Below are 55940 nucleotides of genomic sequence, written 5' to 3'. Positions count from 1 at the left end.
GCTCGTTGGTGGTGCTGTCACCGGCGCCGATGGCTCTGTACCTGGGGGAGGAGCAGGGGGACGTCACCTTCCTGAAGTGGTAGCTGTCGCGGGCTCGCCGGGCTCCAGGGGCACGACGGCTCCAGCAGCACCTCTCGGAGCCACGGATCGATGGCGCGTACCCCTCCGGAAGTCCCGGGGTGTCGGTCGGCGCACCTAGAGTGCGGAGCAGTCGGCCCCAACGCTGGAGGAGGCGCCATGTGCGGTCGCTACGCGGCCAGCCGCAAGCCGGAGGACCTCGCGCTCGAGTTCGAGGCGGTCCCGGCCGAGGGGCAGCCCCCGCTCGCCGCCGACTACAACGTGGCGCCGACCAAGGACGTCTACGTCGTCCGGCACGCCAAGGAGCGCGACGCCGAGGGCCTGCCCACCGGCGGCGGCCACCGCGAGCTGCGCGCCGTCCGCTGGGGCCTCGTGCCCTCGTGGGCCAAGGACGTCTCGGTGGGCAACCGGATGCTCAACGCCCGGGTCGAGTCCCTGACCGAGAAGCCGGCCTTCCGTAAGGCCGCCGCCTCCCGCCGGTGCCTGGTGCCGGCTGACGGCTGGTACGAGTGGGCCAAGCGCCTGGACTCACCGACCAAGCAGCCCTACTTCATCACCCCGGAGGACGGCTCGGTGCTGGCGATGGCCGGTCTCTGGGAGGTTTGGGGCCGGGGCGAGGACCGGCTCTACACCTGCACCGTGGTCACCGCGCCCGCCACCGGTGCGCTCACCGAGATCCACGACCGGATGCCGCTGGTGCTGCCGCCCGACCGCTGGGCGGACTGGCTCGACCCGGCCCGCGAGGACGTCGCCGAGCTGACCGCGCCCACGCCGCCGGAGCTCGTGGCGGCACTGGAGCTACGGCCGGTGAGCACCGCGGTGAACAACGTGCGCACCAACGGCGAGCAGCTCACCGCCCGCGCCGAGTCGGTCGCCGAACCGGCCGACCAGCCCGCCCTGTTCTGAGATGACGGCCGTCCCGGACCAGGCGCCGCCCGCCGGTGGGGCGCCCGGTGGCACGGCGCTGCCCGGCTGGGTGGCGGCGTCGATCACCTTCCTCTGCTCGGGTGCGGTGCTGGTCCTGGAGATCGTCGGCCTGCGGCTCATCGCCCCCTACGTGGGCGTGACCGTGCAGACGAGCACCGCCGTCATCGGTTTCGCCCTGGCCGCTATCGCGCTCGGGGCCTGGGTCGGCGGTGCCACGGCCGACCGCGCCGACCCCCGCCGGCTGCTGGCGCCGCTGATGGTCGCCGGGGGTGCCCTGGTGGTCGCCGTGCTCCCGCTGGTGCGGTTCACCGGCCAGCTGCTGCAGGGTGCCGACGCCGGGGGAGTGCTGCTGCTGGCCGCCGTCGCGATCGTGGTGCCGGCCGCGCTGCTCTCGGCCGTGCCGCCGATGGTGGTCAAGCTGCAGCTGGCCAGCCTGGCCGAGACCGGGGCGGTCGTGGGTCGGCTCTCGGGCATCGGCACGCTCGGCGGTATCGCGGCGACCTTCGCCACCGGCTTCGTGCTCGTGGCGATCCTGCCGAGCAGCGTGATCCTGGTCGGCACCGGCGCGGTCACGGTGCTCGCCGGGATCGCCGTCGCCGTCCTGCTGCGCCGGGTGCCGGGGGCAGGGCGCCTGCCCGTCGGGCTGCTCGCCCTCGCGATCGGCGGGGGCGCGCTGGCCGCGGTCGCGCCGACGCCCTGCGAGGAGGAGACGGCCTACCACTGCGCGCGGGTGGTCGCCGATCCCGCGCGCGACTCCGGCCGGGTGCTGCTGCTCGACACGCTGCGGCACTCCTACGTCGACCTGGCCGACCCCACCCACCTGGAGTTCCAGTACGTGCGGGCGGTCGCGGCGGTCACCGACGCCGCGTTCCCCGCCGGGGAGCCCGTCTCGGCGCTGCACGTCGGTGGAGGCGGGTTGACGCTCCCGCGCTACTTGGCCGAGGTGCGCCCCGGCACCCGCAGCCTGGTGGTCGAGGTCGATCCCGGTGTCGTCGCGATGGACCGCGAGCAGCTGGGCCTGGAGACGTCGGAGGAGCTGAGGGTCCGGGTGGCCGACGGGCGGGTGGGCCTGGCCGAGGAGCCGGCGGGGGAGCGTGACCTCGTGGTGGGCGACGCGTTCGGCGGGTTGTCGGTGCCCTGGCAGCTGACCACCCGGGAGGCGCTCGGGCTCGTCGACCGGGCGCTCACCGACGACGGCGTCTACGCGGTCAACCTCATCGACCACCCACCGCTGGCCTTCGTCCGCTCCGAGCTGGCCACCATGCGCGCGGTGTTCGACCACGTGGTCCTGCTGGCGCGGGCGCCGGTGCTGGCCGGGGAGGACGGCGGGAACCTCGTCGCGGTCGCCTCCCGGTCGCCGCTGCCCACGGAGGCCATCGCGGCGGCCCTGGGCGAGCGGGAGCTGGCGTGGCAGGTGGCCGAGGGTGACGAGCTCGACCGGTTCGTGGGCGACGCCGGCGTCCTCACCGACGACTTCGCCCCGGTCGACCAGCTGCTGACGCCGTACGGCCGGCCCTAGCGCCCGATGGAGGCGGTGCGGGCGCGGGTCAGGCGCACGAGGTCGGCCGGGGCCAGCTCCAGCTGCAGCCCCCGCTTGCCGGCGCTGACCATGACGGTGGTGAACTCCAGCGCGGAGGCGTCGACCACCGTCGGATGGGCCTTCTTCTGGCCGATCGGGCTGATCCCGCCGAGCACGTAGCCGGTGGCCCGCTCGGCGTCGGCCGGGTCGGCCATCGCGGCCTTGCGCCCGCCCACCGCCGCGGCGAGCGCCTTGAGGTCGAGGGTCCCGCTGACCGGCACCACCGCCACGGTGAGCGTGCCGTCGACGCGCGCCAGCAGGGTCTTGAACACCTGCCGGGCATCGGCGCCCAGTGCGGCGACCGCCGCCTCGCCGTGGCCCTGGTCGGAGGGGTGCTCCGGGTCGTAGGGGTGCAGCACGTGCGCCACCCTCGCCTGCTCCAGGATCCGCACCGCCGGGGTCGCCGCCACGGCGCGGGACTGTAGCGAGATCTCCCGCCGGGGAATGCGTCGCGCCGACCGAGCCGTTGCACCGCCCGTGAGCAGCACCGTCTCCAGCACCCGTCAGAGGGTCCCGCACCGGCGTCCCCCGGGCCGTCCGGATGCCGCGCGGCTAGGATCGACCGATGTGGCGCCCCGCGTCCGGGGGCCCCAGAGAGGACGGTCGGTGCCTGAGGAGTCCGCGGTGCAGAACCCTGGCCAGCTGCCGGAGGCCGCACCCGTAGAGGTGCCCGAGGCCCGCGAGGGCGGCAGCCGCACCGAGGTCGCCGAGACCCGTGCCGAGCGCGACGCCCGGTTCGAGCGCGACGCGCTGCCCTTCCTCGACCAGCTGTACCCGGCGGCCCTGCGGATGACCCGCAACCCGGCCGACGCCGAGGACCTGGTCCAGGAGACGTTCGTCAAGGCGTACTCCGCGTTCCACCAGTTCGCCGAGGGCACCAACCTCAAGGCGTGGCTGTACCGGATCCTGACGAACACCTACATCAACAGCTACCGCAAGAAGCAGCGGCAGCCGCAGCAGTACCCCACCGAGCAGGTGCAGGACTGGCAGCTGTACGCCGCCGAGGAGCACAGCTCCACCGGTCTGCGCTCCGCCGAGATCGAGGCGCTGGACCACCTGCCGGATTCCGACATCAAGGAGGCCCTGCAGCAGCTGCCCGAGGACTTCCGGCTCGCGGTGTACCTGGCCGACGTCGAGGGCTTCGCCTACAAGGAGATCGCCGAGATCATGGGCACGCCCATCGGCACGGTGATGTCCCGGCTGCACCGCGGTCGGCGGGGCCTGCAGAAGCTGCTGGCCGACTATGCCCGCGAGCGTGGCTTCGTCCGTGCCGGTGCCGGTGAGGAAGCGAGCAAGTGATGAGCGACGACGCTGCGCGTGCCGGTGAGCCGATCGAGATCAACTCCTGCGACGACGTCCTGACGCACGTCTTCGAGTTCCTCGACCACGAGACGGACGACGCCCGGCGGGCGGTGATCGCCGAGCACCTCGAGGACTGCTCGTCGTGCCTGCGGGAGTTCGGGATCGAGCAGGAGTTCAAGGCGCTGGTGCGCCGCCGCTGCGGTGGCGACAAGCCGCCGACGGGCCTGCGCGACCGGATCAAGATGCAGCTGACCAGCGTCTCGTTCGAGGAGGACGGCACCCAGATCAGCGTCGAGCGCGTGACCATCGAGCGCACCGCCGACTGAGACCCGGAACGGCCGAGCGCCCCGCACCCGCGAGCAGCGGGGGCGGGGCGCTCGTGCGTCCGGAGCCGTCTCTCAGGCGTTGGGACGCTTGCCGTGGTTCGCCTTGCTCCCCTTGCGGGAGCGACGCTTGCGTCCGCGCTTGGACATCGCTGCCCTCCTCTCACGTTGCAGGTGGGCCGGGCGGCCCTGGTTCTCGCGGGCCCGGGATGCGGCACACGTATCGTGCGCGGCGTCGCCGAACCCGCCAAGCTGACGCGACAAGCCTCTCACGGGGGACCCGGCGACTTCGCCGGGCAGGGGAACGCAGGAGGAAATCGCGGTGCCTCAGCTGGAGATCGAGAGCGTCCTCGTCGCGGGACGGGGCCCGGCCGGCTGTGCGGCGGTCACCGCCTGCGAACGGCTCGGGGTGAAGGCCGTGGCGGTGCACAGCGAGTCCGAGCGGTCCGCCCGGCACGTGCGGCTGGCCGACGACTCCGTGCTGCTGGGCCCCGCGCCCGCCTCGGAGAGCTACCTGGCGGTGAACCGGATCGTCGAGGCCGCCCGGCGGACCGGTGTCGAAGCGGTGCTGCCCGTGCCGCCGGCGCTGGCGGGGAACGCGCGCCTGGCGTCCGCGGTGATCGCCGCCGGGCTGCGCTGGGTCGGTCCCGACCCCGAGGTGCTCGAGCGGCTCGGCGGTGACGGCGTCGAGCCGGCGAGCGAGCGGGGCTTCCTCGCCTGGGTGACCGCCGAGGGGCTGCGCTTCACCACGCCGGTCGCCCGCGACCGCGCCGCCGGCATCGCCCGCGTCTCCTGGACCCCCGGCGTCCCCGAGCAGCTGCCGGCCGCCGCGCGCCGGCTGCCCGAGCTGGGCTGGCGCGGCCTGGTCACGGTCGGCATCTCACCGGACGGCGAGCTCGCCGAGGTCGCGGCCGGGCTCTCGCTCGACATGGCGGTGCTGGAGCGGTCGCACGGCGTCGACGCCGTGGAGCTCGCGCTGCGCAGCGCCGCGGGCCCGCGCGACACCGCCGCGGCACCCGCCGGTTCCGCGCCGCGCTCGGCCGTCGCCGTCCAGCTGCGGTCGACCCTGGCGCCGGGCACCGCGGGCCGGATCACCGGGCGGCTGCCCGGCTCGGGACGCCCTCCGGTGCCGGCGGACGGCGTGGACCTCGTCGCCGTCACCGGGTACGACCCCGGTGACCGGCTGGACGGCTGGTACGACGCCCTGCTGGCCACGGTGAGCGCCGGAGCTGCCGACACCCCGACCGCCGCCCGCGCGGCGAGCGACGCGCTGTCCGGGCTCCCGGAGACCGGTGTACCGCACGACGGCGCCGAGGTGTGCGCCGTGCTCGGGCGACTCGCCGCCGACGAGGCGCTGCCGCGCGGCTGACACCTCTCCGCCTCGTGCTTGGATGAGGGCTCGCGGACGGTCGAGCAGGAGGTCGCGGTGGCGGTCGAGGAGATCCACGCGGAGATGGTCTCCAGCGTCTGGAAGGTGCTCGTGGGGCCCGGATCCCCGGTGTCCGCCGGCGACACGCTGGTGATCTTGGAGTCCATGAAGATGGAGATCCCGGTGCTCACCGAGCACGCGGGAACCGTGCAGGAGATGCACGTGGTGGAGGGCGAGGTCCTCCAGGAGGGCGATCTCATCGCCACCGTCGCGGCTGCCTGACCTCACAGCTCCCGGGCGTAGACCAGCAGGTCGACGCCGGGGACCGGCGTCCAGTCGCGTTCGGGCAGCCGGACGAACCCCAGCCGCTCGTAGAGCCGCTGCGCGGCGGTCATCCGCGTGCCGGTGGAGATGACCACGCGCCGCTTCCCGGCGGCCCGGGCGCGGGCCAGGCACTCCTGCACCAGCGCGGCGCCGATCCCGCGTCCCTGGACGGCGGGATCCACCACGAGCATCCGGAAGCCGGCCTCGTCGTCGGACTCGGTCACCTCGCCGAAGTCGCCCTCCAGCACCAGGGCGACGCTGCCGACGACGCGTCCGTCGTGGTCCCGGACGACGAGGAGCTCGGCACGGGCGGCGCGGCCGGCGACGTCGGCGAGCTCGGTCGCGTAGCCGGGGGAGGCGAGCCCACCCCCCACGTAGGTCGCCACCGTGAGGTCGGCGATCCGGGGGTGGTCCCCGGGAGCGGCGGGCTCGATGCGCAGGGCGGGGACGGACACCACGCCCCGAGGGTACGGAGGCGCCCGCCTACGCTCGGGGCCACCATGAGCAGCCTCTCCGAGCGCCTCACGCGCGGCACGGCCTCCAGCCCGGCACAGGTCGACCACGCCCGGCGGCTCGTCGCCGACTGGCAGCTGCTGGCCGACCTGGCCTTCGCCGACCTGACGCTGTGGGTGCCGCTGGACACGGGGGCCTGGTGGTGCGTGGCGCAGGTGCGACCGCTGACCACCTCGACGAGCCGGCCCGAGGACATGGTGGGCGAGGAGGTCGACGGCGCCGAGGCGGCTCCCTTCGCCGTCGCCTACCGGGAGGGCCGCCCGGTCACCGAGGGGGAGCCCGACTGGTCGGGCCCCGTGCCGCGGCGGCGCGAGGTCATCCCGGTGCGGCACGAGGGCGGCGTGATCGCCGTCCTGGCCAAGGACACCAACCTGGCGGTCACCCGCTCGCCCTCGACCCTCGAGCTCACCTACCTCGACATCGCCGCCGACCTGTGCCTCATGGTGTCGGCGGGGTCGTTCCCGCCGGCGAAGCTGCAGGACGCCGAGATGGGACCGCGGGTGGGCGACGGCCTGCTGCGGCTGGACGCCGCCGGCGCGGTCTCCTACGCCAGCCCCAACGCGGTCTCGGCCTACCGGCGGATCGGCGTGACCCGCGACCTGGCCGGAGTCGAGCTCGCCGACATCACCTGCCGGTCGGTGACCGACCGGGTCTCGGGGGAGGCGGCCGCGGCCGCCGTCTCCGCCGCGGTGGCCGGCCGGTACCCGGACCCGATGGACGTCGAGGCGGCCAGCGCCACCCTGCTGCTGCGGGCGCTGCCGCTCCTGGGGCCGGACGGCGAACCCGGGGCCCTGGTGCTCGTCCGCGACGTCACCGACGTCCGACGCCGGGACCGGGCGCTGCTGACCAAGGACGCCACCATCCGCGAGATCCACCACCGCGTGAAGAACAACCTGCAGACGGTGGCGGCGCTGCTGCGGCTGCAGGCGCGGCGGATGACCGAGCCGGCGGCGCGGGCGGCGCTGGAGGAGTCGGTGCGCCGGGTCGCCTCCATCGCCGTCGTGCACGAGACGCTGGCCGGCAGCCGGGAGGACGTCGTCGACGTCGACGACGTGCTGGACCAGGTGCTGCCCATGCTCGGCGACCTCACGTCCGTGGGGCCGGCCGCCCGCACCCGGCGGACGGGCTCGTTCGGCGAGCTGCCCGCCGCCGCGGCCACCCCGCTGGTCCTGGCGGTGACCGAGCTGCTGCACAACGCGGCGGAGCACGCCTTCCCCGAGGGGGCGCCGGGGGTCATCGAGCTCGTCGCCGAGCGCACCGGGGACGACCTGGTGGTGCGGGTGCGGGACAACGGGCGGGGCCTGCCGGACGGCTTCGACCCGGCCGCCAGCGACGGGCTCGGCCTGCAGATCGTGCGGACGCTGGTGACCAGCGAGCTCGGCGGCACGCTCACCATGGGTGCACCGGACGACGCCCAGGGGACCGAGGTGGTCCTGGCCCTGCCGGGCAGCGCCTGGCCCCGCCGCTGAGCGCCGGGAAACGCCGAGGCCGGCCCGGGAGATCCCGGACCGGCCTCGTGGCGGTCTCTGCGAACGCTGTGGTGCGGTGGCCGCCGCGGTGCGACGGCCGGTCGTGCGCGGCTGTCAGGCGGTGCGGACCCGGGTGCGAGCCTGACGGCGCTTCAGCGCGCGTCGCTCGTCCTCGGAGAGACCGCCCCAGACGCCGGAGTCCTGGCCCGAGCGGAGAGCCCAGTCCAGGCACGACTGCGTCACGGGGCAGCGCTGGCACACGGCCTTCGCCTGCTCGATCTGGCCGATCGCCGGACCGGTCGTCCCGATGGGGAAGAACAGCTCCGGATCCTCGTCCCGGCAGAGCGCGCGGTGGCGCCAGTCCATGGCTTCGAACTCCTCGATGTCGTTATGGTTCGGTGCGTCAGTCGCGTACGTGGTCCGCCTTCGCCGGGCCGACACCGGTTACCCAGCGCCATGGCGGCAGCGACTGCCTGCTCTTGTTACCGGCAGGTTGCGTTCCTGCAGCGATGTTTTCACGGGAAAGTCGCAAGTCAAGGGAATCAACCCCACCCCGGACCCCCGCGTGAGCAACCTCACCACGCGCGTGATAGGCCCGCCACTCGGCGGGAGGAACGGGGTCGCGGAACGTCCGGCGATGTGCTCAGGCCACCACGCGCAGCGCGTCGGGCACGTCCTGGATGCGCACGCCGGTCGCGGTGCCCAGGTGCTCGCCGTCGACCTGCCAGCCCTGGGGCCGTGCGGCGGTCAGGGACAGCGACGGCAGGTCGTGCCAGCGGTGCAGCCCCTTGCCCCGCAGATCGGGCTCCGCGCGCATCGTCTGGCGCAGCGCCCGCAGCATCCGGCTGGTGCTGGTCCGGCCCAGGGCGAAGACGTCCAGACCGGTGTCGAAGGACGCCTGGGGCGTCGGGTTCACCGCCCGCGCGCCGAGATACGTCCAGGGGCTCACGTTCGAGACGAGGCAGAGGAAGAGGTCCTCCACGGCCGGCTCCCCGGGCACCTGCAACGTCATGGCCGGACGCCGGCGGTCGCGGCCGAACAGGAAGGTCTTCGTGCCCTCCCGCACGTAGAGGGCTCCGGTCGACTTCCGGCCCTGCGCCCGCCGGGCCTCGACCCGGGCGATGACCTCGGCGTCGAAGCCGAAGCCGGCGGCGAACACGAACCAGCGCGGCGTCGTCCACCCGCCGTCGTGCCGGTCCGCGTCGGCCTCGGCGACCGCCTCGGCCGCACGCGGGGCCACCCCGGTCACGGCGGCCGTGCTGGTGCCCGTGGCGGAGATCGTGCCGAGCGAGACCGGCCGCGTCCGCCCGGCGCGCAGCGAGGCGATGATCTCGGCGGTCGCCTCGACCGGGTCGCGGGACCGCCCCAGCGCCCGGGAGAAGACGTTGGTGGAGCCCCCCGGGACGACGGCGAGGGCCGGCAGGCCGGGACGGGGGCCGTCGCTCAGCAGGCCGTTGACCACCTCGTTCACCGTGCCGTCACCGCCGACGGACACCACGACGTCGACCCCGTCGGCGGCGGCGCGCGCGCCGAGCTCGCGGGCGTGACCGCGGTGCCCGGTCTCGGCGACCTCGAGCTTGAGCTCGCTGGCCAGGGCGCCGACCAGCACGTCCCGCATCTTCGCGGAGGTGGTCGTCGCCGCCGGATTGACCACCACGAGCGCGCGCATACCGCCAGGCTAACCAGCGGGAACGCCCGGACGCGGGAGGACGGCGCAGCCTGGAGGGGAGGGCGGTCGGCCTCCGCCGCGTAATCTCGCAGCCGTGACCGAGGACCGGAGCGCGTCGTCCCCGCCGCCCCGCCGGCTGTCCGACCGGCTGTTCGGCGCGGTCGCGGCCGAGCCGGCACCCCGTCCCGCGCGCTCCGGACCGGAGGCGCCGCCCTCGCTGCGCCGGGCCGCCCTCGCGGTCGCCGTCGAGGCCGTCGCGTTCGGGATCGGCGCCCTCGTCCTGCTCTACCTGACCCTGACCGGCGGCGCCGAGAGCACCGCCCGGGCGCTCGCCGAGGTCGTGCTCGCCTCGCTCGCCGCCGGTGTCCTCGGGGCCGGGGCCGCCGGCCTGCGGCGGGTGGCCGGCTGGGCCCGTGGCCCGGTCATCGCCCTCCAGCTGTTCCTCGCGCTGGTCGGCTTCACCTTCGCGTTCTCCGCGCAGATGCCGCTGATCGGGCTGCCGATCCTGGCCGTCGTCGTCGCGGTGCTCTACCTGCTCGCGACGCCGGAGTCCCGGCTGGCCTACGTCGGTCGCTGACCGGCTTCAGATCAGGTCGATCACGTCGGCGATCGAGTCCAGCACCCGGCTCGGCCGGAACGGGAAGCGGCTGACCTCGTCGGCGGCGGTGGACCCGGAGAGCACCAGCACGGTCTCCAGACCCGCCTCGATGCCGGCGACGACGTCGGTGTCCATCCGGTCGCCGACCATGATCGTGGACTCCGAGTGCGCCTCGATCCGGTTCATCGCGCTGCGGAACATCATCGGGTTGGGCTTGCCGACGAAGTAGGGCTTCGCGCCGGTGGCGGCGGTGATCATCGCCGCCACGGAGCCGGTGGCCGGCAGCGGGCCCTCGTTCGACGGGCCGGTGACGTCGGGGTTGGTCGCGATGAACCTCGCGCCGTCACCGACGAGGCGGATGGCCCGCGTGATGGCCTCGAAGGAGTAGGTGCGGGTCTCGCCGAGGACGACGTAGTCCGGGTCGGTGTCGGTCAGCGTGTAGCCGGCCTCGTACAGCGCCGTCGTCAGGCCCGCCTCACCGATGACGTAGGCCGAACCGCCGGGCAGCTGGGAGCTGAGGAAGTCCGCCGTCGCGAGGGCCGAGGTGAAGATGGCCTCCTCGGGCACCAGCAGACCGCCGCGGGCGAGCCGGGCGGCCAGGTCGCGCGGCGTGAAGATCGAGTTGTTGGTCAGGACCAGGAAGCGGCGGCGCTTCTCGACCAGCCGGTCGAGGAACTCCTTGGCACCGGGGAGGGCGTTGCCCTCGTGCACCAGGACGCCGTCCATGTCGGTGAGCCAGCACTCGATCGGTCCGCGCTCGATGGTCACGGCGCCCACGCTAGTGCCGAACACGTGCGGTGCGTGACGGCTCAGCGGGCGACCGAGAAGTTCGCCAGCGCGTCATCGGTGAGACGGAAGACGCTCCACCCGTCCATCGGCACGGCGCCGGCCGCCCGGTAGAAGTCGATGGACGGGGTGTTCCAGTCGAGGACCGACCACTCCAGCCGGGAGTAGCCGCGCTCGACGCAGACCGCGGCGAGCGTGCGCAGCAGCTCCCTGCCCAGACCCTGGCCGCGGTGCTGCGGCTGCACGTAGAGGTCCTCCAGGTAGACGCCGTGGGTGCCGCGCCAGGTGGAGAAGTTGAGGAACCACAGCGCGATGCCGACGACCTCGCCGTCGAGCTCGGCGACGTGCCCGAAGAGGGCGGGGGAGTCCCCGAAGAGGCAGTCGGCGAGCTGCCGCTCGGTGAGCCGGACCTCGTGCAGGGCCTTCTCGTAGTCGGCGAGCTCGCGCACCAGCCCGACGACGGCGGGGACGTCGTCCGGGCAGATCGGGCGCACCGTCATGACAGCGCCTCCCGGAGGCGTGCGGGCACGAGCTTCGCGAGCGGGGAGAACACCGGCACCAGGACCGGCGCCAGCAGGTACCCGTAGGCCAGCACGATGCCGGTGACGACCGGGGCGACCGCGAACCCGACGACCAGCAGCACCGCCGCCGCGACCAGCCCGTAGGGCCGGCCGCTCTTCGGGCTCACCAGCGACCGGAACGAGCGGAACCGGATGTTGGTGACCATCAGCAGCGCCGGGACGGCGACGATGAGCAGCACCCACAGCCGGTCGCGGCCCTGCATGTCGTCGCCGAAGGCGAAGACGGAGGCCAGGACGACGCCGGCGGCGCCGGGGCTCGGCATGCCGATGAAGTACCGCTTGTCCGCCGTCGGGTCGATGGTGGTGTTGAACCGCGCCAGCCGGATCGCCGCGCAGGCCACCCAGAGGAAGCAGACGACCCAGCCGAGCGGGTCCCAGCCGTCCTGGCCCTCGGAGAACAGCGTGAAGGCCAGCAGCGCGGGGGCCAGGCCGAACGAGACGAGGTCGGCCAGGGAGTCGAACTGCAGACCGAAGGGCGTCACCGCGCCGACGAGCCGGGCGACCGCGCCGTCGGTGATGTCGAAGACGACGGACAGGCCGATCAGGATGGCGGCGAGGTCGTGGTCGCCCCGGATCGACACCAGGATCGCGAAGAACCCGCAGAACATGTTGCCGAGGGTGAAGAGGCTGGGGAGGGTGGCCAGCGCCCGGCGCCGGCTGCCCCGGACCGAGCCGCGGACGAACTCGACGGTGGCCGTGCGACGGGTCTGCGGGGGGCGCTGGCCGGACGCGGAACTGGGCACGCCGATGCTCCTCAGCCGGCGGGCCAGCGGGCGATGACGGTCTCGCCGCCCCGCACGCGCTGCCCCTTCGTCACGGTGATCTCGCACTCCGGTGGCACGAACACGTCCATCCGGGAGCCGAACTTCATCAGGCCCATCCGCTCACCGGTCGCCAGCGTCTGCCCGACGCCGGTACGGGTGACGATCCGGCGGGCGAGCACGCCGACGATCTGCCGGAAGACGACGGTGCGGTCACCGTCGCGCAGCCACAGCTCGCTGCGCTCGTTCCGGTGCGCGGACTCCTTCCGGTAGGCGGCCAGGAAGCTGCCCTTGCGGTACGAGCTCTCGACCACCTCGCCCCGGTAGGGGGAGCGGTTCACGTGCACGTCGACCACCGACAGGAAGATGCTGATCTGCTGCCAGTCGCCCTCAGGGGCGACGCCCTCCTGCGGCTCCCCGGAGACCATGACGACGCCGTCGGCGGGGGAGAGCACGACGTCGGCCTCGGCCGGCGTGGTGTCGCAACGGCGGTCGGGGTCGCGGAAGAACAGCGCCATGTAGGCCGACAGGCCCAGGAACGGCCAGGCGGCCGCGCGGGCCCAGCGTCGGCCGGTGGCCCGACCACCGACGGCGAGCAGGGCGGCGGGGGCCAGTGGACCGGTGATGAAGGGCCAGCCGGCGGGATCGATGCGCATCGTCCTCGAACCGTACCGGGAGTCCGGCGGTCGTTCCCGGCTGCGGCGCCGAGGACGTCCGCGCGCCGGAACGCGAACGGCGCCGGCCGGTGGGGTGGACCACCGGCCGGCGCCGTTCGCGTGGGGGGATCAGGCAGCTGCCTTGGTCTCCCAGAAGATCTTGTCGATCTCGGCGATGTAGTCGAGCAGCTTCTGGCCCTCGGCGGGGTCCATGCTGCCCTTGCCGCCGGCCGCACCGGCCTGCTTGGTGGCCTTGTTGAACAGCTCGTGCAGGTGCGGGTACTTCTCGAAGTGCGGGGGCTTGAAGTAGTCGGTCCACAGCACCCACAGGTGGTGCTTGACCAGGTCCGCCCGAGCCTCCTTGATCAGGACGGCGCGCATCTTGAAGACCTCGTCGTCGCTGGCCTGGTACTTCTCCTGGATGGCCTTGACGGACTCGGCCTCGATGCGGGCCTGGGCGGGGTCGTACACGCCGCAGGGGAGGTCGCAGTGCGCGGTGGCCTCCACGGCGGAGAACATGCGGGTGAAACGCATGGAGGTGCCTCCGGGGTTCGTGGGGTTGTGTCGTCTGCGACCCTACTCGCGGTGATCGACGGCGACAGTGTGGGAGAGCGCGCGGCTCCGCTGCCCGGGGCCTGGGTGCTGGTCCGGGTGAGCGGGCCGTCGATGTCCCCCACCGTGCGCGACGGCGACCGGCTGCTGGCCCGGCGGGTGGGTCCCGGCGCCCGCGTCGGTCCCGGCGACGTCGTCGTCGCCCGCTTCCCGGCCCGGCCGGAGCTGCTGGTGGTCAAGCGGGTCGTCCGCGTCGTCGACGGCGGGCACTGGATCGAGGGCGACAGCCCGTTCCTGACCGATGACAGCCGCTCCTTCGGAGCCGCGGTGGTCGTGGGCCGGGTGGTCGCCCGGGTGTGGCCGCGCCCGGGCCGGCTGCCGGCCCGGCCCGATCTCGGCTCAGACCTGGCGTAGCTGCGCGTACCGGGCGGCGCACTCCTCCATCGTCGGCAGCAGGCCCTGCTCGCGGGCCTGCGCGAGGGTGGGGGCCGCCCGGTCCTTCGCCGACAGCTCCAGCTGCACGTCGGAGGGCCACGGCAGGGCGAGGTCGGGGTCCATCGGGTGGACGCCGAACTCGCGGGAGGGGTCGTAGCCCGAGGACACGAGGTAGGTCACCGAGGTGTCGTCGGCGAGCGCGACGAAGGCGTGGCCGAGCCCCTCGGCGAGGTAGACCGCCCGCGGCTGCTCGCTGTCGAGGACCACTGCGTCGTGCACGCCGAAGGTCGGGGAGCCGACCCGCACGTCCACGACGACGTCGAGGACCCGGCCCGCGGGGCAGTAGACGTACTTGGCCTGACCGGGCGGCACGAGGGCGAAGTGCACCCCGCGGAGCACCCCACGGGCGGAGACGCTGTGGTTGGCCTGGGCGAGGGGAAGAGCGTGTCCCACTGTCTGGGACAGCAGGTCGGCTCGGTACCACTCGGTGAAACGGCCCCGCGTGTCCCCGTGCGGGACGAGGTCGATGACGTAGCTGTCCGGCACGGCGAGCTCGGTGATCTCCACCCCGGCACCGTAGCGACAGCCGCCCTCGTCGCCCCGTCTACTCTGCTGTGCCCATGAGCGGAAATCCGGCGCCCGAGCAGTCCACCGACCGCTTCGCCGACGACCCGGCGTTCGCGGTGCACGAGGGCGGCAAGCTCTCCGTGGCCTCCACGCGCCCGATCAGCTCGATCGAGGACCTGGCGCTCACCTACACGCCCGGCGTCGCGCGCGTCTCCAGCGCCATCGCCGCGGAGCCCGAGCTGGCCCGCCGCTTCACCTGGGCGCCGCGCGTCGTCGCCGTCGTCTCCGACGGCACCGCGGTGCTCGGCCTGGGCGACATCGGCCCGGCCGCGGCCCTCCCGGTCATGGAGGGCAAGGCCTGCCTGTTCAGCGAGTTCGCCGGGCTCTCCTCCGTGCCGATCGTGCTGAGCACCACCGACGTGGACGAGATCGTGGACACGGTCATGGCGATCGCGCCGTCCTTCGGTGGGATCAACCTCGAGGACATCAGCGCCCCGCGCTGCTTCGAGATCGAGGACCGGCTCCGCGAGCGGCTCGACATCCCGGTCATGCACGACGACCAGCACGGGACGGCGATCGTCGTGCTGGCCGCGCTGCGCAACGCCGCCAAGGTCGTGGGCCGCGAGCTCGGCGACCTCCGGGTGGTCGTCTCCGGCGCCGGCGCGGCCGGCGTCGCCTGCACCAAGATCCTGCTCGAGGCCGGCGTCGGCGACATCTCGGTCGCGGACTCGCAGGGCATCCTGCACCCGGGCCGGGAGGTCACCGGCACGAAGCAGTGGCTGGTGGAGAACACGAACTCCGCCGGGTTCGCCGGCACGATGATGTCCGCGCTCGAGGGCGCCGACGTCTACCTGGGCGTCTCGGGTGGATCCGTGCCCGAGTCGGCGATCGCCGCGATGGCGCCGAACGCGATCGTGTTCTCGCTGGCCAACCCGACGCCCGAGGTGGACCCGGAGATGGCGGCGAGGTACGCCGCCGTCGTCGCCACCGGGCGCAGCGACCTGCCGAACCAGATCAACAACGTGCTGGCGTTCCCCGGCGTCTTCCGGGGCGCCATCGACGCGGGCGCCACGACGATCACCGAGGAGATGAAGCTCGCGGCCGCCACTGCGATCGCCGACGTCGTCGGTGACGACCTGCGGCCGGACTACATCGTGCCCAGCCCGCTGGACCGCCGGGTGGCCACCGCGGTCGCCGAGGCCGTCGCGGCGTGCGCCCGCGAGCAGGGCGTCACCCGCTGAGGACGGCAGGGTCGCCTGACTGGCCCGCGTCGGCCGCCCGTCGTAGCCGCCACCGACGAAGGCTCACGGACTGCTCGCTCCGGCCCAGCCTGCGTGCAGCCTCTCGGACGGATCCCGTGAAGACGTCTGCATCCTCCTGGGCTGTCCATCGCCGGCGGCCGGCTACAGGGCGTGCTCGCATCCCGGGCGGCCTCGTCCACGTCCCCACCAGCGCGGCAGCCTCACGCTTGCGTTCCAGCGCGAGGCAACCGTCGGGATAGAGCCAGTCGGCCAGGGGTGCGGCGGGTTCGCCGGCCACCAGGAGGTTGTAGACGCTGTCGCGGGTGTTGCGATTGGCCGTTCGATGCGCCCCGACGACGCTCAGCACCTGATCGCAGAAGAACTCGGCGAGCGGCTGGCTGGCGGTGACGAAGCCGATGAAGGGCAGCCCGGTGCGGGTGAAGCCGACGCTTCCGTCACCGTCGATCAAGCCGCGCAGGTAATCCCGTCGGCTGAACGGTCCTGCCGGCGGGGCGACAGTCGCTGACTTCCGCCCGGTGGGCAGACCGAGCTCCACGAGCTCTCGGCGGAACCCGAGATCGCACGCTGTCCAGGTGGCGGAGTGGTGCGGCCCGAAATTCGTGGTGCGCTCGCGGTACGAGACCCGGGAGCGGACGTCGAACAGGTCGGTGAAGGCGTGCAGTACGCCTTCGTCCCGTCGTGACAGCTCGATCGACAGGCGGCCCTTCTGACCGACCCCGGCGTAGTGGTTCCCGTCCGTCTGCGCGAACCCGAAGAAGTAGGCGTGATCGGGACGCATCAGGTCGAGGTGCGGCACGAGGTCACGCTAGGGCGCCCTGCTGACAGTCCCGGCCGCGCCGGGGGATCGCTGGAGAGCCGGCTCAGCCGGAGGTGAGCAGCCCGGCGACGATGGGGTCGACGGCGAGGTGCAGGCCGGTGTTGGCGTAGACGAAGAAGAACGTGGCGGTGCCGAACGCCGGCACCAGCACCGCCTTCTCCAGCGTGGCGCCCGTGCGCATCGGCAGGATGGTGAGCCGCCCGCGGTTGAACAGCCAGATCACCGGGACCGGCACGCCGGCGGTGGTCAGCGCGTCCCCGAGGATGTGCGTGAGGACGCCGGCGGCGACGGCGAACGGCAGCCAGGCCGGCGTCGGCATGTGGGCGAGCAGCAGCCAGGCGCCGCCCCAGGAGAGCACCAGGTTGCCCAGGATCGTCGTCTCCGCGCGCCCGGGGATGACGAAGTGCAGGGCGTGCAGCGCGAGCCCGATGGCGAGGGCCAGCACCAGCAGGCTGGACCAGAAGGCGCCGGCGGCCAGCACCGCGAGCGCGCCGAACGCCACGGGGGCGAGGACGGCGTCGTGGGTGCCCCAGCGGTGCCCGCCGGAGATCGCGCCGATCCCGCCCGACGGCACGTCGGTGACCGGGCCCCACATGTCGGAGACCGTGGAGCCCCGGTGGTCGAGGTCGGGCAGCATCGCGAACCCGCCCACCGCGGCCACCCACGCGCCCTGGGCGACGGCGCCGTGCACCGGTGCCCACGGCAGCGTGGCGGCGCCGACGGCGAGTCCGGAGAGGGCGTGCGTGTGGCCGAGCATGCACCCAGGGTCGCGCCGGGCCGTGGTCGGTACGTGGAGGCGCGCGGCTCAGTCGCCGAGCAGGTGGCCCAGGAGGCGGGTGGGATCTCCCAGGAACGCCTGCCAGTCCCGGACGAGGTCGAGGTCGGCCCACTCCCGCGGCGTGAAGCCGTCGTCGTCGAGCTCGTACACGAGCGCACCGGGCACTGCGGCCAGCAGCGGGGAGTGGGTGGCCAGGAGGACCTGGGAGCCGGCGGCCACGACCCCGTCGAGGAGCACGAGCAACCGCAGGCAGGAGCGGAACGACAGCGCCGACTCGGGCTCGTCGAGGATCCAGAGCCCGCGCTCGGTCGTGCGCTCCTCGAGGAAGGCGAGGAAGCCCTCGCCGTGCGACCGGGTGTGCAACGGCCCGCCGAAGGCCCGGACGCCGGCGGGTCCCTCGTCGAGGGAGCTGAAGTGGGCGTGCATCGCCTCGGCCCGCAGGAACGCCCCGCCCTGCGGCCGGGGGTGCTCCCCCCGCAGCTCCAGCTCGGCCCAGAGCTCGGACTCGTCAGGGGAGGGGAGCGGACCCCAGTGCTTCACCGCAGCCGTGAGCGACCGCTGCCAGGCGCGCGCCACGGCCTCGACCAGCGTGGACTTGCCGCTGCCGTTCTCGCCGACCAGCACCGTGACCGGTGCCAGGTCCAGGCCCTCGGTGCGCAGCCGGGCGACCGCGGGCAGGTCCCAGAACCAGGCGTCCGGGGCGCGGAGGTGCGGACGCACGACGACCCGCGCCAGCGGCAGTGCCGCCGGCGCGGGTCGTGACGTGCTCACTCGTCGAGGTCGTCGTCGTCCGTGCCGCCGCGGGCCAGCCAGGTGGCCAGCCGCTCGACGGGCACCTCGAAGTCGGGGTGCTGGTCGACGAACGCCTGCATCTGGTCGGCCAGCCAGGCGAGGGTCACCTGCTCCCCGCCTCGCCGTTCCGCGAGCTCCTCGAGCCCTCGATCCGTGAAGTACATCGGCGACTCAGCGGGCGAAGGCCTCGGCGACCAGCTTGCGCTGCTCGACCTCGTGCACCTTCGCCGAACCGACGGCCGGGCTGGCCGACGCCCGACGGCTGACCCGCCGCAGCGTCCGGCCCTCCGGGAGGTCCTCCGGCAGGTTGACCGCCATGAACTGCCAGGCGCCCATGTTGGCCGGCTCCTCCTGCACCCAGACGACGTCCGTGGCCTCCGGGTAGCGCTCGAGCTCGGCGCGGATCTGCTCGGCCGGCAGCGGGTAGAGCTGCTCGACCCGCACGACCGCCGTGTCGGCGATGCCCTCGGACTCGCGCTGCGCCATGAGGTCGTAGGCGACCTTGCCGCTGCACAGCAGCACGCGCTTCACCGCCGAGCTGTCGAGGGGCTCGCCGCCCACACCGGTGTCGGGGAGCACCGGGCGGAAGCTCTGCTCGGTGAAGTCCTCGACCGCGCTGACCGCCGCCTTGGCGCGCAGCAGCGACTTCGGGGTGAACACGACCAGCGGCCGGTGCACGTCCGAGAGCGCCTGGCGACGCAGCAGGTGGAAGTAGTTGCCCGGGGTGGTGCAGTTGGCGACCGTCATGTTGTTCTCGGCCGACAGCTGCAGGAACCGCTCGATCCGGCCGCTGGAGTGGTCGGGACCCTGGCCCTCGAGGCCGTGCGGCAGCAGCATGACGACGCCGGAGCGCTGGCCCCACTTGGCCTCGCCGGAGCTGATGAACTCGTCGATGACCATCTGCGCGCCGTCGACGAAGTCACCGAACTGCGCCTCCCAGAGCACCAGGGCCTTGGGGTTGGCCACCGAGTAGCCGTACTCGAAGCCGAGCGCGGCGTACTCGCTGAGCAGCGAGTCGTAGACGAAGAACTTCGCCTGCTCCTCGGTCAGGTTGGCCAGCGGCGTGTACTCCGCGCCGTTCTCCCGGTCGATGAGCACCGAGTGGCGCTGCACGAACGTGCCGCGCCGGGAGTCCTGGCCGGCGAGCCGGACGGGGACGCCCTCCATCAGCAGCGACCCGAAGGCCAGCAGCTCGCCCATGGCCCAGTCGATGCCGCCCTCGAGCGCCATCGCCGCGCGGCGCTCCAGCATCTTCTGCAGCTTCGGGTGCGGGGTGAAGTCCGGCGGGAACGAGACGTGCGCGTCGCCGATGGCCTTGAGCACCTCGGGGGTGATCGCCGTCTTCACCATGGACTGCTGCGGCGTGCGCGGGTCCATGACCGGCTCGGGCTTGGACGAGTCCTGCGCGTCGTGCGTCTCGGCGAAGGCCCGCTCCAGCTGGTCGCGGTAGTCCTTCAGCGCCTCCTCGGCCTCCTCCAGCGTGATGTCGCCGCGGCCGACCAGCGCCTCGGTGTACAGCTTCCGGACCGAGCGCTTGCGGTCGATGATGTCGTACATCAGCGGCTGGGTCATCGACGGGTCGTCGCCCTCGTTGTGCCCCCGCCGGCGGTAGCAGACGAGGTCGATGACGACGTCCTTCTTGAACGCCTGGCGGTACTCCACGGCCAGGCGGGCGACCCGGACGCAGGCCTCGGGGTCGTCACCGTTCACGTGGAAGATCGGCGCGTTGACCATCCGCGCGACGTCGGTCGAGTAGAGGCTCGACCGCGCCGACCCGGGGCTGGTGGTGAAGCCGACCTGGTTGTTGACGACGACGTGCACCGTGCCGCCGGTGCGGTAGCCGCGCAGCTGCGAGAGGTTCAGCGTCTCCTGCACCACGCCCTGGCCGGCGAACGCCGAGTCGCCGTGCAGCAGGACCGGCAGGACGGTGAAGCCGCCCTCGCCCTTGTCGATCATGTCCTGCTTGGCGCGCACGACGCCCTCGAGGACGGGGTTGACCGTCTCCAGGTGCGAGGGGTTGCTGGCCAGCGAGACGGCGATCTCGGCGTCGAGCTTGAACGGGTTGGTGAAGGTGCCGGTGGCGCCCAGGTGGTACTTCACGTCGCCGGAGCCCTGGACGGTGCCCGGGTCGATGTTGCCCTCGAACTCGCCGAAGATCTTGGCGTAGCTCTTGCCCAGCACGTTGGCCAGGACGTTGAGCCGGCCGCGGTGCGGCATGCCGATGGCGACCTCGTCCAGGCCGTGGTCGGTGCCGGCGAGCAGGACCTCGTCGAGCACGGGGATCAGCGACTCACCGCCCTCGAGCGAGAACCGCTTCTGGCCGACGTACTTGGTCTGCAGGAACGTCTCGAACGCCTCGGCGGCGTTGAGCCGGCCCAGGACGTGCTTCTGCTTCTCGCGGTCGGGCTGCTCGTGCTTGACCTCGATGCGCTCCTGGAGCCACTCGCGCTCCTCGGGGTTGGTGATGTGCATGTACTCCACGCCGACGGTGCGGCAGTAGGAGTTGCGCAGCACGCCGAGGATGTCGCGCAGCGCCATGAGGCGCTCGCCCGCGAAGCCGCCGACCGGGAACTTGCGGTCGAGGTCCCAGAGGGTCAGGCCGTGCTCGAGGATGTCGAGGTCGGGGTGGGTGCGGACCTTGAACTCGAGCGGGTCGGTGTCGGCCATGAGGTGGCCGTTGCGCCGGTAGGACTCGATGACCTCGATGACCCGGGCTTCCTTGTCGATCTGCCCCTCGCGCGTGATCCGCACGTCCGGCATCCAGCGCACCGGCTCGTAGGGGATGCGCAGCGACTGGAAGACCTTGTCGTAGAAGCCGTCCTCGCCCAGCAGCAGGGCGTGCAGCCGGCGGAGGAAGTCGCCCGACTCGGCGCCCTGGATGATCCGGTGGTCGTAGGTCGAGGTGAGCGTGATGATCTTCGAGACGGCCATCTCGGTGAGCGCGTCGGGGTTCATCCCCTGGAACTCGGCCGGGTACTCCATGGCACCCACGCCGATGATCGCGCCCTGGCCGGCGGTCAGCCGCGGCACCGAGTGGTTGGTGCCGATCGTGCCGGGGTTCGTGAGGCTGATCGTGGTGCCGGAGAAGTCCTCCATCGTCAGCTTGTTCTGCCGGGCGCGACGGATGATGTCCTCGTAGGCGGCCCAGAACTGCGCGAAGTCCATCTCCTCGGCGCCCTTGATGGAGGCGACGACGAGCGAGCGGGACCCGTCAGGCTTGGGCAGGTCGATCGCCAGGCCGAAGTTGACGTGCTCCGGCGTGACCAGCACCGGCTTGCCGTCGACCTCGGCGTAGCTGTTGTTCATGTTCGGGAACGAGTCCAGCGCCCGGACCAGCGCGTAGCCGATCAGGTGGGTGAAGGAGATCTTCCCGCCCCGGCCGCGGGCCAGGTGGTTGTTGATGACGATGCGGTTGTCGGCGATGAGCTTCGCCGGGACCGCGCGCACGCTGGTCGCCGTCGGCACCGTCAGCGACATGTTCATGTTCTTGACGACGGCCGCGGACGCGCCGCGCAGCGGCGACTGCTTGCCCGCACCGACCGGCGGCTTCGGGGCGGCGGGGGTCGGGTTGCTGTTCTGCACGGGCGCGCTCCCCGCAGGCTCGGACCCGGCGGGCGGGCTCTGGACGTCGGGCTTGGCGGGGGCGGGTGCCTGCTGGGCGGGCTTCGCCGGGGCGGCGGGCTTCGGCTGCTCCTGCGCGGGCTTCGCCTGCTGGGCGGGCTGCGCCGGCGCCGAGCCGTTCCCCGCGGGCGTGTCCTCGCGGGCGCCGCCGTCGACGGGGCTGCCGGGCCGGTAGTCGGCGAAGAACTCGTGCCACGCCTGGTCCACGGTCGCGGGGTCGGCGAGGTACTGCTGGTACATCTCCTCGACCAGCCACTCGTTGGTGCCGAAGCCGGCGACCTGGGACGAGGCGGACGAGGGCCGGGATGAACTCACGCTTGACACGGGGTCGAGTGCCTTCTTCGTCTTGGGGCTGCGTCTGAGGGGCATCGCTGAACCGGGTGTCGACTCTACGCCCGTGGGCGGCGGTCGTCCGGCTGCGGAGGAGGACCAGCGTGGCTTTCGCCGCCGGCCGGTCAGTGCGCGGCGCCGCGCTCGACGAGCAGGGCGACCAGCGCGTCGCTGCCGGTGGCCGTGCCCTCGTCGGCCGGACGGTGGCGGGCGGCGGCCACCCGGGTGATGTCCAGGGCGCTGGCGCCGTCGTGGGTCGTGGCGTCCACGTCGGCGCCCGAGTCCAGCAGCAGCCGCACGATGTCGGGCGCGGCGCCGGCCGGCGCCTGCGCGACCGCCGAGTGCAGCGGGGTCCGCCCGGTGTCGGCGTCCCGGCCGTCGACGCCGGCACCGGCGTCGAGCAGCAGGCGGACCAGCTCCAGGTGCCCGGCCCTCGCGGCCGCGTGCAGCGCTCCGGCGTCGGCGTCGGCGCCGCGGTCCAGCAGCAGTCGTGCGGTGCCGGCCGCGCCACCGAACGCCGCCCAGGCGAGCAGGTCGACGCCGGTGGTCGGGTCGGTGAGGGGTGCGCCGCCGTCGAGCTCGGCGCGGAGCGTCTCGACGTCGTCCAGGTAGGCCGCGCTGGGGGCGTCGACGGCGGCACCGTGGGAGACCAGCACCGGCACCAGCCCGGGGGCGTGCTCCAGGGCCACGTGCAGCGGGGTGCGGTGGTGCTCGGTGCGGGCGGTCAGGTCCGCGCCGGCCTCGACGAGCACGGTGGTGACGTCCTCCCGGCCGGCGGCGACCGCGAGGTGCAGCGGCGTCCAGCCGTCCACCCCCTCGCGCTCGACGGTGCCCGCGAGCAGCCGGGGGGTCTCGGTGACGGCAGCTCGGACTTCTTCGGTCCTCCCGTCGGCGATCAGCCGGCCCAGTCTCTGGACGGTCATGCGAGTGGTCACGCGGTCTCCGTTCTCCGTGGGCGGCTCCGGCCCGCTGCTCGACCTCGCCGCTGGTGCTGGGCTGCCCGCCGGCTCAGGCGACGTCCCGGCGCACGGCCAGGAACGTGCCCAGCAGGGCCGCGACCAGACCGTAACCGAGGAGGAGGACACCGCCCTGCCACGGTTCGAGCAGGTCCGGGCCCTGGAACGTGGCGGTGAGCGCTTCGAGCCCTCCACCCGGCATCCACTTGTAGGCGCCCGAGGTGGCCGGGATCTGCCGGATGAGCGGCTCGACGACGAACAGGTAGACGAGGCCGCCGACGATGGCACCGACCTGGTTGCGCAGCAGCGCGCCCAGACCGACGCCGATCACCGCGTAGATGACCAGGGCCAGCGCGGAGCTCCCCAGCGTCCCGAGGTTGTCGGCGTCCAGCTCGGGGGCGGCCCCGCGTGCCCCGGCGTGGACGGCGAGGGTCGCCACGTTGACCGCCGCCACCACCAGCGCGAACAGCGTGGCGGCGAGGGCGTAGGCCACGAGCTTGGCGATCACGACCCGGCCGCGGTGCGGCGTGGTCAGGAAGGTGGGCGTGGCGGTCCGGTGCCGGTACTCCTGCGTCATCCCGATGATGCCCAGGATGAGGAACAGGACGTTGACGTTCACCACGTTCGCCATCGCCAGCTCCTCGTAGAGCGGGGTGCCGACGGCCGGGATGTCCGCCTCGGGGTTGCCGGCGAACGCGGTCAGCAGGACGGCGAACCCGATGACCATGACGCAGGCGCCGACGAGCAGGCCCAGCCACACCCGGGTGGTGAAGAGCTTGGTCCACTCGGCGCGCACGAGCGCGGTCATCGTGCGTTCTCCTCGGTCGGGCTGGTCGCGGCGTACTGCTCGCGGCCGGCGGTGAGCTGGAAGTAGATCTCCTCGAGCCCGCTGGAGCGGGACCGCAGCTCGTGCAGCTCGACCCCCGCCGCGAAGGCCCGGCCCCCGATCTCGGCGGTCGTCCGCCCGGTGACGGTCAGCGCCTCCCCGTCGAGGTCGACGACCGCCCCGTCGGTGCGCAGCAGCTCGGCCAGCCGGGCGGCCTCCGGGCTGCGGACCAGGACGGAGCCGGCTCCGTCGGCACCGGACCGCAGCTCGTCCATCGAGGCCTCGCGGACCAGCCGGCCGCCGCCGACGATCACCACGCGGTCGACGGTCTGCTCGACCTCCGACAGCAGGTGGCTCGACACGAGCACCGTGCGCCCCTGGTCGTGGGCCAGGTGCCGGAGGAAGCCGCGGAGCCACTGGATGCCCTCGGGGTCCAGGCCGTTCGCCGGCTCGTCGAGCACGAGGACGGCGGGATCGCCGAGGAGCGCCGTCGCCAGCGCCAGGCGCTGCCGCATGCCGAGCGAGTAGCCGCCGGCCCGGCGCCGTCCGGCGTCGGCCAGGCCGACCTGCGCCAGCACCTCGTCGGCGCGGGACACCGGGAGCCCGGCGGCGCGGCAGTAGACGCGGAGGTGGTCGCGGCCGGACCGGGCGGGGTGGAAGGCCGTCTCCAGGACGGCGCCGACCGTGCGCACCGGCCGGGGCAGCGCCGCGTACGGGACGCCGTCGAAGGTCGCGGTGCCGGAGTCGGGGCGGACCAGGCCCAGCAGCATGCGCAGCGTGGTGGTCTTGCCCGCGCCGTTGGGGCCGAGGAAGCCGGTGACCGAGCCCGGCTCGACGGTGAACGCGAGGTCGGACACCGCGCGCACGGTGCCGAAGACCTTGGTGAGCCCGGCGACCTCGACCCGCACGGGGTCGGGTGCGGGGGACTTGGCGGTGAGGATGACGCCCTCCTCGTCGTGGACCGGACCGGCCCCATCCAAGCGCAGACCTCCGCGATGCGGGGAAATCTGGTGACCGGGGGCACGACACGCCGATGTCCCCTAGAGTCCCCGGCGTGAGCGATGCCGAGAGCACCTACTCGACGGTCGTGGTCGGAACCGACGGATCTGAGTCCTCCCTGCGCGCGGTGGGTCGTGCCGGCGCCCTCGCGGGCGCCAGCGGCGCGACGCTCGTGATCGCCTGCGCCTACCTTCCGGTGGACGGCGACGACCGGGAGGTGAGCCGCGCCCAGGACGCCCTCGGTGACGAGGCCTACCAGGTCGTGGGGTCGCACCCGGCCGAGGAGACCGTGCGCACGGCCGCGGACCGCGCCCGCGCCGCGGGCGCCAAGGACGTGCGCACCGTCGCCGTCGTCGGCTCCCCGGTGGAGACGCTGCTCGACGTCGTCCGGCGGGAGAACGCCGACCTGCTCGTCGTCGGCAACCGTGGCCTGGCCGGCATCAAGGGGCGGCTGCTCGGCTCCGTCCCGGCCGACGCGACCCGCCGGTCGCAGGTCGACGTGCTCGTCGTGCACACCACCGGCTGAGCGGTCCGCGACGGCCATGGACGACCCCGAGTCGCTCCCGGGCCCCGGCACGGCGGAGGCCCTCGAGCAGCTGCTGCTCGGCGGTCCCCGGCGCTACACCCGCCTGGAGGTCGCTGCGCGGGCCGGGATGCCGCCCGAGCGCACGCTGCGGCTGTGGCGGGCGCTGGGCTTCCCGGACGCCGCGGACGACGACCGGGCCTTCACCGACGCCGACATCGCCGCGCTGGACGTCCTGTCCACCCTGATCGACTCCGGCTTCGTGGGCCCCGGCAGCGAGGCCTCGATCGCCCGCGCGATGGGTCAGTCGCTGTCCCGGCTGGCCGACTGGCAGACCGACATGCTGGCCGACTCCTTCGCCCGCAGCGTGGAGCGGACCGGGCGAGCGGTGGGCGCCGACGAGGCGGTGGCGGCCGCCCAGGAGCTGCTGCCCCGGCTCCGCGAGGTGCAGGACTACGTCTGGCGGCGGCACCTGGCGGCCAACGTCGACCGGCTGCTCGCCGCGACCGGACCGGGTGACCGGCGGGAGCTGGCGGTGGGCTTCGCCGACCTGGTCGGCTACACCTCCCGCAGCCGCGGCATGGGTGGGCGCGAGCTCGGGGCCATGGTCGAGGACTTCGAGAGCACCGCGGCGGAGGTCATCGCCCGCCACCACGGCCGGGTGGTCAAGACCGTGGGCGACGGCGTGCTGTTCACCGCCGCATCGGCCACCGACGCCGCCGAGATCGGGCTGGAGCTCCCCGCCGCCTGGGACACCGCGGAGCGACCGCCGCTGCGGGTCGGTGCCGCGTACGGCGCGGTGCTGACCAGGCTCGGTGACGTCTACTCGCCGGTGGTGAACCTGGCCAGCCGGCTCACCTCGCTCGCGCGCCCCGGCGCCCTGCTGGTCGACCGCGACCTCGCCGACCGGCTGCGCGCGACGGAGGACTACCGGGTGCGTCCGCTGCGGCGGGTGTCGGTGCGCGGCTACGACCACCTGCAGCCGTGGCTGGTGCGCCGTCCCAAGCACGCGACCGACGACGAGCACGGCTATGACGACGACGCGTTCGATCCCGAGGACGAGCCCACCTCCTGAGCCCGCCGCCCGGGCTTGGCAGTCTGTAGGGGTGAGCGCCACCCTCGTCGCGCGCGGACTGGCGGCCGGACACGGCGCCCGCGTGCTGTTCTCCGGCCTCGACCTCGTCGTCGCCCCCGGTGACGTCGTCGGGCTGGTCGGCGTCAACGGAGCGGGCAAGTCGACCCTGCTGCGGACGCTGGCCGGCGAGATCCCGGCCGAGGCGGGCAGCATCGCGCTCAGCCCGCCGACCGCGACGCTCGGCTACCTGCCCCAGGAGCACGAGCGCCGCGAGGGGGAGACGGTGCTCGCCGCGCTGGCCCGGCGCACCGGGGTGGCCGCCGCCCAGGCGGCCATGGACGCCGCGACCGAGGCGCTCGCGGCGGGGGAGCCCGGTGCCGACGACGCCTACGGCGACACCCTGGAGCGCTGGCTGGCCCTCGGCGGCGCGGACCTCGACGAGCGGGCGGCGGAGGTGGTCGCCGAGGTGGCGCCCGGCGTGCCCCTCGACGCCATGACCGCGGGGCTCTCCGGAGGGCAGGCGGCCCGGGTCGGCCTCGCCTCGCTGCTGCTGTCGCGCTACGACGTCCTGATGCTCGACGAGCCCACCAACGACCTGGACCTCACCGGGCTGGACCAGCTCGAGCGCTTCGTCGTCGGCGCGCGCTCCGGCGTGGTCGTGGTCAGCCACGACCGGGAGTTCCTCGCCCGCACGGTGAACCGCGTCGTCGAGCTCGACCTCGCCCAGCAGCTGGTCCGGGTGCACGACGGCGGCTACGAGGCGTACCTGACCGAGCGCGAGGTGGCCCGCCGGCACGCGCGCGAGGAGTACGAGGAGTTCGCCGAGACCAAGGCGGGGCTCGAGGCCCGGGCGCAGATGCAGCGGAACTGGATGGCCAAGGGCGTCCGCGACTCGATCAAGAAGTCCAAGGACGGCGACAAGCACATCAAGGCGGCCAACCGGGCCTCGTCGGAGAAGCAGGCGGCCAAGGCCAAGCAGACCCAGCGGATGATCGAGCGCCTCGACGTGGTGGAGGAGCCCCGCAAGGAGTGGGAGCTGCGGATGGAGATCGCCGCCGCCCCGCGGGCGAGTGCGGTCGTGGCCACCCTGCGCGGCGCCGTCGTCCGCCGGGGGAGCTTCACCCTCGGGCCGGTGGACCTCCGGGTCGACGGCGGCGACCGGGTGGCCATCACCGGGGCCAACGGGGCGGGGAAGTCGACCCTGCTGGCCGCCCTCCTCGGCCGCGTGCCGCTGGACGAGGGGACGGCGTCGATGGGCCCGTCGGTGCAGATCGGCGAGATCGACCAGGCCCGCGGCCGGTTCCTCGGCCCCGAGCAGCTGCTCGACGCGTTCGGTGCCGAGGTGCCCGACTGGCCGACGGCGGAGGTGCGCACCCTGCTGGCCAAGTTCGGGCTCACCGCCGACCACGTGCTGCGGCCGGCGGTCACCCTCTCGCCGGGGGAGCGGACCCGCGCCGCGCTGGCGCTGCTGCAGGCGCGTGGGGTGAACGTGCTGGTCCTGGACGAGCCCACCAACCACCTCGACCTGCCCGCGATCGAGCAGCTCGAGCAGGCGCTGGCCGGCTACACGGGCACCCTGCTGCTGGTGACCCACGACCGCCGCATGCTGGAGGCGGTGCACATCGACCGCCGGCTCGAGGTCGACGGCGGGCGGGTCACCGAGCGCTGAGCGGCTCCTCCCGCGGCACGCTGACCGCGAGGGTCAGCGCCGCGAGCGCCGCTGCCCCCAGCAGCAGCACCCAGTAGGGGATCAGCACGGCCAGCAGCGCGAGCAGCACCGGTGCGGCGAAGCCCACGTAGGTCAGCGCGTAGTAGACCGCGGTCAGCCCGGCCAGCTCCCCCGGGGCCGCGATGCGCTGGGTCTGGATCAGCCCCGAGACCAGGGTGAAGCCGTACCCCGTGCCCAGCACGACGGCGGCGGGGGCGACCAGCCACGGCGAGGCCGTGGCCGCCGCACCGGCCGCGATGCCCAGGCCGAGGACGACCGCGGCCAGCCCGAGGGCCACCCCGCGGCGGGGGGAGGCCGCGGCGATCCGGCGGGCGGTCGGCTGGACGAGGAAGCCGGTGCCCAGCGTGCTCCCGGCGACCAGCGCGCTGAACGCCACGGTCCAGCCGGCCGTGGTGCTGGTGACCAGGCCCGGGAGGACCGCGATCGAGACGGTGGCGGAGCCGAACACCCAGGGCGCGACCGGGGCGACCGACCGGCGGAAGCGCGGGTCGGCGGCCGACCGCACCCGCAGCCGGGCCAGCGGCGAGCCGGCGGCGGGGGAGACCCGCGCCGGGTCCACGGTCTCCGGTGCCCGCCAGAGCGGCACGAGCACGGCGAGCACGACGACGAGGTGCGGGAGGTAGGCGGTGACCAGCGGGGCGGGTGCCCACTGCGCGAGCAGACCGGCGACGACCGGGCCGAGGCAGAAGCCGGCGGTCAGCGACATCGCCGCCCGGCGGGCACCGGCGCCCTCGCGGGCGGTGGGGTCCCACCGGCTCGTGGAGAGCTCCTCGACCCAGGCGCTGCCGGCGGCGAAGGCCGCGCCGCTGGCCAGCCCGGCGAGCAGCCGCCCGGCGTAGAGCGCCCACAGGTCGCCGATCATCAGCACCGCCGTCGCCGCGAGCGACACCAGCGCCGCGACCCGCAGCACCGGGGTGCGGCCGCGCCGGTCCGAGATCGGGCCCAGGACCAGCAGCGCCGGGATGAGCCCGAGCGCGTAGGCACCGACGAGCGCGTCCACGGTGGCGACCGAGAGGCCGGAGGCCTCGCGGTAGGCGACCAGCAGGCTGACGAACTGGTTGGCGCCCCAGCCGATCGCGAACATGGTCAGGGCGACCGGGAGCCAGGCCCGGCGCCGTGTCCGGGTCGGGGCGGCCGTCACCCCGTCAGCGTGCCGGTCGCCGCGGGCGGGGGATCACCCGGGGTCGGGAGCGCCGTCCCCGTCCAGGGCCTCGGGCAGGCCGAGGGTGTCCATGGCCGACCAGGTGGCGTCCACCCGGTGGGCGAGCACCAGGAGGTCGCGCAGCTGCCCGGAGCGGTCGCGGATGTGGTCCTCCAGCAGCGCCTCGCCGCGGAAGCCCAGACCGGTGAAGAGCGCCAGCGCCGCGCCCTGCTCGGCGACCACCTCGACCACCAGCTTGGTGGCCCCCGACGCGATCGCCTCGGTGACGGCGTGCCGGGCGAGGACCCGGCCCAGCCCCGCGCCCCGCCGTCGCCCGCCGACGACCAGCCGGAGCTCCGCGACGTGGTCGGACCAGCCGGAGAGGCGGCGGACCGCCACGTAGCCGTCGATCTCGCCGTCCGGGCCGGTGGCCACCCAGCGGGCGGTGCCGTCCTCGACCCAGCGCCGCACGTTCCCGGGGTCGGTGACGTCCTCCTTGATGAAGGTCCGGTCGCCCTCGGGCAGCCCGGAGAAGAAGCGCAGCAGCGCGTCGGAGTGGCCGGGGCCGAGGGCCTCGACCGTCACCTCGGGGACGTCCACCTGCTCGGTCACCTCAAGCTCCCTTCGCCACGCCGGCCGGGTCCACGGTGTCGCTGCGCCGTCGCAGGAAGTCGATGATCGTCGGCACCGTCGTCTTCGCCGCCGTCCGGCCCACCACCAGGCCCATGTGCCCGGCGGGCAGCACCAGCTCGTGCTTGTCGGGCGAGCCGACGAGGTCGATGAGCGGGGCGCTGGCCGCCGTCGGCACGATGTGGTCCCGCTCGGCGCGCACGGTCAGGAACGGCACCCTGATGTCGGACAGGTGCACCGGGTCCCCGCCGACGGTGAGCCGGTCGGTGACCATCCCGTTGTCGCGGACCAGCATCCGCACCGTCTGCCGGGCGGCGCGGCCGGGGAAGGGCACGTGGTCGTCCGACCAGCCGGTCATCGCCTGGTAGGAGGCGACGTACTCGTCGTTCCAGAGCCGTTCCCACAGCGTCACGTACCGGGTGACCTCGGCGGTGGGGGTCAGCGTCCGGAAGCCCTGGACGACGACCTGCGGGGGCACGTTGCCGTTCTCGTCGACCACCGAGTCGACCTCCATCCGGCCGACCGCGAAGACGTCGGCCAGCGGGCCCATGTGCCGGAAGTCGACCGGTGTGGCCAGCACGGTGAGGCTGCGCAGGGGCGAGTCCGGGTGGTGCGCCGCGTGCAGCAGCGACAGGTCACCGCCGAAGCAGTAGCCGAAGAGGTTCACCTCGTCGGCGCCGGAGAGGTCGAGCACCCGGGCGATGGCCGCCGGGATGTAGTCGTCGGCGTAGTCCTCGAGCCCGTTGCCGGCATCGCGCTCGTCGGGCTCGCCCCAGTCGACCATGTACACGTCGAACCCGGCCTTCAGGAGCTGCTCGACGAAGCTGTTGCCCGGCGACAGGTCCAGGATGTAGCTGCGGCTGATCAGGCTGAAGACCAGCAGCAGCGGCGGGGAGTGGCGCACGCCGCCGTGCTCCTCCGGGTCGTTGCGGTAGTGCCACAGCTGGGTGCGGCCGCGCTCCCAGACGACGTCCTTGGCGGTGCACCCGACGCCCGGGCGGTCGACGCCGGCGACCAGCCGGATGCCGTTACGTGCCCGGAGGGCGTTGCGCTCGACGTCGCGCCGGACGCGGTCGAGGATCGTCTGCGGGTTCGGCACGGTCGGCATGGCTGTCCTCCGTCGTCGGGAGCTCGGGGGTGCGCGACGGGAGCGCGCGGAGTCGTTCGGCCCGGCGTTCGGCCTCCAGGGCCACCGTCAGCCGGCGGACCTCGCGGTCGAGGGCGCCCACCTGCGCGCGCAGCCGGTGCACGTCGCTGCCGGCGGGCAGGTTCACCAGGTGCCAGGCGCGCGCGGTGAGCCCCTGGGCGGAGGAGCGCGCCGCCGTCGTGGCCCGGCGGAGCAGCGCCACGCCCAGCGCGAAGCCCGGGCTGCGCACCAGGCTGTCGGCGTGCGGGGTGACGGCGCGGTCGACCGCGTCGTACGCCTGCCGCCACAGCGGGCCGGGGGCGCTCATCGCTCGCCCACCGATGCCGGGACCTCCACCGCGCGGCGGAGGATCTTCCCGGTCGGCCCCTTCGGCAGGGTCTCGACCAGCCAGAGGTGGCGCGGGTACTTGTAGGCGGCCACGCGCGCCTTGACGAAATCGCGGAGCTCGTCGGCCTCGGCCGTGGCCCCCGGCTTCAGCGCGACCGCCGCGGCGACCTCCTCGCCGAGGTCGGGGTGCTGCACGCCGATGACGGCGACCTCGGCCACGGCCGGGTGCTCGTACAGGGCTTCCTCGATCTCCCGCGGGTACACGTTGTAGCCGCCGCGGATGATCATCTCCTTCTTGCGGTCGACGATGAAGTAGTAGCCGTCGCCGTCGCGGCGGGCCAGGTCGCCGGTGCGGAACCAGCCGTCGGGGATCGCCTTGGCGGTCTCCTCGGCGCGCTGCCAGTACCCCTTCATGACGTTCTCGCCGCGGATCGCGATCTCGCCGACCTCGCCCTCGGCCACGTCCTTGCCGTCGTCGTCGACCAGGCGCATCTCCACGCCGCGGATCGGGGTGCCGATGGAGCCGGGCTTGCGCTCGGCGTCGGGGTGGTTGAACGAGGCGACCGGCGAGGTCTCGCTGAGCCCGTAGCCCTCGAGGATGATGCAGCCGAAGCGCTCCTCGAAGGAGCGCATGATCTCCACCGGCATCGCCGAGCCGCCGGAGACGCACAGCCGGAGGCTGGAGACGTCGTGCTGCTCGCCCTCGGGCTGGTGCAGCATCGCCGCGAACATCGTCGGCACGCCCATGAAGATCGTGACCCGGTCGCGCCCGATCACCTGCAGCGCCTTGCCGCCGTCGAAGCGGGGGACGAGCGTCAGGCAGGAGCGGGCGATCACGCCGGCGTTCAGCGAGCAGGTCAGGCCGAACACGTGGAACAGCGGCAGGCAGCCCATGATCACGTCCTCGCCACCGCCCTGGAGCAGCGTCTCGTGCGTGGTGCGCGCGTTGCCCCGCAGGTTGGCGTGGGTGAGCTCGGCGCCCTTGGGCTGCCCGGTGGTCCCCGACGTGTAGAGGATGACCGCGTCGTCGCCGTCCTCCCGCTCCACCGCGGCCGTCAGGGACTCGTCGCCGAGGAGCTCCTCGGGCAGCGCGGCGCCGACGGTCACGGCCTCGGCGCCCACGGTGGTGGCCGCCTCCGCGACCGGCTCGGCGGAGGCCTCGACCGTCACGACGACGCGGGCCCCGGAGTCCTCGAGGTAGTACTGCACCTCCCGCGCCTTGAGCAGCGGGTTCATCGGGACGACGGCGGCACCGGCCAGCAGCGCCCCGTAGAAGACGACGGGGAAGGCGATGACGTTGGGCAGCACCAGGCCGACGCGGTCGCCGGGGCCCACGCCGCGGTCCTGCAGGGCGGCGGCCACGCGCAGGGCCGCGTCGGCGAACTCGCGGTAGGTCAGGACGGCGTCGTCCATCCGGAGCGCGGGCCAGTCGGGTGCCTCCTCGGCGGCGTCGAGCAGGTTCTGGGCGAGGTTGGTCATCGGTCGGTCCCCCTGTCCACCGGGTGCGCGATGGCGGGGGTCCTACCCGCTCGACGGGTGATGTACCGCACGTGGTCGATACGGTGGCGGGAACGTCCGAGCACTCACCCCGGGGGAGCCCCACCCATGCCCGATCGCCCGATCCTCGACATGTTCCGCCTCGACGACCGGGTCGCGATCGTGACCGGGGCGTCCTCCGGCCTCGGGGCGGTGTTCGCCCGCACGCTCGCGGAGGCCGGCTGCGACGTCGTGCTCGGCGCGCGCCGGGTCGACCGGCTGGCCGAGACCCAGAAGGCCGTGGAGGACGCCGGCCGCCGCGCGATCTCGGTGCAGACCGACGTCGCCAGGGTCGAGGACTGCCAGGCACTGGTGGACGCCGCAATGGCCGAGTTCGGCAAGGTCGACATCCTGGTGAACAACGCCGGCATCGGCACGGCCGCACCGGCGACCCGCGAGGCGCCCGACGCCTTCCGCCAGGTCATCGACGTCAACCTCAACGGCTGCTACTGGATGGCCCAGGCCTGCGGCCGGGTGATGAAGCCGGGCAGCTCGATCGTGAACATCTCCAGCATCCTGGGCCTGACCACCGCGGGACTGCCGCAGGCCGCCTACGCGGCCAGCAAGGCCGGGCTCATCGGGCTCACCCGCGACCTGGCGCAGCAGTGGACCGGCCGCAAGGGCATCCGGGTGAACGCGCTCGCGCCGGGCTTCTTCGCCTCGGAGATGACCGACCAGTACCCCGAGGGCTACCTCGACCAGCAGATGACCCGCGTGCTGGCCGGCCGCGCCGGTGACCCCCGCGAGCTCGCCGCGGCGCTGGTGTTCCTCGTCAGCGACGCCGGCGGCTACGTCACCGGCACGACCATCCCGGTCGAGGGCGGGATGCTCACCAGCTGAGCCCCGCCCCCGACCGGGGTCACCGCGCCTGCTCGGCCCGCTCGACCAGCGCGGTGATCCGGTCGGTCAGCTGCGGCCACACCTCGCGCGGCAGGTCGTGGCCCATGCCGTCGACCACCAGCAGCTCCGAGCCGGGGATCGCGGCCGCGGTGGCCCGGCCACCGGTCACGGACACCAGCTGGTCCTGCTCGCCGTGGATGACCAGCGTGGGCGCCGCGACCTTCCCGAGGTCGGCGGTGCGGTCGTGGGTGCTGAGGATGGCGGCGAGCTGCCGGGACACCCCGGCAGGGTCGTGCGCGCGGTCGAAGGACAGGCCGGCCCGGTCGCGCACCGAGGCCTCGTCGAACTCGAAGCCGGGGGAGCCGATGACCCGGTAGGTGTCGACGACGCGCTGGATCGCGCCCTCCCGCTCGGTGGCGGGCGCGGCCAGCAGCACGCCGAGGGCGGCCTCGGCCGGGGCGCCGACGGCGGGGTCGCCGGTGGTGGACATGATCGAGGTGAGGCTGCGCACCCGCTCCGGGTGGGCGATGGCCACGAGCTGGGCGATCATGCCGCCCATCGAGGCGCCGACGACGTGCGCGCTGTCGATGCCCAGGGCGTCGAGCAGCCCGACGGTGTCCTCGGCGAGGTCGGGCAGGCCGTAGGCCACCGTCGACCGGTCGCCGCCGAGCACCGCCATGACGTCGGCCGGGCCGGCGTCGTGCAGGTGGGTGGAGAGCCCGATGTCGCGGTTGTCGAAGCGGACGACGAAGTGGCCCCGCTCGGCCAGGCCGGAGCAGAACTCGTCGGGCCAGCCGATCATCTGCGTGGCCAGCCCCATCACGAGCAGGAGGGGCGTGCCCGAGGCGTCCCCGAACGTCTCGTACGCGATCTCGAGGTCGCCGACGGATGCCTTCTGGATGTCGCTGGTCGCCATGCCGCGGACGCTAGCCGAGCCGGTTGAGACCTGGATCACCGGCCCGGGTCCGGTCCCGGCCGACCCCGAGAACGACGGAGGGCCTGCGCCGCGGCTGCGGTGCAGGCCCTCCGATCGAGCTGTTCCGGTGCCCCCGGCAGGATTCGAACCTGCGCCCCTGCCTCCGGAGGGCAGTGCTCTATCCCCTGAGCTACGGGGGCTCGGGGCAGGGAAGAAGTTACCAGCCCCGGACGGCCGCTCCGACGGCGGCCCCGGCCCTCAGGGCGCCGGCAGGGGAGTGCCGCCGCGGGCGGTGAGCATGTCGGTCATCGTCTGCGTCTCCACCCCCTGCGACTGCTCGATCGAGCGGGCGAGGTCCCGCACGGCCTGGACCTCGGCGTGCTCGGCGGCGTCCCGCGCCATGTCGAAACCGCCCTGGTGGTGGCGGATCATCAGCCGGAGGAACTCGACGTCGAACGCGGTGCCCGACAGGCTCCGCAGCTCCGCCAGCTCCTCCTCGGTCGCCATGCCGGGCATGAGCGCGCCGGCGCCGGTGCCCATCCCGCCCATGTCGTGACCGCCGTGGCCCTCCGCCGTCATCCACGCCATCGTCTCGCCGCCGGAGACCGGCAGCCCCCACAGCGCGAGCCAGCCCTGCATCCGGCCGGCCTGGTTGGTCTGCGTGGCCGAGATGTCGAAGGCCAGCGACTCGACCTCCGGGTCCTCGCTGCGCTCGGCGACGAGGTTGGCCATCTCCACGCCCTGCAGGTGGTGCCGCGACATGTCCCGCGAGAAGCCGGCGTCGACCGAGTCGGTCGTCGGTGCGGGGGTGCCGCTCCCGCCGATGCCCAGGAGCAGGGCAAGACCGCCGCCCAGCGCCACCAGCGCCACCGCGATGACCGCCAGCAGCGCCAGGCGCAGCGGCGTGCGGGTGCCGGCGGTCATCGGTGCGGTGTCCGTGCCCGGGTCGCCGGTCAGGGCGCCGGGGTCGTCTCGGCGTCGGACGGCGTGGCCGCCGCGCCGTCGCCCTCCTCGACCAGCGGGTCGGCCAGGAAGTCGGGGCGCTCGCAGGTGGCACCCGGCTCCGGGTAGCTGTCCGACTTGTAGGTCATGAGGTCGGCGAACTGCTCGATCCGCTCGTCGTCGGCGCTGTCGACCTTCAGCTGGTGGCCCCAGGACTGGACGCTGATGGGGGAGTCGAGCCCGACGTAGGGGGAGAGCATCCGGCCCGAGACGCCGTCGACCAGCTCGGCGAGCTTCGTGACGTCGCCGTCGGAGACCTCGTCGGGGTCGTACGTGATCCACACGGCGCCGTGCTCGAGGCTGTGCACCGCGTTCTCGTGCCGGACGTCGACGTCGTAGACCGTGCCCGTGCAGTCGGCCCACACGTTGGCGTGCGGCCCGCCCACCGGGGGCGACTGCTCGTAGCTGATCGGGTTGTCGTCGTGCAGCCCGCCCTCGTACTCGAAGGTCTGCGCCCCGGAGATCTCGTCGATGGACTCGACCTTGTTGGCGTTGGCCTCGTTCACCTTGACCACCGCGTAGCCGAGGACGGCCGCGGCGAAGAGGGCGACGACGACCGCTCCGGCGATCAGGCCCCACGGCCGCTGCTGGGTCACGACGTTCGCCGGGGGCCGGGTGCGCCCCCCCTTGCCGCGCCCCCCGGCGCCGGCTCCGGAGCGCGACGAACCGCCGCCGGTCCCTCGGCTCTTGTCGGGCGTGCGGTCCTTGGCCAAGGCCTCTCCTCGTTACGGGGCGCGTGCGCGCCTGTGCCGCGAGGCCCGTCCGGGCCCCTCGTACCGGGCGCGAGTCTAGGTCGCGGGCCTGTGCGTCAGCTGGTAACCGGGCCATCCGGGGCGGTCAGTACGCTCTCCCGGTGACACCGGAGCAGCTTCAGGACGTCGTCCGCACCGCCGTGGCCGCGGTGGTCGAGCGAGGCGAGCTGTCCGTCGAGGTCCCGGCCGACGTCGTCATCGAGCGGCCCAAGGTGCGCGAGCACGGCGACTACGCCACCAACATCGCCCTGCGCCTGGCCAAGCCGGCCGGCCGGCCGCCGCGGGACGTGGCGGGCCTGCTGGCCGAGGAGCTGCGGGCGCACGCGGGCATCGCCACGGTCGAGATCGCCGGACCCGGCTTCCTCAACATCGTCCTCGCCCAGGGCGCCCTCGGCCGGATCGCCGTCGACGCGGTGACCGCAGGGGACGCCTACGGCCGCACCGACTCCCTCGCCGGGCAGCGGCTCAACCTGGAGTTCGTGTCGGCCAACCCCACGGGGCCGGTGCACATCGGCGGTACCCGCTGGGCCGCCGTCGGCGACGCGCTGGGCCGGTTGCTGGAGGCCAGCGGCGCCTCGGTGACCCGGGAGTACTACTTCAACGACGCCGGGGCCCAGATCGACCGGTTCGCCCTCAGCCTGATGGCCGCAGCGGCCGGCCGGCCGGTGCCCGAGGACGGCTACGCCGGCGACTACATCTCCGAGATCGCCCAGCAGGTGCTCGCCGCCGAGCCGGGGCTGCTCGAGCAGCCCGAGGTCGAGCAGCAGGAGCGGTTCCGGGTGCGCGGCGTCGACCTGATGTTCGCCGAGATCAAGCGGACGCTGGCGGACTTCGGCGTCGTCTTCGACGTGTACTTCAGCGAGCGCACGCTGCACGAGACCGGCGCCCTGGACAAGGCGATCACCCGGCTGCGGGAGAACGGTCACGTGTACGAGGCCGACGGCGCGGTGTGGCTGCGCACCACCGACTTCGGTGACGACAAGGACCGGCCGCTGATCAAGAGCGACGGCGCCCCGACCTACTTCGCCGCCGACTGCGCCTACTACCTCGACAAGCGCGACCGCGGCTTCGACAAGGTCGTGATCATGCTCGGCGCCGACCACGCCGGCTACGTCGGCCGCTACAAGGCGCTGTCGGCCGCCGTCGGCGACGACCCCGAGGTCAACCTGGAGATCCTGCTCGGCCAGCTGGTCAACCTCGTGCGCGACGGCCAGCCGCTGCGGATGAGCAAGCGCGCCGGCACCGTCGTCCTGCTCGAGGACCTGGTGGAGGCCGTCGGGGCCGACGCCGCCCGCTACGCCCTGGCCCGTGCCTCGGTCGACCAGACGATCGACCTCGACCTGGACCTGTGGAGCCGGCAGACCAACGACAACCCGGTGTTCTACGTGCAGTACGCGCACGCCCGGATCTCCTCGGTGCTGCGCAACGCCGCCGACCTGGGCATCGCGCCCGGCGACCCGGCCGGCGTCGACGTCTCGCTGCTCACCCACGAGCGCGAGAACACCCTGCTGCGGGCTCTCGGCGAGTTCCCCCGGGTGATCACGGCCGCCGCCGAGCTGCGCGCGCCGCACCGGGTCGCCCGGTACCTCGAGGAGCTGGCCGGCACCTACCACCGGTTCTACGACTCCTGCCGCATCCTGCCGATGGGCGACGAGGAGCCGGGCGAGCTGCACCGCGCGCGGCTCACGCTCTGCGCCGCGACCGCGACCGTGCTGCGCAACGGCCTGGCCGTCCTCGGTGTGAGCGCCCCGGAGCGGATGTGAGGGCGCACCCGGCCGGGCCGCTCCACGGGAACATCAGCCCGCCGTCGGCCGCCGGTGCGCCGCCGGCCGAGCTCGGCGTGCTCGACCCCCAGGTCTGGCCCCGGTCGGCCGAGCGGATCGACGGCGAGCTGCACCTGGGCGGCCGCCCGGTCACCGAGCTCGCCCGCGCGCACGGCACCCCGCTGTTCGTGCTGGACGAGGGCGACTTCCGCGGCCGGGCCGCGGAGTTCGCCGACGCGTTCAGCGACGCCGACGTGCACTACGCCTCCAAGGCGTTCCTCTGCGGCCAGGTCGCCCGGTGGATCGCCGAGGACGGCCTGCACCTGGACGCCTGCAGCGGCAACGAGCTGGCGCTGGCCCTGGCTGCCGGCTTCCCCGCCGAGCGGATCGCGCTGCACGGCAACAACAAGTCCCTCGTCGAGCTGCAGCTGGCCGTCGACTCCGGGATCGGGCACGTCGTCCTCGACTCCTTCGACGAGATCGACCGGCTGGTGCCGCTGGCCGCGGCCCGCGTGGCCGGCGGGGGCGCGCCGGTGCCGGTGCTCATCCGCACCACCGTCGGCATCGAGGCGCACACCCACGAGTTCATCGCCACCGCGCACGAGGACCAGAAGTTCGGGTTCTCCCTCGCCACCGGCGACGCGCTGGAGGCGGCCCGCCGGGTGGTCGAGCAGCCGGCGCTGCGCCTGACCGGGCTGCACAGCCACATCGGCTCGCAGATCTTCGACACCGCCGGGTTCGAGGCCGCCGCGCACCGCGTCGTCGGCCTGATGGGCGCCGTCCGCGACGCCACGGGCCAGGTGCTCGAGGAGCTCAACCTCGGTGGCGGCTTCGGCATCGCCTACCTCCCGGACGACGACCCGGTCACCCCGGCCGACGTCGCCGGCCGGCTGCGGTCGGTCGTCGCCGCCGAGTGCGCCGAGCTCGGGCTGCCGGTGCCGCGCCTGGCGGTCGAGCCGGGCCGGGCCATCGCCGGCCCCGGCACCGTCACCCTCTACGAGATCGGCACCATCAAGCCGGTCCGTCTCGGTGCCTCCGGGGCGCCGGGCACGCCGCTGGTGCGCAACTACGTGTCGGTCGACGGCGGGATGAGCGACAACATCCGCACCGCCCTCTACGACGCGTCCTACACGTGCGTGCTGGCCAACCGCAGCTCCGACGCCCCGCCCGCGCTGTGCCGGGTCGTGGGCAAGCACTGCGAGAGCGGCGACATCCTCGTCCGCGACCTGTGGCTGCCCTCGGACGTCCAGCCCGGCGACCTGCTCGCCGTGGCCGCCACCGGCGCCTACTGCTGGTCGATGGCGAGCAACTACAACTACCTGCTCAAGCCGCCGGTGGTCGCCGTCCGGGACGGCTCGGCCACCGAGATCGTCCGCCGTCAGACACTGGCGGACGTGTTCGCGCTCGACGCCGTCCTCGCCGGTCGTCCCGCACCGTCACCCGCGCCGTCCCAGCCGGCGCCCGAGCACTCCGGAGGAGCCCGCTCGTGAACGGTCCGCTCAAGGTCGCGCTCCTGGGCTGCGGCACGGTCGGCAGCGCCGTCCTCCGCCTGCTGCAGGACCAGTCGGGGGACCTCGCCGCGCGCATCGGCCGCCCGGTCGAGGTCGCCGGGGTCGCCGTCCGGCGCCCGCAGCACCACCCCGACGTCCCGGGGGACCTGCTGACCACCGACGCGCACGCGCTGGTGACCCGCGACGACGTCGACCTGGTCGTCGAGGTCATCGGCGGCATCGAGCCGGCCCGCTCGCTGATGCTGGCCGCCTTCGAGTCCGGCAAGTCGGTGGTCAGCGCCAACAAGGCGCTGCTGGCCGAGGACGGCGTCGCGCTGCACGCCGCGGCCGCCAAGGCCGGGGTCGACCTCTACTACGAGGCCGCGGTCGCGGGCTCCATCCCGATCCTCCGGCCGCTGCGCGAGTCGCTGGCCGGTGACCAGCTCAGCCGCGTCGTCGGCATCGTGAACGGCACGACGAACTACATCCTGTCGCGGATGGCCGAGACCGGCGCCGGCTTCGGCGAGGCGCTGGCCGAGGCCACCGAGCTCGGTTACGCCGAGGCCGACCCGACCGCCGACGTCGACGGCTTCGACGCGGCCGCGAAGGCCGCCATCCTCGCCTCGCTGGCCTTCCACACCCCGGTCTCGGCCGCCGACGTGCACCGCGAGGGCATCTCGGAGGTCACCGCCACCGACGTCGCCCGGGCCGCCGAGATCGGCTGCACGGTGAAGCTGCTGGCCATCTGCGAGCGGGTGGCGGGCACCGACGGCGACTCGGTCGCCGTGCGCGTCCACCCCGCGATGATCCCGACCACGCACCCGCTGGCCTCGGTCAGCGGTGCGTTCAACGCCGTCTTCGTCGAGGCCGAGGCCGCCGGTCAGCTGATGTTCTACGGCCAGGGGGCCGGGGGAGAGCCGACGGCCTCGGCGGTGCTCGGCGACCTCGTCGCGGTGGCCCGCAACCGGCTGGCCGGTGCCGCCGGGCAGGGCCCCTCGGGCTACGCCGACCTTGCCGTCCGCCCCATGGCCGAGACGCCGACGCGCTACCACGTCAGCCTCGACGTGGCGGACAAGCCCGGTGTCCTCGCCGCCGTCGCGCAGGAGTTCGCGCAGCACGGCGTGAGCATCTCGACCGTCCGGCAGACCGGCCGCGGCGACGCCGCCACGCTGGTCATCGTGACCCACAGCGCCCCGGACGCGGCGCTGTCGGACACCATCGACGCGCTGCGGGAGATGCCCGCGGTCGTCGGGGTCACCAGCGTGCTGCGCGTGGAAGGGTTGTCATGACCGTCTCGTCGACCGTCTCCCCGGGCTGGCCCGGGCTCATCGAGGCCTACCGGTCCCGCCTGCCGGTCAGCGACAGCACGCCGGTGGTGACCCTGCAGGAGGGCGCCACGCCGCTGCTGCCCGCCCGGGAGCTCTCGAAGCGCACCGGCTGCGAGGTCTACCTCAAGGTCGAGGGCGCGAACCCGACCGGCTCCTTCAAGGACCGGGGGATGACCATGGCCATCACCAAGGCCGTGGAGGAGGGCGCCGAGGCGGTCATCTGCGCCTCCACCGGCAACACCAGCGCCAGCGCCGCGGCCTACGCCGCCCGCGCCGGCATCACCTGCGCCGTGCTGGTCCCGCAGGGCAAGATCGCCATGGGCAAGCTGGCCCAGGCGCTGGTGCACGGCGCCAAGCTGCTGCAGGTCGACGGCAACTTCGACGACTGCCTGGCCCTGGCCAGCAAGCTGGCGATCGACTACCCGGTGAGCCTGGTCAACAGCGTCAACCAGTTCCGCATCGAGGGGCAGAAGACCGCGTCCTTCGAGATCGTCGACGTGCTCGGCGACGCCCCCGACATCCACTGCCTGCCGGTCGGCAACGCCGGCAACATCACCGCCTACTGGCAGGGCTACCGCGAGTACGCCGCCGACGGGACGGCGTCCCGCACACCGCGCATGTGGGGCTTCCAGGCCGCCGGGGCGGCGCCGATCGTCAACGGTCAGGTCGTGGAGAACCCGAGCACCATCGCGACCGCCATCCGGATCGGCAACCCGGCCTCCTGGACCAAGGCGCTGGCTGCCCGCGACGAGTCCGGCGGCCGCATCGACGCCGTCACCGACCGCGCCATCCTCTCCGCCTACCGGCTGCTCGCCCGCACCGAGGCGGTGTTCGTCGAGCCGGCGTCCGCGGCGTCGGTCGCGGGCCTGCTGCAGGTCGCCGACGCCGGTGAGCTCGAGCCGGGGCAGCGGATCGTCTGCACCGTCACGGGCAACGGGCTCAAGGACCCCGAGTGGGCGATCTCCGGTGCCCCCGCCCCCGTGACCGTGCCGGTGGACGCCGCCGCCGCCGCGGCCCAGCTCGGGTTGTGAGCGCCAGCGGTGGTCCTGCCGTGACGGCGCCGGTCCGGGTCCGGGTACCTGCCACCAGCGCCAACCTCGGTCCGGCGTTCGACTGCGCCGGCCTGGCGCTCGCCCTCCACGACGTGCTCGAGTTCTCGGTCGAGCCGTCGGGGCTGGCGGTCGAGGTCGGCGGGATCGGCGCGGGTGAGCTGCCGCTGGACGAGTCGCACCTGGTCGTCCGCGCCTTCCGCGCGGCGTGCGACGAGCTCGGGTGGTCGCCGTCGGGTCTGCGCGTGGTCGCGGACAACGGCATCCCGCAGGGGCGGGGGATGGGTTCCTCCGCCGCGGCCGTGGTGGCCGGGGTGCTGGGCGCCTGGGCGCTCCGCCCCGACGTCGAGGCCATCGACGGGAACGCCGTGCTCCGGCTGACCACCGCCATGGAGGGGCACCCGGACAACGTGGCCGCCTGCCTCCTGGGCGGCCTGACCCTGTCCTGGACGGGGGAGACCGGCGTCGGCGCGGACAGCCTGCCGGTGCACGGCGACGTCATGCCGGTCGTCCTCGTGCCGGACGCGACGCTGTCGACGGAGGTCGCGCGGGGGCTCCTGCCCGACGTCGTGCCGCACGCGGACGCCGCGTTCAACGCCGGCCGGTCCGCGCTGCTGGTGCACGCCCTCACCTCGGGGAGCCTGCTCATGGAGGCGACCGAGGACCGGCTGCACCAGCGCCAGCGGGCCACGGCGATGCCGGCGTCCCTCGCGGTCATCGAGCGGCTGCGGGCCGCGGGCCACGCCGCCGTCGTCTCGGGTGCCGGGCCGTCGGTGCTGGTGCTCGCGCGACGCACCGTCCGCTCGGCGGACCAGCCGCCCGGCGCCGAGGAGCTGCGCGACGTGACGGCGTCGGTCCCGGAGGGCTGGACGGTGCTCCCGCTGGACGTCGACCCCACCGGGGCGCGGGTGTCGCGTGGGACGGCCCAGGTATCGTCTCGATAACGGGGAAGACGCGGGAAACCACCGGTGTTGTCTCGGCTGTGAGCTGCGTTTAGGCTCACGGCGTAGCCGCCCACTCGGGCGAGCCTCGCGCGGGGCCGAAGCAGTTCGAACCTCTTCGCCGCTGATCCGCCTCGCATCTTCTCCACCTGATCCTCCGTGCGCCCGCCCTCCGGCCGGCCGACGAGGACCGGGCCCCCTGCGCTCAGACGGCGCAGGTCACCGCAGGGAAGGACCTGTACGTGAGCGAAACCACCGACCTCGTCGCGACCGGCGCATCGGACGCCTCCGGCGAGGGCACTGCCGCTTCTGGGACGACGGGCCGACCCCGTCGCCGCGGCAACGGGCTGGCCGGCATGCTGCTGCCCGAGCTCCAGCGCCTGGCCGCCGAGCTGGGCATCTCCGGCACCGGCCGGATGCGCAAGAGCGACCTCGTCGCCGCCATCTCCGAGCGCCAGGTCGACGGCCCCGACTCCGCGGCCCCCGCGCCGCGCGCCGAGACCGCATCCACCGGCGGCGCCGACACCGCCCGCGGTGCGGCCGCGACCGCCGCGCCCCTCGAGGCCCCCATCAGCGGTGGCGCCAACGGCGGCCCGCTGACCGGCGACGCGCCGCCCGCGCGCACCCGCCGGGGTGCCAGCCGCCCGGCCGGTTCGCCGACCGAGGCGCGCACGGCCGAGACCGCGCCGGCCGAGGGCTCCGCGCCCGTCGACCCGCAGACCACCGCCGACGGCGAGGCCGACGCCGAGCAGCGCGACGGCGACCGCCCGCAGCGCAACCGCAACCGCAACCGCGGCGACCGGGACGGCAACCGCGGGGACCGGGACGGCAACCGCGAGAACGGTGACCGTGCCGAGCGCGGCAACCGCGAGAACGGTGACCGCGCCGAGCGCGGCAACCGCGACGGTGGCGCCCGTGACGGCAACCGCGACGGCGGTGCTCGTGACGGCAACCGTGACGGCGGGGGGCGCGACGGCAACCGCGGTCCCGACCGCGACCGCAACGAGCGCGGCAACCGTCCCGACAACCGCACCGACGGCGGGCGCGCCGACGCCCCCCGCAACGACCGGGGCAACGGCCCGGCCGAGGACGAGGACGACGACTTCGAGGGCGGCCGCGGTCGCCGGGGTCGTCGCTACCGCGACCGCAACAAGCGCGGCACCGGCCGGGAGCGCTTCGACCAGGGCGAGCCGACCGTCAGCGAGGACGACGTCCTGCTGCCCGTCGCCGGCATCCTGGACGTGCTGGAGAACTACGCGTTCGTCCGCACCTCCGGCTACCTGACCGGGCCCAACGACGTCTACGTCTCGCTGTCGCAGGTGCGCCGCTACGGCCTGCGCCGCGGTGACGCCATCACCGGCGCGGTGCGCCAGCCCCGCGAGGGCGAGCGCAAGGACAAGTACAACGCCCTGGTGCGGCTGGACACGGTCAACGGTCTGGACCCCGAGCAGGCCCGCAACCGCCCGGAGTTCACCAAGCTGACCCCGCTCTACCCGCAGGACCGCCTGCGGCTGGAGACCGAGCCGCACCTGCTGACCACCCGTGTGATCGACCTGGTCATGCCGATCGGCAAGGGGCAGCGCGCGCTCATCGTGTCGCCGCCCAAGGCCGGCAAGACGATGGTGCTGCAGTCGCTGGCGAACGCGATCACGACGAACAACCCCGAGTGCCACCTGATGGTCGTCCTGGTCGACGAGCGTCCGGAGGAGGTCACCGACATGCAGCGCTCGGTGAAGGGCGAGGTCATCGCCTCGACCTTCGACCGGCCGCCGTCGGACCACACCACGGTCGCCGAGCTCTCCATCGAGCGGGCCAAGCGCCTGGTCGAGATGGGCCACGACGTCGTCGTCCTGCTGGACTCGATCACCCGCCTGGGCCGCGCCTACAACCTGGCGGCCCCCGCCAGCGGGCGCATCCTCTCCGGTGGTGTCGACTCCACGGCGCTCTACCCGCCCAAGCGCTTCCTCGGTGCTGCCCGCAACATCGAGAACGGCGGCTCGCTCACGATCATCGCCTCGGCGCTGGTCGAGACCGGCTCCACGATGGACACGGTCATCTTCGAGGAGTTCAAGGGCACGGGGAACGCGGAGATCAAGCTGGACCGCCGCCTGGCGGACAAGCGGGTCTTCCCGGCGGTCGACGTCAACGCGTCGGGCACGCGCAAGGAGGAGATCCTCATGTCGCCCGACGAGCTGGCCATCGTCATCAAGCTGCGTCGGGTGCTCGCCGCGCTCGAGCCGCAGCAGGCGCTGGAGCTGCTGCTGGAGAAGCTGAAGAAGACGCGCAACAACGTCGAGTTCCTCATGCAGATCCAGAAGACGACGCTGGGTCCGGACAAGGACTGAGACCCGGACGGTCGACCGGTCTCCCGATCTGGGAGACTGGTCGACCGAGCCCCGCGGGCGCGGCCGGAAATAGCCGTCCGGCCCCCGGCGTTGACGCACACCGAACGACACAGACTCCGCAGAAGAGGCGCAGCCATGAAGCCCGACATCCACCCGGCCTACAACGTCACCACCGTGACCTGCGGTTGCGGCAACACGTTCCAGACCCGCAGCACCAGCCCGACCGGTCAGCTGACCGTCGAGACCTGCTCGGCCTGCCACCCCTTCTACACCGGCAAGCAGCGCATCCTCGACACCGGTGGCCGCGTCGCCCGCTTCGAGAAGCGGTTCGGCAAGCGTGCCGCTGCCGGCGCCGAGACCGCCGACAAGTAGCCACTCCGACGGCGCCCGTCCCACCTCGCGGTGGGGCGGGCGCCGTCGTCATGTCCGCACCCATACCGGGCCAAAATGGCCATTTTGGCCCTCCTGTCGGAGGTCTGCGTGAGCACGAGCACCGAGACGTCGGCGGCCGACCGGCTGGCCGGGCTGCTCGCCGAGCACGCGCGGTTGGAGCAGGAGCTCGCCGACCCCGCGGTGCACGCCGACCAGTCGCGTGCCCGCCGGATGGCCCGGCGCTACGCGCAGCTCGCCCCGCTGGTCGAGACCTCGCGCGGGCTGGACCAGGCCCGCGACGACCTCAGCGCCGCCCGGGAGCTCGCCGCCGAGGACGCGTCCTTCGCCGCCGAGGCCACCGCGCTCGAGCAGCGGATCGAGGAGCTCACCGGCCGGTTGCGCGAGCAGCTGCTGCCCAAGGATCCCGACGACGACAAGGACGTCATCCTCGAGATCAAGGCGGGGGAGGGGGGCGCGGAGTCCGCGCTCTTCGCCGGCGACCTGCTGCGCATGTACCTGCGGTACGCCGAGCGCCGGGGCTGGTCGACCGAGGTGCTCGACGCCGTGGACGCCGAGCTCGGCGGGTACAAGGACGTCGCCGTGGCCATCAAGTCCCGCACCGACGAGGGCATCTGGTCGCGGCTGAAGTTCGAGGGCGGCGTGCACCGGGTGCAGCGGGTCCCGGTGACCGAGTCGCAGGGCCGCATCCACACCTCGGCGGCCGGCGTCCTCGTGCTGCCGGAGGCCGAGGAGGTCGACGTCACGGTCGACCCCAACGACCTGCGCATCGACGTCTTCCGCTCCTCGGGCCCCGGCGGGCAGAGCGTCAACACCACCGACTCCGCCGTCCGGATCACCCACCTGCCCAGCGGCATCGTGGTCAGCTCGCAGAACGAGAAGAGCCAGCTGCAGAACCGGGAGTCCGCACTCCGGGTGCTGCGCTCCCGGCTGCTGGCCGCGGCCCGCGAGGAGGCCGCCGCGACCGCCAGCGACCAGCGCCGCAGCCAGGTGCGGACCATGGACCGCAGCGAGCGGGTGCGCACCTACAACTTCCCGGAGAACCGGATCGCCGACCACCGGGTCGGCTACAAGGCGCACAACCTCGACGCGGTGATCGACGGCGACCTCGACGCGGTGATCGACGCCCTGGCGTCCGCGCACACCGCCGAGCTGCTGGCGGCCGGGTCCTGAACACCCGCGCGCTCCTGACCGAGGCTACCCGGCGGCTCGCCGACGCGGGGGTGGAGTCGCCGCGGGTCGACGCCGAGCTGCTGCTGGGTCACGTCGTCGGCCGCGCGCGGGCGGGTCTGGTCACCCTCGACGAGGTGGACGACGACGCCGCGGCCCGCTTCGCCGCGCTGCTCGACCAGCGCGCCGACCGGATACCGCTCCAGCACCTGACCGGCCGCGCCGCCTTCCGGCACCTCGAGCTGTCCGTCGGGCCCGGGGTGTTCGTCCCGCGGCCGGAGACCGAGCTGCTGGTGGAGTGGGCGCTCGAGCGGCTGGCCGGGCTCGACGGCCCGATCGTGGTGGACCTCGGCAGCGGATCGGGCGCCATCGCCCTGTCGATCGCGCACGAGCACCCCGGAGCCCGCGTGACCGCCGTCGAGCGGGACCCCGGCGCGATCGAGTGGACCCGGCACAACGCCCTGGAGCGGGTCGGGAAGAAGGACACCCCGGTGGGCGTCGTGGCCGGTGACATGACCGACCCGGCGCTGCTGGGGGAGCTCGACGGCCGGGTCGAGGTCGTCGTCTCCAATCCGCCCTACGTGCCCGACGGTGCCCGCGTGCCCCGTGAGGTCGCCGACCACGACCCGCCGCTGGCGCTGTGGGGAGGGCCCGACGGCCTGGACGTCGTCCGGGGCATGCTGTCGGTGGCCGCGCGGCTGCTGCGACCCGGCGGGTACCTGGGCATCGAGCACGCCGACCAGCAGGGGATCGCGCTGCCCGCGCTCGTCCGGGCGCACGGCGCCTTCACCGAGGTCGAGGACCACGTGGATCTCGCCGGCCGCCCACGGTTCACGACCGCTCGACGCACGGAGGGCTGATGCACCCGGACCTGCTCGCGAACCGGTACCGCCTCACGTCGCTGATCGCCGGCGGCGGCATGGGCCAGGTGTGGCGCGGCCACGACACGCTGCTCGACCGCCCGGTCGCGGTGAAGGTGCTCCGCGAGCAGTACGCCGGCGACGCCACCTTCCTGACGCGGTTCCGGGCCGAGGCCCAGCACGCCGCGCTCCTGACGCACCCGCACATCGCTGCGGTGTTCGACTACGGCGAGGTCCCGGCGACCCCGCACGCGCAGTCGTCGGCCTACCTCGTGATGGAGCTCGTCGACGGGGAGTCGCTCGCCGACCTGCTCGCCCGCGAGCACCGGCTGGACGCCGCCCGGACCGTCGACATCCTGGACCAGGTCGCCGACGGGCTCGCCGCCGCGCACGCGGCCGGGATCGTGCACCGCGACATCAAGCCCGCCAACATCCTGGTCACCCCGCAGGGGACGGTGAAGATCACCGACTTCGGGATCGCGCGCTCGGCGGCCAGCGTCGCGGTCACCGGGACCGGTCAGGTCGTCGGGACGGCGCACTACTTCTCCCCGGAGCAGGCCGCCGGCGGTCAGGCGACCCCGGCCAGCGACGTCTACGCGCTCGGCGCGGTGGCCTACGAGTGCCTGGCCGGACGCCGCCCCTTCGAGGCCGAGAACCCGGTCCAGATCGCCGTCATGCACATCCGCGACGAGCCGGCGCCGCTGCCGATGGGCGTCCCGGCCGGGGTGCGCACGCTCGTCGAGCAGGCCATGGCGAAGGACCCGGCTGCCCGCTACCCCGACGGCGCGGCGCTCCGGGACGCCGCCCGCCGGCTGACCGCGGGACTGCCCACCTCGCCGGCGCGGCGGGCGCCCACCGCGGTGCTGCCCGTCCCGGGGTCGGGGACGCAACCGATCCGCGCCGTGGCCGCACCCGCAGCCCGTGGACGCCGGCGCTGGCTGATCCCGGCGCTGGTCGCCGCGGCCGTCGCGCTGATCGCCGTCGCGGTCCTCGTCACCGTGCTCCCCACCGGGTCCGGCACCCCGTCCTCCGGGACCACGCCGACGTCGGCGACACCGGAGGGGATCGAGGTGGTCGCGGCCGACCTCGTCGGACGCCCCGTGCGCGAGGTGCAGGCCGACCTCGTGGGGCGCGGCCTGCGCGTGGAGCTCGTCCCGGTGGAGGCCGGTGACGTGCCGGCCGGCGACGTCACCGCCGTCGAACCGGAGGGAACGCTCGCCCCCGACGACCTCGTGCGGCTGTCCTACGCCGTGCCACCGGTGCCGGTGCCCGCCCCGGTGGAGCAGCCCGGCGGGAACGGCGAGCGGGGCGAGGACGAGTCGAAGAAGCAGGAGGAGGCGGCGAAGAAGCAGGAGGAGGAGGCGAAGAAGCAGGAGGAGGAGGCGAAGAAGCGGGAGGAGGAGGCGAAGAAGCAGCAGGAGCAGCAGCAGAAGGAGGAGGAGAAGGGCGAGGAGGGCGATGACTGACGCCGGGTCCGCGCGACGTCCCGCACCGATGACAGACTCGGCACCCGTGGCCGACATCTACGACTGCTCCGACCCCGAGGCCCGGACCGCCGGGCTGGACGCCGCCGCCGCGGCGATCGCCCGCTCCGAGCTGGTCCTGCTGCCCACCGACACGGTCTACGGCGTGGCCGCCGACGCCTTCGCCCCGGCCGCTGTGACCGGGCTGCTCGCGGCGAAGAACCGCGGTCGCGGCATGCCGGTGCCGGTCCTGATCGGCGAGGCGTCGACCCTGGCCGGTCTGGTCCTGCGCACGCCGGAGGTCGCCACCCGGCTGGCCCAGGAGTTCTGGCCCGGAGGGCTCACCCTCGTCGTCGAGAACGCGCCGTCGCTGGCCTGGGACCTCGGCGACGCCGAGGGGACCGTCGCCGTCCGGCTGCCCGACGACGAGCTGACCCGCGACCTGCTCCGCCGGACCGGCCCGCTCGCCGTGTCCAGCGCCAACCGCTCCGGCCGGCCCGCGGCCACCACCGCGCAGGAGGCCGACCAGCAGCTGGGCGCCCACGCCGCGGTCGTGCTCGACGGCGGCCCCCGGGACAGCTCGGCGGCCAGCACCATCGTCGACTGCACCGGCCCGAACCCGCGCGTCCTGCGCGTCGGCGCCGTCTCGGTGGAACGCCTCCGCGAGGTCGTCCCCGAGATCACGGACTAGCGCGCGGGCAGTGTCATAGTGGGTCTCTGACCGCCGCGCCGCCCGAGCCCGGGTACCGCGGGCGCCCGCACCGACGTTCTGGAGTGCGACCGAGATGAGCACGCCCTACTGGGGGCCGGACTTCGACGCCCTGGCCGCTTTCGATCCCGACATCGCCGGGGTGGTCACCGACGAGCTCGACCGGCTGCGCGGCGGGCTGCAGCTGATCGCCAGCGAGAACTTCACCAGCCCCGCCGTCCTGGCCGCGCTGGGCAGCACGCTGTCGAACAAGTACGCCGAGGGCTACCCGGGACGCCGGTACTACGGCGGGTGCGAGGTCGTCGACCGCGCCGAGGAGATCGGCATCGCGCGGGCCAAGGAGCTGTTCGGCGCCGAGCACGCGAACCTGCAGCCGCACTCCGGGGCCAACGCCAACCTCGCCGCCTACGGCGCCTTCCTCTCGCCCGGTGACACCTTCCTGGGCATGGCGCTGCCGCACGGCGGCCACCTGACCCACGGCACGAAGGTCAGCTTCAGCGGCAAGTGGTTCAACGCCGTGCAGTACGGGGTCGACGAGAAGACCGAGCACATCGACTACGACCAGGTGCGCGACCTGGCCCGCGAGCACCGGCCCAAGCTCATCGTGGCCGGGGGCTCGGCGATCCCGCGGCTGATCGACTTCGCGGCGTTCCGCGAGATCGCCGACGAGGTCGGCGCGATCTTCATGGTCGACGCCGCGCACTTCATCGGCCTCGTCGCGGGCAAGGCGATCCCGAGCCCCGTGCCCTACGCCGACGTGGTCACCTTCACCACGCACAAGGTGCTGCGCGGCCCCCGCGGTGGCGCGATCGTCTGCAAGGCCGAGCACGCCAAGGCGATCGACAAGTCGGCCTTCCCGATGATGCAGGGCGGGCCGCTGATGCACGCCGTCGCGGCCAAGGCGGTGAACTTCAAGGAGTGCCTGCAGCCCGGGTACCAGGCCTACGCGCGCCAGGTCATCGCCAACGCGCAGGCCCTCACCGAGGGGCTGGCGGACGAGGGTCTGCGGCCGGTGGCCGGGGGCACCGACACCCACCTCGCGCTGCTGGACCTGCAGGGGACCGGCGTGACCGGTGCCGACGCCGAGGCCCGGTGCGGTGCCGCGGGCATCGTGCTCAACAAGAACGCGATCCCCTTCGACCCGCAGCCGGCGTCGGTCGCCTCCGGCATCCGGGTCGGCAGCCCGGCGGTCACCACCCAGGGCATGGCCGAGCCGGAGATGAAGTCGATCGCCTCGCTCATCGGGACCGCGATCCGCGACTCCGACGGCAGCCGGACGGCGGAGGTCGCCGCCGGTGTCCGCGAGCTGGTCGGCACCCACCCTGCTTACCCCCACCCGACCCGACCGACTGCCCACCCCGAGCCCGCACGGACCGCCTGAGCCGTGCGCGAATACGTCGTCGTCCTCCTCACCGCGGCGCTGGTCACCTTCCTGGCCACGCCGGTGGTGCGGATGACGGCGATCCGGCTGCGGATGATGGCGGCGCCGCGGGAGCGCGACGTGCACGTCATCCCGACGCCCCGGGGCGGCGGCATGGCGATGTACCTCGGCGTCGTCGCCGCCATCCTGGTCGCCTCACGGCTGCCGAACCTGCAGCGCACGTTCGACGACTCCCAGGCCTACGCCGTGCTCGTGGCGGGCGGGCTGATCTGCCTGCTCGGCGTGCTGGACGACAAGTGGGGCCTGGACGCCCTGACGAAACTCACCGGTCAGATCGCCGCAGCCGGGGTCATGGTCCTGCTCGGCGTGCAGCTGGCCTACGTCTTCCTGCCGGTCGCCGACATCGGGACGATCTCCCTGGGGCCCGACGTCGGTGTCCCGGCGACCATCCTGCTCACCGTCCTGGCGGTGAACGCGCTCAACTTCATCGACGGGCTGGACGGCCTGGCGGCGGGGGTCTCGGCGATCGCGGCGCTGGCGTTCTTCGCCTACAGCTACAGCCTGGCCCTGGACGGCTACGTCGAATCGGCCAGCGCGCCGGCGCTGATCACCGCCGTCCTGGCCGGGGCCTGCCTGGGCTTTCTGCCGCACAACTTCAGCCCGGCCCGGATCTTCATGGGCGACTCCGGCTCGATGTTGGTGGGCCTCATGCTGTCGGCGGCAGCGGTGAGCGCCACCGGGGGAGTGGACGCCCAGTCCTTCGGCTCGGCGGCCAGCCTGCTGCCGCTGACCCTTCCGCTGCTGGTGCCGGTGGCGGTGCTCTTCATCCCGTTCACCGACCTGGTGCTGGCGGTCTTCCGGCGGACGCTGCGCGGGCGGTCGCCGTTCGCGCCGGACAAGATGCACCTGCACCACCGGCTGCTCTCCATCGGCCACTCGCACCGGCGGGCGGTCCTCGTCATGTACTTCTGGGCCGCGCTGCTCTCCTTCGGCGCCGTCGGCCTGTCGATCACCGGCGGACGGGCCGAGCTCCTGGTCGTGATCGCGGTCCTGCTCGTCGTCGGCGTGGTCGTGGTGCTGAGCCCCCGGGCCCGGCGGGCCGCGCGCGAGGCGCGGGCCGCGGAGCTGGAGGCGCAGCGCCGGAAGAGCCGGGCCGACCACCCCACGGCCCGCGTGCGCCGGGCCGGCGCCGAGCCGCCGTCCGCGGTCGGCGGCGCCCCCCGCTGAGCCCGGCCGGGGCGGCCGCCGTCCCTGCTCCCTGCCGGTGGCGGGGCGACGCCGGATACGGTAGGGCGTGACTCCTGAGCCCCGGGCCGCCGACAGACCCGACCCCTACGGCGCCATGCTCCGCGGTGGCGCCGTGCCCTCGATCGCCGTCGCCGTCATCGCGATCGTGGTGTTCACGCTGGTCGACGGGTCGCTCGGCTTCGCCGGCAGCGCGCTGGCGTCCGCTCTCGTGGTGCTGAGCACCGTGTCGACGATGCTGATCCTGCGGAAGATGGCGGGCCTGGACCCGCGCGTGGTCTTCATGGGCGCGATGGTCAGCTACTTCTTCAAGGTCATGCTGCTCGGCGTCTTCCTGATCCTGTTCCGGAACGCGGACTGGTTGTCCCCGATCGCCTTCGCGGTCACGGCGATCGTCGTGTCGCTGGCCGGCACCATCGGCGAGATCGTCGCGTTCACCCGCGTCAAGACCTACATCTACGACGAGCCCGCTCCCGGGATCCGGTCGTGACCGACGGCACCGGCGAGCGTCCCCGCAAGGAGCCGCCGGTGCACCACCAGATGGTCGCCGGCGCCCACCTGCGCCAGGGCTGGGACGCGATGGGCACGCTGCTGTCGGCGATGCTGGTGTTCGGGCTGCCGGCCTGGTGGATCAGCGAGGCGACCGGCCAGGTGTGGGTGCTGCCCGTGGCGCTGGTGCTGGGCATGGCCGCCGCGATCTTCAGCATCTGGGTCCGTTACAGTGACCGGGGCCTGTGAGGATCGGGAGCTGCGCCGTGCGCGCGCATCCGGTGTCCGGGCCGCCGGCTTGCACCCAACCGCAGTTCCTGACGGAGGCTGAGTAGTGACGACCGTGGTCTCGGCCGCCGAGGAGTTCGTCCCGCCGAGCGCGCCAGATTTCTGGCAGCCGCTGGTCGGCGAGGGCGCCTTCGCCATCACGCGCAGCATGATCGTGATGGTGCTGGTCACCATCGGCCTCGCCGTCGTGATGATGGTGACGACCCGCCGCCTGTCGGTGGTCCCGGGCCGTGGGCAGTTCCGGCTCGAGGGCATGTACGGCCTGGTCCGCAACTCGATCGGCCGCGACATCATCGGCTCGGCGCACTTCAAGCCCTACATCCCGCTGCTGTTCACGCTGTTCACGCTCATCCTGGTGAACAACCTGATGGGCATCATCCCGCCCGTCCAGTTCCCGACGATGAGCCGCATCGGCTTCCCCCTGGCCCTCGCGCTCGGGGTCTACGTCGTCTACCTGGTCGCCGGCGTCCGCCGCCGCGGGATCGGGGGCTTCCTCAAGAACCTGGTGCCGAGCGGCCTGCCGCTGTTCGTCGTGCCGGTCGTCTTCCTGCTCGAGCTGGTCACCTTCCTGGTCACCCGCCCGGTCACGCTCACGCTGCGGCTCTTCGGCAACATGTTCGCCGGCCACATCCTGCTGCTGCTGTTCGCGCTCGGTGGCGAGTACCTGCTGCTCCACGGCGAGGGCCTGCTGAAGCTGGTGTCCATCCCGGCCTTCCTGATGTTCCTCCTCTTCAGCGCGTTCGAGATCCTGATCGCGTTCCTGCAGGCCTACGTCTTCATCCTCCTGGCCTCGATCTACATCGCCGAGGTCTACGCCGACGACCACTGATCGTCTGCGGGCACGCCCCAGAACTGCACCACCCATGTGCGCCACCCGGCAGCACAGACCGACCGAGAGGAACGGAAAAACCCATGGAAGGCAATCTTGCGATCATCGGCTACGGCCTGTCGGCCATCGGGCCGGGCGTGGGCATCGGCCTGATCTTCGCTGCCTACGTGAGCGGCGTGGCGCGTCAGCCCGAGACCCGCGGCGTGCTGCAGACCATCGCCATCCTGGGCTTCGTGCTCTGTGAGCAGCTGGCCATCTTCGGCATCGCCCTGGCGTTCGTCTTCTCGTGACCCGAGGACCGGAAGGAGCACCCGAGATGGGGGCTATCGACGACGCGGCCGCTGTGCTGGCCGCCGAGAGCGGCGAGGGTGGTTTCTGGGAGTCGACCTACCCGGTCATCCCGCACCCGGGTGAGCTGATCGTCGGCATCATCTCCTTCGCTGTCCTGTACTTCCTGTACAAGCGCTTCGTGGTCCCGCGCCTCGAGGCCATGCTGGCCGAGCGCCAGCGCACCATCGAGGGCGGCATCGAGCGGGCCGAGGCCATGCAGGCCGAGGCCAAGGCCGCTCTCGAGCAGTACAAGGCGCAGCTGGCGGAAGCCCGCAACGAGGCCGCGCAGATCCGCGACGCCGCCCGCGCCGAGGGGCAGCAGATCATCGAGGAGCTGCGCACCCAGGCGCAGGAGGAGTCGGCTCGCATCGTCGCCCGCGGCGAGGAGCAGATCGCCTCGGCCCGTCAGCAGGTCGTCAACGAGCTGCGCGGGCAGATCGGCGCGCTCGCCGTCGACCTGGCCGGTCGCGTGGTCGGGGAGTCCCTCGCCGACGACGCCCGTCGTCAGGGCACGGTCGACCGGTTCCTCGACCAGCTCGACGGGATGAGCACCGACGGTGGTCGCGGCCCCGCCGTGACCGTGCCGGAGGGCAACCGCTGATGGAGGCATCCAGCCGGGTGGCGCTCGTCCAGGCGCGCGAGCGCCTGTCCGAGCGCACCCAGGGAGCTGCCGGCCCGGACCTGCTGGCGCTGGCCGACGAGCTGTTCGCCGTCGCCCGGCTGCTGCAGGCCCAGCCGTCGCTGCGCCGGGCGCTGGCCGACCCCTCGGGCAAGCCCGAGGAGCGTGCGGCGCTGGCCGAGCGGCTGTTCTCCTCGCGACTGCAGCCGGCCGCCCTCGACGTCCTCTCGGTCACGGTGCGGCAGCGCTGGTCGCGGCCGCTGGACATGGTGGAGGCCGCGACGACGCTGGCCACCGAGGCCGCGCTCGACGCCGCCGACGCCCGCGGTGAGCTGGACGACGTGGAGGACGAGCTCTTCCGCTTCGGCCGGATCGTCGCCGGCGACCAGGGGCTGTCGCGGATCCTCAGCGACCGCACCGGGTCCGCGGAGGGCAAGTCCGCGCTCCTGGACCGGCTGCTGTCGGGCCGGGTCAGCCCGGTGACCGAGCAGCTGCTCCGGAACGTCCTGACCGGTTCGCACGTCGGAACGGCCGGGGTCGCGATCGAGCGGCTGTCCGACGTCGCCAGCCGGCGTCGTGGGCAGTCGATCGCCCGCGTGACGACGGCCACGGCGCTGACCGCCGCCCAGGAGCAGCGGCTCGCCGACGCGCTGGGCCGCCTCTACGGACGGACCATCGGCTTGCACGTGACCGTGGATCCCACGGTGCTCGGCGGGCTCCTCGTCCAGGTGGGCGACGAGGTCATCGACGGCACGATCGCCCA

At 73.6% G+C, this 55940-nt stretch carries 61 protein-coding genes and 1 tRNA gene (2 of these 62 only partly in view); 34 read left to right on the top strand and 28 right to left on the bottom strand.

The genetic code is table 11. The features are described from left to right. The 3 genes from DQ244_RS18370 to DQ244_RS18360 form a co-directional block, all read left to right on the top strand. Positions 1–83 carry the final stretch of a hypothetical protein gene (locus tag DQ244_RS18370; protein ID WP_113812930.1) on the top strand. The gene continues 322 nt to the left of window position 1, outside the view, so only the last 83 of its 405 coding nucleotides appear in the window; the start codon falls outside the window, past its left edge; its stop codon occupies positions 81–83. Between the two features lie 154 nt (positions 84–237). Then, positions 238–984, top strand: a complete 747-nt coding sequence (locus tag DQ244_RS18365) for an SOS response-associated peptidase (RefSeq protein WP_113812929.1) — start codon at positions 238–240, stop codon at positions 982–984. A gap of 1 nt (position 985) precedes the next feature. Continuing rightward, positions 986–2524: a fused MFS/spermidine synthase gene (locus tag DQ244_RS18360; RefSeq protein WP_113812928.1), complete on the top strand. Its 1539-nt coding sequence runs from the start codon at positions 986–988 to the stop codon at positions 2522–2524. Here the strand turns inward: DQ244_RS18360 and ybaK are convergent. Further along, complete coding sequence (gene ybaK / locus DQ244_RS18355; RefSeq protein ID WP_113812927.1) at positions 2521–2994, bottom strand: Cys-tRNA(Pro) deacylase; 474 nt, start codon at positions 2992–2994, stop codon at positions 2521–2523. The two genes, DQ244_RS18360 and ybaK, sit on opposite strands and share 4 nt — an antisense overlap. Positions 2995–3190: 196 nt before the next feature. On the opposite strand from ybaK, the gene DQ244_RS18350 reads away from it, so the two are divergent. Both DQ244_RS18350 and rsrA read left to right on the top strand, forming a co-directional pair. Next, positions 3191–3883: a sigma-70 family RNA polymerase sigma factor gene (locus DQ244_RS18350; protein WP_113812926.1), complete on the top strand. Its 693-nt coding sequence runs from the start codon at positions 3191–3193 to the stop codon at positions 3881–3883. Further along, the gene (gene rsrA / locus DQ244_RS18345) at positions 3883–4212 is read left to right on the top strand and encodes a mycothiol system anti-sigma-R factor (RefSeq protein ID WP_113812925.1); all 330 of its coding nucleotides are present in this window, start codon (positions 3883–3885) and stop codon (positions 4210–4212) included. The genes DQ244_RS18350 and rsrA overlap by 1 nt, the downstream gene beginning before the upstream one ends. Before the next feature lie 72 nt (positions 4213–4284). On the opposite strand, the gene DQ244_RS20290 is transcribed toward rsrA, so the two are convergent. Then, positions 4285–4359 (bottom strand): 50S ribosomal protein bL37, encoded by a 75-nt coding sequence (locus tag DQ244_RS20290; protein ID WP_099459150.1) that lies wholly within the window; start codon positions 4357–4359, stop codon positions 4285–4287. A 172-nt stretch (positions 4360–4531) separates the two neighbouring features. Between DQ244_RS20290 and DQ244_RS18335 the strand changes: the two genes are divergently transcribed. After that, positions 4532–5578, top strand: coding sequence for a biotin carboxylase N-terminal domain-containing protein (locus DQ244_RS18335; protein ID WP_113812924.1), 1047 nt, complete (start codon positions 4532–4534; stop codon positions 5576–5578). 57 nt (positions 5579–5635) lie between these two features. Next, entirely contained in the window at positions 5636–5860 is a 225-nt protein-coding gene (locus DQ244_RS18330; RefSeq protein WP_113812923.1) for a biotin/lipoyl-binding carrier protein, read from the top strand. Between the two features lie 2 nt (positions 5861–5862). Here DQ244_RS18330 and DQ244_RS18325 read toward each other — a convergent pair whose 3' ends face one another. Continuing rightward, positions 5863–6360: a GNAT family N-acetyltransferase gene (locus DQ244_RS18325; protein WP_233491716.1), complete on the bottom strand. Its 498-nt coding sequence runs from the start codon at positions 6358–6360 to the stop codon at positions 5863–5865. Between the two features lie 42 nt (positions 6361–6402). Between DQ244_RS18325 and DQ244_RS18320 the strand changes: the two genes are divergently transcribed. Next, positions 6403–7884 carry a sensor histidine kinase gene (locus tag DQ244_RS18320; protein WP_113812922.1) on the top strand — a complete coding sequence of 494 codons (1482 nt, stop codon included), beginning with the start codon at positions 6403–6405 and terminating at the stop codon, positions 7882–7884. Between the two features lie 114 nt (positions 7885–7998). Here the strand turns inward: DQ244_RS18320 and DQ244_RS18315 are convergent, their stop codons facing one another. Together DQ244_RS18315 and DQ244_RS18310 are read right to left on the bottom strand one after the other, a co-directional pair. Next, on the bottom strand, positions 7999–8250 hold the full coding sequence (locus DQ244_RS18315) for a WhiB family transcriptional regulator (protein ID WP_113812921.1): 252 nt from the start codon (positions 8248–8250) through the stop codon (positions 7999–8001). Positions 8251–8527: 277 nt separating this feature from the next. Further along, entirely contained in the window at positions 8528–9553 is a 1026-nt protein-coding gene (locus tag DQ244_RS18310) for a diacylglycerol kinase family protein (protein WP_113812920.1), read from the bottom strand. Between the two features lie 94 nt (positions 9554–9647). Between DQ244_RS18310 and DQ244_RS18305 the strand changes: the two genes are divergently transcribed. Then, positions 9648–10130, top strand: coding sequence for a hypothetical protein (locus tag DQ244_RS18305; protein ID WP_113812919.1), 483 nt, complete (start codon positions 9648–9650; stop codon positions 10128–10130). 6 nt (positions 10131–10136) lie between these two features. Here DQ244_RS18305 and DQ244_RS18300 read toward each other — a convergent pair whose 3' ends face one another. The 5 genes from DQ244_RS18300 to sodN form a co-directional block, all read right to left on the bottom strand. Next, entirely contained in the window at positions 10137–10919 is a 783-nt protein-coding gene (locus DQ244_RS18300; protein WP_199580472.1) for an HAD-IIA family hydrolase, read from the bottom strand. Positions 10920–10960: 41 nt separating this feature from the next. Further along, positions 10961–11437 carry a GNAT family N-acetyltransferase gene (locus DQ244_RS18295; RefSeq protein WP_113812918.1) on the bottom strand — a complete coding sequence of 159 codons (477 nt, stop codon included), beginning with the start codon at positions 11435–11437 and terminating at the stop codon, positions 10961–10963. After that, a complete protein-coding gene (gene pssA, locus DQ244_RS18290) occupies positions 11434–12261 on the bottom strand; it encodes a CDP-diacylglycerol--serine O-phosphatidyltransferase (protein WP_113812917.1) in 828 nt (275 codons plus the stop codon). The genes DQ244_RS18295 and pssA overlap by 4 nt, the downstream gene beginning before the upstream one ends. Before the next feature lie 11 nt (positions 12262–12272). After that, the gene (locus DQ244_RS18285) at positions 12273–12935 is read right to left on the bottom strand and encodes a phosphatidylserine decarboxylase (RefSeq protein ID WP_113812916.1); all 663 of its coding nucleotides are present in this window, start codon (positions 12933–12935) and stop codon (positions 12273–12275) included. A 129-nt stretch (positions 12936–13064) separates the two neighbouring features. Next, positions 13065–13469 carry a superoxide dismutase, Ni gene (gene sodN / locus DQ244_RS18280; protein ID WP_113812915.1) on the bottom strand — a complete coding sequence of 135 codons (405 nt, stop codon included), beginning with the start codon at positions 13467–13469 and terminating at the stop codon, positions 13065–13067. Between the two features lie 51 nt (positions 13470–13520). Between sodN and DQ244_RS18275 the strand changes: the two genes are divergently transcribed. Continuing rightward, positions 13521–13901, top strand: a complete 381-nt coding sequence (locus tag DQ244_RS18275; RefSeq protein ID WP_113812914.1) for a S26 family signal peptidase — start codon at positions 13521–13523, stop codon at positions 13899–13901. On the opposite strand, the gene DQ244_RS18270 is transcribed toward DQ244_RS18275, so the two are convergent. Further along, on the bottom strand, positions 13887–14489 hold the full coding sequence (locus DQ244_RS18270) for a dTDP-4-dehydrorhamnose 3,5-epimerase family protein (protein WP_113812913.1): 603 nt from the start codon (positions 14487–14489) through the stop codon (positions 13887–13889). The genes DQ244_RS18275 and DQ244_RS18270 overlap by 15 nt on opposite strands. 53 nt (positions 14490–14542) lie before the next feature. Here DQ244_RS18270 and DQ244_RS18265 point away from each other — a divergent pair, with 53 nt between their 5' ends. Beyond that, positions 14543–15730, top strand: a complete 1188-nt coding sequence (locus tag DQ244_RS18265; protein ID WP_113812912.1) for an NADP-dependent malic enzyme — start codon at positions 14543–14545, stop codon at positions 15728–15730. On the opposite strand, the gene DQ244_RS18260 is transcribed toward DQ244_RS18265, so the two are convergent. From DQ244_RS18260 to DQ244_RS18225, 8 genes are all read right to left on the bottom strand, one after another. Next, positions 15720–16547, bottom strand: coding sequence for an LAGLIDADG family homing endonuclease (locus DQ244_RS18260; protein WP_199580471.1), 828 nt, complete (start codon positions 16545–16547; stop codon positions 15720–15722). The two genes, DQ244_RS18265 and DQ244_RS18260, sit on opposite strands and share 11 nt — an antisense overlap. Positions 16548–16611: 64 nt before the next feature. Further along, positions 16612–17325: a metal-dependent hydrolase gene (locus DQ244_RS18255; protein ID WP_113812911.1), complete on the bottom strand. Its 714-nt coding sequence runs from the start codon at positions 17323–17325 to the stop codon at positions 16612–16614. Positions 17326–17373: 48 nt separating this feature from the next. Next, on the bottom strand, positions 17374–18117 hold the full coding sequence (locus DQ244_RS18250) for an ABC transporter (protein WP_199580470.1): 744 nt from the start codon (positions 18115–18117) through the stop codon (positions 17374–17376). Then, positions 18114–18302, bottom strand: coding sequence for a DUF6104 family protein (locus DQ244_RS18245; protein ID WP_113812910.1), 189 nt, complete (start codon positions 18300–18302; stop codon positions 18114–18116). The genes DQ244_RS18250 and DQ244_RS18245 overlap by 4 nt, the downstream gene beginning before the upstream one ends. Before the next feature lie 7 nt (positions 18303–18309). Then, positions 18310–22083 (bottom strand): multifunctional oxoglutarate decarboxylase/oxoglutarate dehydrogenase thiamine pyrophosphate-binding subunit/dihydrolipoyllysine-residue succinyltransferase subunit, encoded by a 3774-nt coding sequence (locus DQ244_RS18240; protein ID WP_199580469.1) that lies wholly within the window; start codon positions 22081–22083, stop codon positions 18310–18312. Between the two features lie 131 nt (positions 22084–22214). Continuing rightward, on the bottom strand, positions 22215–23024 hold the full coding sequence (locus tag DQ244_RS18235) for an ankyrin repeat domain-containing protein (RefSeq protein WP_113812908.1): 810 nt from the start codon (positions 23022–23024) through the stop codon (positions 22215–22217). A gap of 73 nt (positions 23025–23097) precedes the next feature. Beyond that, positions 23098–23853 carry an ABC transporter permease gene (locus DQ244_RS18230; protein ID WP_113812907.1) on the bottom strand — a complete coding sequence of 252 codons (756 nt, stop codon included), beginning with the start codon at positions 23851–23853 and terminating at the stop codon, positions 23098–23100. Continuing rightward, positions 23850–24737: an ATP-binding cassette domain-containing protein gene (locus tag DQ244_RS18225; RefSeq protein ID WP_113812960.1), complete on the bottom strand. Its 888-nt coding sequence runs from the start codon at positions 24735–24737 to the stop codon at positions 23850–23852. The genes DQ244_RS18230 and DQ244_RS18225 overlap by 4 nt, the downstream gene beginning before the upstream one ends. A gap of 188 nt (positions 24738–24925) precedes the next feature. Here DQ244_RS18225 and DQ244_RS18220 point away from each other — a divergent pair, with 188 nt between their 5' ends. The 3 genes from DQ244_RS18220 to DQ244_RS18210 are packed head-to-tail and all read left to right on the top strand — an operon-like array spanning position 24926 to position 28137. Next, positions 24926–25396, top strand: coding sequence for a universal stress protein (locus DQ244_RS18220; RefSeq protein ID WP_233491714.1), 471 nt, complete (start codon positions 24926–24928; stop codon positions 25394–25396). A gap of 16 nt (positions 25397–25412) precedes the next feature. Beyond that, the gene (locus DQ244_RS18215; protein ID WP_113812905.1) at positions 25413–26468 is read left to right on the top strand and encodes an adenylate/guanylate cyclase domain-containing protein; all 1056 of its coding nucleotides are present in this window, start codon (positions 25413–25415) and stop codon (positions 26466–26468) included. A 31-nt stretch (positions 26469–26499) separates the two neighbouring features. Further along, on the top strand, positions 26500–28137 hold the full coding sequence (locus DQ244_RS18210) for an ABC-F family ATP-binding cassette domain-containing protein (RefSeq protein ID WP_113812904.1): 1638 nt from the start codon (positions 26500–26502) through the stop codon (positions 28135–28137). Here the strand turns inward: DQ244_RS18210 and DQ244_RS18205 are convergent. From DQ244_RS18205 to DQ244_RS18185, 5 genes are read right to left on the bottom strand one after another with little or no spacing between them, the layout of a single operon-like run. Then, positions 28124–29338, bottom strand: coding sequence for an MFS transporter (locus DQ244_RS18205; protein WP_113812903.1), 1215 nt, complete (start codon positions 29336–29338; stop codon positions 28124–28126). The genes DQ244_RS18210 and DQ244_RS18205 overlap by 14 nt on opposite strands. A 33-nt stretch (positions 29339–29371) precedes the next feature. Continuing rightward, complete coding sequence (locus DQ244_RS18200; protein ID WP_233491713.1) at positions 29372–29950, bottom strand: GNAT family N-acetyltransferase; 579 nt, start codon at positions 29948–29950, stop codon at positions 29372–29374. 1 nt (position 29951) lies between these two features. Beyond that, positions 29952–31076 carry an alpha/beta fold hydrolase gene (locus DQ244_RS18195; protein ID WP_113812902.1) on the bottom strand — a complete coding sequence of 375 codons (1125 nt, stop codon included), beginning with the start codon at positions 31074–31076 and terminating at the stop codon, positions 29952–29954. Next, a complete protein-coding gene (locus DQ244_RS18190) occupies positions 30997–31422 on the bottom strand; it encodes a hypothetical protein (protein WP_113812901.1) in 426 nt (141 codons plus the stop codon). Before DQ244_RS18190 ends, DQ244_RS18195 begins: the two co-directional genes overlap by 80 nt. After that, the gene (locus tag DQ244_RS18185) at positions 31419–32921 is read right to left on the bottom strand and encodes a long-chain fatty acid--CoA ligase (RefSeq protein WP_113812900.1); all 1503 of its coding nucleotides are present in this window, start codon (positions 32919–32921) and stop codon (positions 31419–31421) included. Before DQ244_RS18185 ends, DQ244_RS18190 begins: the two co-directional genes overlap by 4 nt. Positions 32922–33047: 126 nt before the next feature. Here DQ244_RS18185 and DQ244_RS18180 point away from each other — a divergent pair, with 126 nt between their 5' ends. Further along, on the top strand, positions 33048–33818 hold the full coding sequence (locus DQ244_RS18180; RefSeq protein ID WP_113812899.1) for an SDR family NAD(P)-dependent oxidoreductase: 771 nt from the start codon (positions 33048–33050) through the stop codon (positions 33816–33818). A gap of 19 nt (positions 33819–33837) precedes the next feature. On the opposite strand, the gene DQ244_RS18175 is transcribed toward DQ244_RS18180, so the two are convergent. The 4 genes from DQ244_RS18175 to DQ244_RS18160 all read right to left on the bottom strand — a co-directional run bounded on the left by DQ244_RS18175 (position 33838) and on the right by DQ244_RS18160 (position 36449). Further along, a complete protein-coding gene (locus DQ244_RS18175; RefSeq protein WP_113812898.1) occupies positions 33838–34734 on the bottom strand; it encodes an alpha/beta fold hydrolase in 897 nt (298 codons plus the stop codon). A 128-nt stretch (positions 34735–34862) separates the two neighbouring features. Beyond that, positions 34863–34934 (bottom strand) — tRNA-Arg (locus DQ244_RS18170). A gap of 58 nt (positions 34935–34992) precedes the next feature. Then, a complete protein-coding gene (locus DQ244_RS18165; protein ID WP_113812897.1) occupies positions 34993–35658 on the bottom strand; it encodes a DUF305 domain-containing protein in 666 nt (221 codons plus the stop codon). A 29-nt stretch (positions 35659–35687) separates the two neighbouring features. After that, complete coding sequence (locus tag DQ244_RS18160) at positions 35688–36449, bottom strand: DUF3105 domain-containing protein (RefSeq protein WP_113812896.1); 762 nt, start codon at positions 36447–36449, stop codon at positions 35688–35690. Between the two features lie 140 nt (positions 36450–36589). Between DQ244_RS18160 and argS the strand changes: the two genes are divergently transcribed. The 19 genes from argS to DQ244_RS18065 all read left to right on the top strand — a co-directional run. After that, on the top strand, positions 36590–38251 hold the full coding sequence (argS, locus tag DQ244_RS18155; RefSeq protein ID WP_113812895.1) for an arginine--tRNA ligase: 1662 nt from the start codon (positions 36590–36592) through the stop codon (positions 38249–38251). Beyond that, the gene (gene lysA / locus DQ244_RS18150; protein ID WP_113812894.1) at positions 38248–39741 is read left to right on the top strand and encodes a diaminopimelate decarboxylase; all 1494 of its coding nucleotides are present in this window, start codon (positions 38248–38250) and stop codon (positions 39739–39741) included. The genes argS and lysA overlap by 4 nt, the downstream gene beginning before the upstream one ends. After that, positions 39738–41030, top strand: coding sequence for a homoserine dehydrogenase (locus DQ244_RS18145; RefSeq protein WP_113812893.1), 1293 nt, complete (start codon positions 39738–39740; stop codon positions 41028–41030). Before lysA ends, DQ244_RS18145 begins: the two co-directional genes overlap by 4 nt. Further along, positions 41027–42100, top strand: coding sequence for a threonine synthase (gene thrC / locus DQ244_RS18140; RefSeq protein WP_113812892.1), 1074 nt, complete (start codon positions 41027–41029; stop codon positions 42098–42100). Before DQ244_RS18145 ends, thrC begins: the two co-directional genes overlap by 4 nt. Before the next feature lie 20 nt (positions 42101–42120). Beyond that, positions 42121–43062: a homoserine kinase gene (gene thrB, locus DQ244_RS18135; RefSeq protein WP_113812891.1), complete on the top strand. Its 942-nt coding sequence runs from the start codon at positions 42121–42123 to the stop codon at positions 43060–43062. A 239-nt stretch (positions 43063–43301) separates the two neighbouring features. Continuing rightward, positions 43302–45404 carry a transcription termination factor Rho gene (gene rho / locus DQ244_RS18130; protein ID WP_113812890.1) on the top strand — a complete coding sequence of 701 codons (2103 nt, stop codon included), beginning with the start codon at positions 43302–43304 and terminating at the stop codon, positions 45402–45404. Between the two features lie 135 nt (positions 45405–45539). Then, positions 45540–45776: a 50S ribosomal protein L31 gene (gene rpmE, locus DQ244_RS18125; RefSeq protein ID WP_113812889.1), complete on the top strand. Its 237-nt coding sequence runs from the start codon at positions 45540–45542 to the stop codon at positions 45774–45776. A 108-nt stretch (positions 45777–45884) separates the two neighbouring features. After that, positions 45885–46967, top strand: coding sequence for a peptide chain release factor 1 (gene prfA, locus DQ244_RS18120; RefSeq protein WP_113812888.1), 1083 nt, complete (start codon positions 45885–45887; stop codon positions 46965–46967). Further along, positions 46964–47824, top strand: a complete 861-nt coding sequence (gene prmC / locus DQ244_RS18115; protein ID WP_113812958.1) for a peptide chain release factor N(5)-glutamine methyltransferase — start codon at positions 46964–46966, stop codon at positions 47822–47824. Before prfA ends, prmC begins: the two co-directional genes overlap by 4 nt. After that, a complete protein-coding gene (locus tag DQ244_RS18110; protein ID WP_113812887.1) occupies positions 47824–49290 on the top strand; it encodes a protein kinase domain-containing protein in 1467 nt (488 codons plus the stop codon). The genes prmC and DQ244_RS18110 overlap by 1 nt, the downstream gene beginning before the upstream one ends. A 46-nt stretch (positions 49291–49336) precedes the next feature. Further along, positions 49337–49978: an L-threonylcarbamoyladenylate synthase gene (locus tag DQ244_RS18105; protein WP_199580468.1), complete on the top strand. Its 642-nt coding sequence runs from the start codon at positions 49337–49339 to the stop codon at positions 49976–49978. Positions 49979–50072: 94 nt separating this feature from the next. After that, the gene (gene glyA / locus DQ244_RS18100) at positions 50073–51377 is read left to right on the top strand and encodes a serine hydroxymethyltransferase (protein WP_113812885.1); all 1305 of its coding nucleotides are present in this window, start codon (positions 50073–50075) and stop codon (positions 51375–51377) included. 3 nt (positions 51378–51380) lie between these two features. Further along, the gene (locus tag DQ244_RS18095) at positions 51381–52604 is read left to right on the top strand and encodes a glycosyltransferase family 4 protein (protein WP_113812884.1); all 1224 of its coding nucleotides are present in this window, start codon (positions 51381–51383) and stop codon (positions 52602–52604) included. A gap of 67 nt (positions 52605–52671) precedes the next feature. Beyond that, positions 52672–53112 (top strand): hypothetical protein, encoded by a 441-nt coding sequence (locus tag DQ244_RS18090; protein ID WP_147251559.1) that lies wholly within the window; start codon positions 52672–52674, stop codon positions 53110–53112. After that, positions 53109–53360: a hypothetical protein gene (locus DQ244_RS18085; protein ID WP_113812882.1), complete on the top strand. Its 252-nt coding sequence runs from the start codon at positions 53109–53111 to the stop codon at positions 53358–53360. The genes DQ244_RS18090 and DQ244_RS18085 overlap by 4 nt, the downstream gene beginning before the upstream one ends. An 85-nt stretch (positions 53361–53445) precedes the next feature. After that, positions 53446–54228 (top strand): F0F1 ATP synthase subunit A, encoded by a 783-nt coding sequence (atpB, locus tag DQ244_RS18080; RefSeq protein ID WP_199580467.1) that lies wholly within the window; start codon positions 53446–53448, stop codon positions 54226–54228. 83 nt (positions 54229–54311) lie between these two features. Next, positions 54312–54518 (top strand): ATP synthase F0 subunit C, encoded by a 207-nt coding sequence (locus DQ244_RS18075; RefSeq protein ID WP_104525021.1) that lies wholly within the window; start codon positions 54312–54314, stop codon positions 54516–54518. A gap of 26 nt (positions 54519–54544) precedes the next feature. After that, entirely contained in the window at positions 54545–55159 is a 615-nt protein-coding gene (locus tag DQ244_RS18070) for a F0F1 ATP synthase subunit B (protein WP_113812881.1), read from the top strand. Further along, positions 55159–55940 carry the 5' portion of a F0F1 ATP synthase subunit delta gene (locus DQ244_RS18065; RefSeq protein ID WP_113812880.1) on the top strand. The gene runs 37 nt beyond the window's last position, so only the first 782 of its 819 coding nucleotides appear in the window; the start codon lies at positions 55159–55161; its stop codon lies off the right edge, out of view. Before DQ244_RS18070 ends, DQ244_RS18065 begins: the two co-directional genes overlap by 1 nt.

This window comes from Blastococcus sp. TBT05-19 (genome assembly GCF_003319095.1).
Lineage (GTDB): Bacteria > Actinomycetota > Actinomycetes > Mycobacteriales > Geodermatophilaceae > Blastococcus.
Note: the sequence above shows the minus strand (reverse complement) of the source record. Positions and strands in the feature narration are given on the sequence as shown.

Coding starts and splice junctions, on each gene's coding strand:
- DQ244_RS18070 (WP_113812881.1), top strand. CDS start 54,545: ATGGGGGCTATCGACGACGCGGCCGCTGTGCTGGCCGCCGAGAGCGGC.
- DQ244_RS18175 (WP_113812898.1), bottom strand. CDS start 34,734: ATGGCGACCAGCGACATCCAGAAGGCATCCGTCGGCGACCTCGAGATC.
- DQ244_RS18265 (WP_113812912.1), top strand. CDS start 14,543: ATGAGCGGAAATCCGGCGCCCGAGCAGTCCACCGACCGCTTCGCCGAC.
- DQ244_RS18215 (WP_113812905.1), top strand. CDS start 25,413: ATGGACGACCCCGAGTCGCTCCCGGGCCCCGGCACGGCGGAGGCCCTC.
- DQ244_RS18320 (WP_113812922.1), top strand. CDS start 6,403: ATGAGCAGCCTCTCCGAGCGCCTCACGCGCGGCACGGCCTCCAGCCCG.
- DQ244_RS18285 (WP_113812916.1), bottom strand. CDS start 12,935: ATGCGCATCGATCCCGCCGGCTGGCCCTTCATCACCGGTCCACTGGCC.
- DQ244_RS18165 (WP_113812897.1), bottom strand. CDS start 35,658: ATGACCGCCGGCACCCGCACGCCGCTGCGCCTGGCGCTGCTGGCGGTC.
- DQ244_RS18075 (WP_104525021.1), top strand. CDS start 54,312: ATGGAAGGCAATCTTGCGATCATCGGCTACGGCCTGTCGGCCATCGGG.
- sodN (WP_113812915.1), bottom strand. CDS start 13,469: ATGCGTTTCACCCGCATGTTCTCCGCCGTGGAGGCCACCGCGCACTGC.
- DQ244_RS18110 (WP_113812887.1), top strand. CDS start 47,824: ATGCACCCGGACCTGCTCGCGAACCGGTACCGCCTCACGTCGCTGATC.
- DQ244_RS18245 (WP_113812910.1), bottom strand. CDS start 18,302: ATGTACTTCACGGATCGAGGGCTCGAGGAGCTCGCGGAACGGCGAGGC.
- DQ244_RS18310 (WP_113812920.1), bottom strand. CDS start 9,553: ATGCGCGCGCTCGTGGTGGTCAATCCGGCGGCGACGACCACCTCCGCG.
- DQ244_RS18255 (WP_113812911.1), bottom strand. CDS start 17,325: ATGCTCGGCCACACGCACGCCCTCTCCGGACTCGCCGTCGGCGCCGCC.
- rsrA (WP_113812925.1), top strand. CDS start 3,883: ATGAGCGACGACGCTGCGCGTGCCGGTGAGCCGATCGAGATCAACTCC.
- thrC (WP_113812892.1), top strand. CDS start 41,027: ATGACCGTCTCGTCGACCGTCTCCCCGGGCTGGCCCGGGCTCATCGAG.
- DQ244_RS18295 (WP_113812918.1), bottom strand. CDS start 11,437: ATGACGGTGCGCCCGATCTGCCCGGACGACGTCCCCGCCGTCGTCGGG.
- DQ244_RS18365 (WP_113812929.1), top strand. CDS start 238: ATGTGCGGTCGCTACGCGGCCAGCCGCAAGCCGGAGGACCTCGCGCTC.
- rpmE (WP_113812889.1), top strand. CDS start 45,540: ATGAAGCCCGACATCCACCCGGCCTACAACGTCACCACCGTGACCTGC.
- glyA (WP_113812885.1), top strand. CDS start 50,073: ATGAGCACGCCCTACTGGGGGCCGGACTTCGACGCCCTGGCCGCTTTC.
- DQ244_RS18180 (WP_113812899.1), top strand. CDS start 33,048: ATGCCCGATCGCCCGATCCTCGACATGTTCCGCCTCGACGACCGGGTC.
- DQ244_RS18190 (WP_113812901.1), bottom strand. CDS start 31,422: ATGAGCGCCCCCGGCCCGCTGTGGCGGCAGGCGTACGACGCGGTCGAC.
- DQ244_RS18230 (WP_113812907.1), bottom strand. CDS start 23,853: ATGACCGCGCTCGTGCGCGCCGAGTGGACCAAGCTCTTCACCACCCGG.
- DQ244_RS18195 (WP_113812902.1), bottom strand. CDS start 31,076: ATGCCGACCGTGCCGAACCCGCAGACGATCCTCGACCGCGTCCGGCGC.
- DQ244_RS18185 (WP_113812900.1), bottom strand. CDS start 32,921: ATGACCAACCTCGCCCAGAACCTGCTCGACGCCGCCGAGGAGGCACCC.
- DQ244_RS18315 (WP_113812921.1), bottom strand. CDS start 8,250: ATGGACTGGCGCCACCGCGCGCTCTGCCGGGACGAGGATCCGGAGCTG.
- DQ244_RS18360 (WP_113812928.1), top strand. CDS start 986: ATGACGGCCGTCCCGGACCAGGCGCCGCCCGCCGGTGGGGCGCCCGGT.